The sequence below is a fragment of the Acinetobacter sp. YH12099 genome, from assembly GCF_013419195.1.
In the GTDB taxonomy this organism is placed as follows: Bacteria; Pseudomonadota; Gammaproteobacteria; order Pseudomonadales; family Moraxellaceae; genus Acinetobacter; species Acinetobacter towneri.
Map to the genome: position 1 here is coordinate 230686 of NZ_VPAP01000001.1, position 57671 is coordinate 288356.

A 57671-nucleotide genomic window follows, 5' to 3' on the forward strand; every position below is an offset into this window, starting at 1 on the left:
CAAGATTTACCTTGGTTAAAGGCCAACATATTAAAAGAGAGGACAATACGTGGATAATTGTCATAAAACAAAGTACTCAATGCTTTATTTTCAACAATGGTATTACTTTGCAAATACACCTGTGACAAAGTGCTAAGCGGATGATTTTCTGCATTACTTAAGTTAAAGATATGACCTTTGCTGGTATCAGCTTGGTTTTGTGCAATCGTACTGGCAGTCAACGCAAGATCTGGTTGGCCGCAAAGATCAAAAGTACTAAGACTATTTGCAGCACCATTTTTCACAATACTGCTGCGGTCAATTTTCACCATAGAGCGTGTATTGACCAAGTTGGCACTACAATCCATTGCCAACACACTACCTACTTTGGCTTGGTTCGCATGGATATAAGCATTCTCTAAATTGACTTGACGCTCCGCTTGATGAGCAACAACGTAAATTGCACCACCTTGTTCTGCATGCGAATTTTGAATTTCGACATTGTTCGCAGCTAGTGGGCCTGCCACAAATAATGCACCACCTTTGCCTGCATCTACAGGGTTCGCATTACCACCACCATTGGCATCCCCATTTTTTAGAATGACATCGTATAGCGCCACGCTGGCTTGGGTATCTGAAGTATTGATAATACGGCTATTGCCCTGTGCATTAATACTGGTTTTTAACGGTGCAATTGAAGGATAACGATGGGTAATCGGATCTACTTGGTTATAGTCGACCGCTGTCGCCCCATAAATACGCACCATAGATTGCGGGCGTAATTCTGAGTTTAAGATATATTCCCCAGCCTGCAACTGAATCATATCGGTTGCACCACGGTTGGTATTGCCTGCGCTACATCCACCGAACGCAATATTCTGCTTGGCCGCAACTAACGCTTCACGTAATGAACATTTGCTTAAGTCTTCACCATTTTGATCTTCAAAGGTCGTGACCTGAATCACACGATTATCTGCTGCCATAAGCGACATAGCAGACAGCACCATTATCCCTAATAGTGTTTTTTTATTATTTTTCATATTCATCCTTTATGCTTTTCTACGGCGTAAACCCAACAAACCCAATAAAGTCATTAATCCGTAAGCGCTCCATGCACCACCAGAAACTTTTATTTTATCGCTTTCCATACGATTTTCATGTTCTTGAATAACTTGGACTTTCACTTCCATATAAGGTGTTGTGCTGTTAAAGCGTGTGGTGCTGGTAACTAATTTAATTTTAAAGACATCTGCACCATGCCAAGCAGAATCTGGGGTATATACCAAATTCCCCAACTCATCTACGGTCAATTTTCCTTTAGAACGTGTATCGAGTTGCTCAATTTGCACACAACCTGCTTGCCATGCTTGGCCTGTCGGATTGTTTGGATAGACTTGATCACAAAATTCTTTAGGCACCAAATCACTATCACCCAACAAATCACTCACCGACATTTTAGCAATTTGACCCGCCAAAATATCTTGACCTATAAGTCCCATAGTTTCAGGAACCATCACCTCTATTGCACCACGGTCACATAAGGTAATATCTGACTGACGGTTTTTACCGCGCTGATCTGAAGCAGCACAACCGACTACCGTATTATCCCCCAGTTGTAATTGCCCCTGATTCAACACCACAGAATCTTTCAGGCTGTTATAACTGAGCAATACGCGTGGGCGCATAAAGCCCAAGAATGAGTTTTCAGGAACTTGATATGGACAAAAGAGTGCCGTTTTATCTTGACTGAGGGTTTGGCATGCACCTTCAAGCAGATTACCTGCAAGCACCGAATTTGCAGTCCATAGCGTATTTGGATAGTTGCTATCGCCTGCTCCACAGCCTGCGCCGACTAAATTATTTTGCAATCTTGTTGCATCTGAACCTGCTTGCACACAGTTTGCTGCAGTATTGACACTGACAGGATGTGGATTACCCAAAATCACACTATTGGCAATATAGGCTTTACCCAAAGGTGCGTTGAGATACACACCACGGCTGTTACCAATCAAGCTAATGTTATTGACACCAATATCATCCAGCACATTCATGACATAGCCTTCATTTGCAGTAAAAGTACTGCTCACGATCATATTCCCCATACTAGGAAAGGCTTTGATTTCTTCATCTGCCAAACTTGCTGCAGAATAGAGATTGGCTGAAGCAACTGATATGGTTTTGTTGCCTTTAAATACTGAAGTTGTAATCACAAAGCGTGGGAATTGCGTATAAATGACGCCACCTTCCTGCGCTTGGTTAGCTTCAAGCAAGCTATTTTTGATCTCAATAAAACCTGCAGGGATCTTCTCGTCAGTCATTTGTGCGAGGTTATAAATTGCCCCACCTTGATTGGCTACACCCTGACTCAGTTTCACATAGTCTAAAATTAAATGTTCATTATTATAAATCAGACCACCTTGTTGCTGACGACAGCGTTCCTCACCGCAGCCCTGTAAAGTTAATTCTTTTAAAGAAACTTTTAAGAAACGATCCTTGCTATCTTCAATGTGGAAAATTCGCTCATTGCCGCGCATCTGAATCGTGGCATTATTCAAACCTGGGGCAGTTTTATCATTCAGACTACTGTCATAGGTGGTTTTAATTTCAAGGTTTTCTGTAATTTTAAGTTGAGTATCAATTTGATAGACGGCTTTCTTTTCTAATAAAATCACACTTGAGGCATTTTTGCCGCCACAGCCCAAATAGCCTTCTTCAGGCATGCCTAAATTAATATACTCAATGGCTTCACGCAAAGAACATTGTTGATCATCTGCTTTGGTGTCAGCAGTGGTGGTGACAATGATATTACTACTATATGCATGACCTGCGATAAACAGCATACCAATGCCGATGCTCTGCTTGAGCATAAGCGTACTCCTTGTAATTTTCTTTGTTTTTTTTCTTCTTTAGTTGCAAATTCCCTGCAACTTCGAATTATTTTCCGAATAATTTGGCATAGCTTGCGCAAATTCTCAAGTAATTTTAATTTTTACCGATATTCGTCAATTAAAGCATAAATCTGACGAAGGTTTGCGCCACTTAATTTCGTTTTCTCTCCTTTAAGTAATTGCACCAACTGTTCAAGGCTTTGCAGCAAAATCGAGGTCTGCTGTGGGCCATGTAACAACAAATAATCAATAATTTGTGGGTCGATGATAATCCCGCGACGCTCTAACACAGAACTCACCAAAGCTTGTCGGTCTGCATATAAACTGCCTGAAGGCACTTTAACACTCACAGCCTGCGTCAAACGTGATTGCAAATCGGGCAATTCGAGCTTTAATTCAATCGGTGCAAAACGTGATGAAAACACCAACTGACCACCAACTTCATTGCTGTAATTGACTAAATGAAACACCGCACGTTGCCAATGTGGTACACCACTAATCGCTTCAATATCGTCTAAAGCAACCAAATCATAACGGTCTAAAGAGGTAATTGCTTCTGTTGGGGCATCCAATAATTCAAGTAAGGATACTTTAATAGCTGATTTGCCAATTTCTAAATAGGAATCGCAAATTGCAGACAATAAATGACTTTTGCCTGTGCCCGCACCACCATAGACATAAAAGCGATTGACCAATCCTGCATGAAGCTGTCGAACTGCATCAATCACATGCCCCCAACCCGGACCAGAAAAATCACTGATCCGTGCATCTAATTGAGGCTCGATATCTAACTGCAGTTGACGCATAGAATTGTAATCACCTAGGAGTTTTGCTGATCTGAGGGCTTTATCTTACTTGATTTTTCAGTCTGTTGCAGTGAATTTGCTGACTGAGGATCAAGCTCAATATCAATATGAACTTGTGCTGTATCAATGCTGATGTCACCCGATGCACCATCTTCCGACACCACCACAGGTTGCCCATACAAATAACTTTTTTCGTAAAAATCACGTAAATGACGCAGTAAAACCACAATCACTGCTGCTACTGGTAAAGCAATCAACATACCCATGAATCCAGCCAGTTGTGCACCTGCTAAAACAGCAAACACCACCGCGACTGGCGAAAGCCCGATTTTATCACCCAATAAAAACGGTTGTAGAATATAGCCTTCCACCGCCTGTCCAATCATAAAGACCACAAGGACTAAAACCAATTGCATCCAGTCAATGCCAAATTGTAGGAAAGTGGCAATAATGGCTGCAACAATCCCTACAGCGAAACCTAAATACGGAATAATACTAGCAAGTCCCGCAACCATCCCAATAATCAAACCGACTTCTAAACCAATCAGTTGCAATCCAGTCGCATAAACGACGCCCAACAAGATCATCACCAAAAACTGACCTTTAACGAAAGCACCTAATACACTGTGACATTCTTGCACCACAGCTAAAGTGCTTTGCTCATAAGGACGCGGAATTAAGCGACGCAGGCTGTCGAGCATACGCTGCCAGTCGAGTAGAAAATAGAAAGCAATAATTGGAATCAGCACTACGGTACCACCAATTTGAATAAAATTCAGACCAGACTGTGCAACACTCAATAACATGGCCTGAATACTATCGGCACTATAATTGGTTTGCACATAATCCATGACGATGCTGCTCATGTGCGAGGTATCAATTTCCATTTCTTCAATATGAAAAGTCGAAGACACCCACGGCAAGAAGGTCGAATTGATCCAGTTAATACCGACAGGAATACTGTCACGCGCAATCATCAACTGCTTCCAAACCAAAGGAATGATGTACCAAACTGCCAAAGTCAGCGCGATGCCAATCCCAATAAAAACCAAACTGATAGATAGCCAACGTGGCAAACCGACTTTGCAAAATTGTTCAACCAATGGGCTAAATAAATAAGCCATGAAAAATGCAACAACAAAAGGAATGACAACCGGTTTTAATAAGTACAGCACCCAAAGGAGCAGAACTATCCCAGACAGGATAAAAATGCGACGCAAGGTACGATCGACCATAGAAATTCGCCTTTTTTCAGTTTATTCGTTATAGAAGTTAAAATATTTGAATAAAGATAGCATTTTAGCGCATAAATAACATAAGAGTTTCGTATATTCAGGTATAATCGCCCCGCGAATGCGGAGACTTCATTATGAGCAACTCAACTTCTAACCCAACCACTGGTTTAAGCTATAAAGATGCTGGTGTCGATATTGAAGCGGGCGACGCGTTAGTCGATCGTATCAAATCTGTCGCTAAGCGCACGACTCGTCCTGAAGTGATGGGTGGATTAGGCGGCTTTGGCGCACTTTGTAAAATTCCGAAAGGTTATGAAGAACCTGTGCTCGTATCTGGCACAGATGGTGTAGGAACTAAATTACGTTTAGCGTTGAACCTAAACCGCCATGACACAATTGGTCAAGATTTGGTGGCAATGTGTGTAAATGACTTGCTGGTGTGCGGTGCTGAACCTTTATTCTTCTTAGACTACTATGCAACAGGTCACTTAAATGTAGACGTTGCAGCCAATGTTGTTACAGGAATTGGTAAAGGCTGTGAGCTTGCAGGCTGTGCGCTTGTAGGTGGTGAAACTGCTGAAATGCCAGGCATGTATGAAGGTGAAGATTACGATCTTGCAGGCTTCTGTGTGGGCGTGGTTGAGCAAAGCAAAATTATTGATGGCTCTAAAGTAAAAGCTGGTGACGTTCTGATTGGTGTCGCTTCTTCAGGTGCACACTCAAACGGTTACTCTTTACTTCGTAAAATTTTAGACGTAAAAAATGTTGATTTAACTCAACTGGTTGATGGTCGTCCACTGGCTGACGTTGCCATGGAACCAACACGCATTTATGTCAAATCAATGCTTGAACTGTGCAAACAAGTTGATGTGCATGCTATGGCGCACATTACGGGTGGCGGTTTACCAGGTAACTTACCACGTGTATTGCCAAATGGTGCGCAAGCAGTGATTGACGAATCATCTTGGGAATGGCCAGAACTGTTCAAATTGTTACAACGTGAAGGCGGTGTAGAACAGTTTGAAATGTATCGCACCTTTAACTGTGGTGTAGGTATGGTTGTTGTTGTAGATGCCAACGATGCAGACAAAACAGTTGAGCTTCTCAACAGCCTTGGCGAAAAAGCTTGGGTGATGGGTCGTATTCAAGACAACGCCGAATCCGTTGAAGGCGCAGATGAAAAAATTCGCGTAATTTTTGCGTGATTTGACTCAGATGATCAAAATAGCTGTCCTCGTTTCAGGCAGCGGAAGTAACTTACAAGCCCTGATAGATGCCAATCTTTCAGGGCAAATTGTTGGGGTTATTTCCAATAAGCCTGATGCTTATGCTTTACAACGCGCTCAACAAGCAGGGATTCAAACTGCAGTGATTGAGCACAAACAATATCCGAGTCGTGAATTATTTGATGATGTCATGCATCAACAATTACTTGATTGGGATGTTGATTTGGTTGTTCTCGCAGGCTTTATGCGTATTTTAAGTGCCAAATTTGTGCATGCTTGGGAAGGTAAAATGCTCAACATTCATCCTTCACTCTTGCCGCATTATAAAGGCATGCACACCCATCAACGTGTACTCAATACAGGCGATACTTTACATGGTTGTACCGTGCATTATGTCACTGCTGAATTAGATGCAGGTCAAGCACTGGCACAAGGTGTGTTGCAAGTAAACATCCACGATGATGCCGAAAGCTTGGCGAACCGTGTGCATGTGTTGGAGCATTTGATTTATCCGCAAGTGGTTGAATGGATTTGTAACGGAACCATTCAGCACACTGCGCAAGGTGTGATGTATCGCCAACAACTGTTACAACAACCTGTGCAGTTTTGCAATTTTTAAATATTTTTTAGTATGTAGCTTTTGATATATACGAAAAAACGCCTGTTGATCAGGCGTTTTTTATGGTTCGTATTTGGTTCAGACTGAATTAAACAGAAGCAGCTTTACTCTGCTGTGCTTGAATCAAATCTTTAATCAACTGCACCGTCGCTTCAGGTTTTTCTAAAGGGAACATATGTCCACCTTCAACCACCTGATAAGCAATGTTGAATTTCTTGGCGGTAATTTGTGGGAAACCTGCTTTTAAGAACGGCCCTTTTTTTGCAATCACCAATTCTGTCGGCACTTGCAGTTTTGCTTGCGGTAACCACCACAGTGATGGATTGGTTCTAAAAATATTGACCTCGTCCATTTTTGGAATGGTCAATTGTACCCCGCCTCGTACATGGTCATCAGTCAAAGCATGCTCGATATAAGCCTGAAAACAGTCGGCATCAAAATCTTGATAAAAACCTTTCGGACGCAATAAGTCTGCTGCTTGCTCACGACTTTCCCAATGATCACGACGGCGCAAAGACAAAGATGCAGGCGACAGTTGATCTACTGCTTTAAGCTTAAACATTTTGGCAAAATGTAAAAACACCGATGCTTTACCCATAATTAAAGGTGGATCAAGCATGATCACTTGTTCAAATAATTCAGGGCGTTGTAAAGAGGCTTGAAACGACAACACTGCACCTAAAGAATGCCCCAACGCAATCACTTTACGTCCCTGAGCTTGACGTACAACACTGTCAATCACTTGTTGGGTTAAGCTTTGCCAATGATTATCAATCGGATAACGCTTATCTGGCCCCAACAAAGGGACGTAAATCACATCGTAATCATCTTTAAGTAAATCAAACAGTTTTTGATAAACCTTCGATGGCACGCCATTGGCATGCGCAAAATGAATCAGTGGTTTCATTGTAATTTCGCGTTTTGCTCAGTCTGAATATGTTGAGATAAAGAAGTGGCAAAGCCCTCTCCCACTGCTGCACCCATACGACCCAACACAGAGTCTAAAGGACTGTGTTCAATGGTATAGTTCACTGTTTTATCTAGGTTTAAATCACGCTTCAGGCTATTTAAACTGCCAATCTTATCGGCAATGCCTAAAGTCACGGCTTGCTCACCTGTCCAGAACAGACCTGAGAAAATCGCAGGATCTTGTGATTTCAGTTTCGCGCCGCGTCCATCTTTCACTGCTTGAATAAAGTGGCCATGCACATTATCTAATACGGCTTGCACATGTTTTTTCTGTTCAGGATCAACAGGTTGTGTCATCGACAATAAGGCTTTATTTTCACCTGAGGTCATAGTACGATCTTCCACACCCATCTTCTGCATTAAACCGCTCAGCCCATAATTTGGCATAATCACGCCAATTGAACCCACCAAACTTGATGGATTGACAATAATTTCATCTGCAGCGGAAGCAATGTAATACGCACCTGAAGCACCAGTATCGCCAATCACGGCATAGAGTTTTTTCCCTTGATGCTGTTTTTTCAGATATTGAATTTCTTGCCAGATTTCATCTGACTGCACAGGTGAACCACCCGGAGAATTAATATTTAGCACCACCGCCTGACTGTTGCTGTTTTCATAGGCTTTTTTCAGTGACTTGATGGTGTCATTGCTGTTCACACTTTGCTTATCAGATGCAATTGTGCCAACAATATCCACCACCGCGATATGTGGACTCGCTGCCGATGGATTCGTGGTCGTGGTACTGCACCCTTTGCCCATTATCACCAACAGTAAAAATATATAAGCAAAAGTTAAAAACTTAAAGAAAATCCCCCAACGACGTGCACGACGTTGTTCTTCAACTGAAGCTAAAACAGCTTTTTCTAATAGTTTCCACTCATTGCCTGTGGGCTGCTGTGCTTGTGGAGATATTTGTTGTGATTCATTTTGTGGTTTTGGTGGCCAATCGGACATGAAACAATCCAAAAAATAGTAAATTTGCTCCATTATATACACGGAATTGGCAAAAACTGTCTAAAGCCTGTATTTTCTCCTATAATATTTTACATCTTTATCCTTTCTATCAATTGATGCTGTCGTTATGACCGAACCTGCACCGACAACGGCTTTATCGCGCCTGCTTGATTTTGTCAGTCGACAACCTTTAACAGTTGCGCGTTTTTTTGCAAAATCTTTGGCTTTTTTGGTCAATACACTGCGTTTGAGTAAAACCTCTCAAACCATTCAACTCAATCTACAAATTGCGCTTCCTGAGCTGAACTCACAACAACGCGAACAGATTACCCAGCAAGCAATTCGTAACGAACTGACCTCTTATTTTGAGTTTTTTCATATTTGGGGATCAAGCAATCAAAAAAATATTCAAAGAATCCATCAGGTACATGGTTTAGAACTATTACAAGATGCACTGGCTGCACAAAAGGGTTTGGTCTTAATTGTGCCGCATTTTGGCACTTGGGAAATTATGAATGCGTGGATCGCTCAATATACGCAAATGACCATCATGTATAAACCTGTCAAAAACCCTGCGGCAGATGATTTTGTGCGCCAAGCACGTAGCCGTGAACAGGCACATTTAGTCCCAACAGATGAATCTGGGGTACGTCAAATTTTTAAAGCACTCAAACAAGGCGGAACCACTGTCATTTTGCCAGACCATACCCCAAATATAGGTGGTGAGATGATTCCTTTTTTTGGTATTCCGTTGGAATCGAGTAATTTAAGCGCCAAATTGATTCAGAAAACTAAAGCAAAAGCTTTGTTCTTATATGCGTTAAGAAATGCAGATCAAGGCTTTGATATGTATATCGAAGCGATAGATGAGCACATTTATCAGTGTGATGCCAATGCAGGGACAGCTATTATTCACCGTGCAATTGAAGATTTGATCCGTCGTTATCCTACACATTATCACTGGAGTTATAAACGCTATAAAGCCCATCCAGATTTACGCGGGGTCTATCATAAACCTGTGCAAGAAGCCTTGGCAGATGTGCAGGCTGTACGTGCCCAGACACAGAACCAAACTAACGCTGCAACCACAATTTCTGCTGCCGATACGGCTGTATAAGCATACGCTGTTGTGCATCTACAGAAAAACGTACGCTGCCCTGTTGTATGGTGTTCATGAACGGAATATTGAGCGCAGCCAAGCGTTGCTGAACTAAAGAACTAGGATGTCCATAACGATTATCAAAACCTGCAGATGCCACGGCCAATTTGGGTTTAAAATGTGCTAAAAAATCATAGGCAGAACTGTGCTTACTCCCATGATGACCCAAAATTAACACATCTACTTTTAAATCAGGATATTCCTGCAACAATTGATATTCAGTTGCCCAACCTGCATCGCCCATCACTAAAAAATGCTGATATGGCTGTGCGGATGGCACTGAAATATACAACACACATGACAACTCATTTTGTTGCTGTGCGGCATAGGGTAATTGACTCGGTTTAGGAGATAAAACTTGTATCTGTACCTGATGTGGTAAAGACCACTGTTGCCCTTGCTGACACAAATTAAACTTGCTATTTACTGCCACATCTACGGTCTGATTGGCAAAGACATGCTGAATATTGACTTCATTTTGCAAATGAGGAAATGCACCACTATGGTCTTGGTCTAAATGACTTAAAACCACCAAGTCCAGTTGTTTAATACCATGCACCGCTAAAAATGGACGTAAAATTTGCTGTCCAATACTAAACTTACTTTCATCATAAGAACCGCCCACATCAATCATCATGTTGTAATGACCTGAACGTAAAAATAAAGCTTGTCCCTGCCCCACATCGAGTACTGTTAATTCAAATGGTTGTCGTTGGCTATCGACTATAATCAGTGGAACAAAACATAAGATTGCCCAAGTTTTAGGCAATACCGATTGTGGTAAAAATAGCAGAAATAAGCCTAAACATAGACAGACATACACCGCTGCAGACATCGACAAAGTATGTAACTGTGGTACAAAAACGGTTTCCATCCCCCGAAAAATCAAGCGCAACAAAGCCATAGCTAGATCATTCAATTGAAACAGTATTGACGCCAAGGGTTCAAAAATAAAAAAGCAAATTCCTGCCAAAACATCTAAAGGCACGATCAGCATACCAATCAATGGAATTGCGATGATATTAATAAGCGGTGCAATCCACGCCACTTGTTTAAAAAACACAATCACCAAAGGAAATAAGGCAATAAAAATTTTCCATTGCGACTCGATTAGAATTTTGCTGGCATGTTTCAGTTGCTGCCAACGATTCAGCTCTATACGTGGTTGCGCACTCAAGCTCTGATAAATACGCAGTAGAATAAAACAGGCCCCGTAAGACAGCCAAAAAGCAGCAGACAGTACACTTAAGGGATCAAACCATAACAATAAGGCAGCGCTATAAATAAGTAAGGCAAAACCTTGAAGCTTCTGCTTCATCACCAGCATCGCTGTAACGAGACTGCACATGAGCAAGGTTCTTAAGGCAGGAATTTCAAAACCAACAAAGGCGGTATACAGCAATACACAACTTAAAAATGGCAACATGAGCAAGTATTGTTTAGGCATCCACAAATACCAATGCGGACGGTAATACCTAATCAGCTGACGTAATGCCCAACATAGCATGCCTGCAAAAATCAGCACATGTGGCCCTGAAATAGCCAATAAGTGGCTAATTCCAAAACGCTGAAACTGCGCTTCGGTTTCTGCATCTAATAGGCTTTTATCTCCTGTGAGTAATGCAAGAATTAAACCTTGATGCTGCAAAGGTTGCCGCTGAATAAACACTCGAATGTGATAACGCTGCTGTTCAATCCATAAACGAAATTTTGCCCATAGTGTTTGTTGAGCACGCCAATGTTGTGTAAACCCCATGGCATAAATCTGTTCAGCCGAGATAGGCTGAATCTGCTCTACTCGAAAACCACTCATAATATTTTGTTGTAAATACCACCGCTCTACATCAAATGCACCTGCTGTGGCATAACTATGTGCAGGGCGAATTTTTCCACTTAATTTGTAATAGCGCCCAAGTTCTAAATTTTGCTCTTGATCTGCCTGAGCTTGGGTCAAAGTTGCCAACCACGTCACTGTTTGAGGATGTCGGTTTAACACCTCAACCCTTTGTGAAATGCTGTTGTCATTCAGTTGATTTAACTGTCTGACATAAACCACGACTTCGGCAAATTCAGGTTGTAATTCACGCCATTGCAAACGCTGCTGCATCTGCGTATCGGCATAGATCAAACCAAGAACAAAACTCAAAACACCTGCTACGCCTACATTCAAACATTTCCAATAGATTGAAGATAAGCGAGCTTGCAACAAATACTGCACGATGGCACAGCATAGAATCAGTAAAACCATTGCGCTGGGCATGGCAGTCAGTGTATGTATTGAAAAAGAAGAAGAGCGTATTCCGACACAGGCGATCCCAATCACCCAAGCTAGTCCCATCAATTGCAGCATGAATATTAAACTTATTATTTTTATTGGCATGCATCATAAAGCCCACCGAAGTGGGCTTCAACAAAACAATCTTATTCCAGCAATTACTGTTTTAAACGCAATCGCTTTTGAGTGGCTTTACGAACTATGCCCCTTAAGCATCTACCCAAACACCATCTTGCATGTGCAAAATGGTATCGGCAGATTTTGCCAACTCTTCATCATGAGTCACAATCAACATCGCCATATTAAACTCTCTGCGTAATTCACGCAGCAATTCAAAAATTTTAACTGCAGTTTTGCGGTCTAAATTTCCAGTGGGTTCATCGGCAAGCATGAGTGCGGGTTTTGTTACTAATGCACGTGCCAACGCAACACGCTGACGCTCCCCTCCAGAAAGCTCACCCGGTTTGTGGGTTAAACGATGCGATAAACCGACTCGCTCAAGCAGATACTCTGCCTGTGCCTTCACCTCTTTGTAATTTGTGCCTGCACGTAACATTAACGGCATTGCCACATTTTCAAGCGCACTAAACTCAGGCAATAAATGGTGAAACTGATAAACAAAACCGAGGTATCGATTACGCAAATAGCCGCGTTCAGCTTCGCCTAAATTGTCAAAACGCTGCCCATGTAAAAATACTTCGCCTGTGCTTGGACGGTCTAAACCACCCAACACATGCAATAAGGTACTTTTGCCCGAACCACTCGCTCCGACAATCGACACAAACTGCCCTTGCTGAACTTGTAAATCTAGACCACGAATCACTTCAACAGTGGTTTTGCCATCGGTAAAGTGTTTAGAAACTTGCTTGGCTTCCAGAACAATCTTACTCATAACGCAATGCCTCTGCTGGTTGAATTTTCGCGGCACGTAACGCAGGGTAAATCGTCGCCAAGAAACTTAAAATTAACGACAAGCTCACAATCACCACCACATCTTGCCATCTTAAATATGAAGGTAAGTAGTTGATAAAGTAAGCATCAAATAAATTTAGCCCTAATACATTATTCAACCATGCAATAAAACCACTGATACTAGACGCGAAAATAATCCCCAAGATTGCACCTGAAACCGTACCAATAACCCCAATGACCGTACCTTGCACCATAAAAATTTTGGTAATCGTGCTTGGTGATGCACCCAAAGTTCTTAAAATCGCAATATCTGATTTTTTATCGGTCACAACCATCACCAAAGAAGACACGATATTAAATGCAGCCACCAAAACAATTAGGAATAACAATAGGCTCACCATCGCCTTTTCCATTTGAATGGCGCTAAACAAGTTACCGTGAGTATAAGTCCAGTCCGAAGCGTAAAAGTTGGCAGGTAGCTCTTGCACAATATCTCGAGATACTTGTGGTGCAGCAAAAATATCATCCAGTTTTAAACGTACACCTTGCGCACCATCGGGTAAACGCAGCAAAGTCGAAGCATCATTCAGGGCGATATATCCCATCATCGAATCGACTTCTGCACCAATACTAAAAATACCAACCACTTTGAAACGTTTAAAACGCGGTACAACCCCTGCAGGGGATGGCGTTGCTTCAGGTAAAACCAAGGTGATGCTGTCGTTTAAACCCAAACCCAAGGCATCAGTCATTTGTTTGCCCAAAACAATACCGAACTCACCCTTTTTCAGATTGTCGATACTGCCTGCAACCATGTGGTTTTGAATGATGGATACTTTCTTTTCGTATTCGGGTTCAATTCCCGTGACCATAATGCCCGACACTTGCCCTTGTGCAGTCAACATGCCTTGCAATTGCGTAAATGGTGCAGCACCAACAACATGCTTATGTTGCTCAACTTTCGTTGCAAGTTCTGGCCAATTTGTTAAAATTTGTGTTGATGAAACAGTGGCTTGAGGTATCATGCCCAAGACACGATTTTTTAATTCACGATCAAAACCATTCATCACCGAAAGTACGGTAATGAGGACGGCAACACCCAAAGTTAGACCGATCATCGAAACTAAGGCAATAAAAGAAATAAAGTGGTTACTGCGCCGAGCGCGCGTATATCTCAACCCTATATATAGCGAGATTGGTTTAAACATACCATCAAGTCCGAGGTAATACATTATGGAAAATTTACAGCATCAAAGCGTCGCGTCTGAACGTCGTGTCATGTCACGAATTGATGCTGCCCTGAGAATCAATTACCAGATCATTTCTGACGATGTTGCGCTGAACGACCCTTACGATGCTAATTTTGTTTTACCGCGTTATTTTCTACTACTCGCAGAATTAGATCAATTTGATCATGCATTAAACTACGAATTAGAACAATTAACTGAAAAAGATCAACAAATTGCTCGAATCTTATCCTTATTCAACCAAAAATTAAACCTTATTACAGGGTCTTTATACGATGCAATTGTACAAAGCATGTTACCTATCCCTGAACAGGTCAATTTTTCAGAAAGTGGTTTCAGTTTTTATAGTGAACGTGAATTAAACACGGGCAGTTATATTCATGTCACGCTCAGCCATCCTGAAAACTTTTTCCATATAGCCGCAACCGCGCAAGTGGTTTACAGCCGTGAAGAAGAAAATGGACAATATCGTACTGGGGCGTATTTTATTACTCTACACCCTCAAGATCGCGTCAAACTTGCAGAAGCCGTTGCTTTAAAACAAGCATAATCTAAGAAATAAAATAAATCATTTCTGCATGTTCGCGTATATAAAATCACGTGGATAACGCCATCTTTGCATATCGTTAGGATGGTGTTTTGATTTTCTGAGCCAATGCCCGACTTGCTTTAAGATCACGATAAAAATACAGCACTAAGCCTGACAATAAAACCAAAGCGCCCACAAATACCATGACCGATAAAGCTTCTTGATTGAGTAAAGCACCAATCAACAAAGCAATCATTGGCGTCATGACGGTGGTTAAAGATAAGGTGGTCGCCTGAATATTCTGCACCAATTTAAAATAACAGAACATTGCAATCAAAGAAGCCATGATCACGGTATAAAGTAAAGCTGCGATAGATTTAAGACTCGGCAAACTAGTCGGTACATATTGCCAAATAAACGGCACAATACATAAAGCCGCAATGGTTGATACCAAAATCGAGCCAGTTGCCTGTGCTACAGGTTCAACTTGCGCATTAACTTTTTTCACCCAGAAAATAGACATGGTGTAGGTCAATACACTAAACAGCATTAAAACAATACCCAGAGGATGCACATGCTGTGTTTCGCCGCCAAAGCAGATGATGCCAAGCCCTAAAATGGACACTGTCATTCCGATCCATTGAATACGTGCCAAATGCAACTGAAACACAAAACGACCAATCAAACCTGCTATGATGGGGGTCAGACCAAACATCAGGGCGATAATGCCTGAGCTTAAATAAGCGGTGGCAATGTAGGTGAAAATTTGTGAACCGATCAGACTAAACGAACCTGCCAAATAACTATGCCACGCTTGTAGATGATGTGGAAATTTCACTTTTAACAGCAGCAATAAAATAATAGCTAAGGGCAAAGCAATGAAAAAACGTAGCACCAAAGCCCAAAGCATGTGTAAATCTGACACACTCCAGACAATTGCCAAAGGCGTTGTTGCCCAAATGAAAACCAATAAGGCATAGGTCATCATAATATTGGTTTTAGAAGGCATGCGTGACTCGTATTAAGCAGTTTTACGTTTTTGCTTTTGGATGGTTTGATCTAGACTACTTGAAAACTCACGTTTATCACGTTCTGAAATAGGTGCTGGCCCACCTGTTTGTACGCCTGCACCACGCAAAGTATCCATAAAATCACGCAAATGCAGACGCGCTTTCACATTGGCAACAGTATAAATTTCACCACGTGGATGAATCGCTATTCCGCCCTTTTCAATCACTTGTGCCGCTAGTGGAATATCCTGCGTGATCACAATGTCGTGTTCCTTCATGCGATCTACAATTTCCTGATCGGCGGCATCGGCACCATGCATCACTTGAATAGAGTTAATCCGTACCGAAGGCGTAATCCCGACCGATTGATTGGCAACAAAAGTGACTTCAAGTTGGTAACGATCTGAAGCACGTAAAATGACTTCTCTTAGAATTTTAGGTAATGCATCTGCATCAACCCAAAGTTTAAATGGCAGCACTGTGCAACCCTGATAATAATATGCGACTAGTGTATCAAACTCATTACATTGCAGTATGTTTAAAATGCTCAGAATTGCATGCTAAAGTGTAGATGGATGTGATTTTGTTTCTGCTGCATCGCTGTCCACAATCTGTACAAATGCAGTGGCATTACATGAAATTTCAGCCAAAGACTTGAAAAATCGAAATAACCCTCGATCTAAGAGTAAAGAAAAGAACCCAACATCTCAAAGTGCTTATGAACAATCAAAATAGACCAGAAATCATCCGCATTGAAGATCAGAACTTCGGCAGCCATGTTGAACATTGGAATTTACTCACGGATGAACCCTGCACCGAAGTTCCAAAATGGTTAGGACTGGCTCTAGATGCACCAATTATGCCAATGGGTTTATGCCGCCAAGAAGCAGAAATGGATCAAAGCACATGGCTGATTCAAGGCCCAAGCAAAGAGGCAATTCAATTGACACAAGTGATTGCGGTTGAAAATAACAAACCACAAGCTGTAAAAACGGCTTTCCCTTGCTTTGAAAGTCCTTACAAAGTTGAAGCTAAAATTGAACGTATCATTAGCTGCAAATCTAACACTCAAGCGGTGCTTCGACTCAATTTAGGCAACAACAGTATTGTCTATGCTTTTGACAGTTTATACAGCGTCAACCATCAACAATACCAAAAAGATCAAACCTACTGGGTGCATTTAAACGCATGGGCGTATGAACTTGAAGCTGTTGCTGAAGGCGAACAATTGGTGGTCGATGATCCTGCGTCAATTAAACACCATCGTGCGCTGAATGATATTTTAGCAGCCAATGATGGTGTTGCACCTGCCAATCTGCAAGAACAAATTGACGCATGGCAACCTAAGTCCGAAGATGACAAAGCACCTGTAACGGTGGATTTTTCTAAAATGGTCGCATATTTATATGGCGAAAATATCGGTCAGGAAGATGAAGCTTGGTTTCAGGGCAATGTTGTTGGTAAAACCAGTTTTGAATTCATGAATCAAGCCTATACTGTTTATGATGTCACTCTAATTCATGATGAAAATCAGCCTGCGATTTTAATTCGTCTTGCAACTAAAAATCCTGCGCACCAAAACTTTGAAATTGGACAATACATTCGTGGCAATATTTGGATTCAAGCCAATATTCACAATATAAAACAGTAGTTTATTAAAAATAAACCTCAAAGTAGCTGTCTAAATAATAAATTCATATTCATCATCCCCCCATCCTCGCCTTCTCCTCAGGGAGAAGGAACTTTCAATACTTATTTCACTGATGGCTTATAATCAATTTTTGATTGTTAAAAGCGTGCTATTGATAGTATGAATATATTGATGCTTATTTAAGCATTTTAAATTCAAAAAAACGCAGTTATCCACAGCTTTAAATTTATTATAAATTCAAAATAAGCCATATTTTAAATCGAATATGTGGATAAGTTATTTTAAAACCCAAACATCTGCACCAAGCACCGTAGATAATCTGAAAGCCTTGAGTGGTGCGGATTTTAAAAATCAACACAGAATTAATTCATTATTGGCAGATATTATATTTAAAATAAAATTAGTACTTTATTTAATCAATTTTTTATGCTAAAAATATAGCCGTATTTAAATATTTAACGATAAATAGATCATCGGAAAATAATATCTATGAAAATCGTGCAAGAAGAAAACTTACAGCATGTAGAACATCAACTTGAGCAACGCTATCAGCTCGACCCGATGTCTTGCCTATTTTTTGCATTAGGCATGCTGCTCTCCGCCTACGGCTTACACTATTTTGTGTTCTGAGTTTCACTCATCAACAAGCCTCTATGACTTTTCACCTATTTCTATAAAAAAAACCCAGCTAATTCAGCTGGGTTTTTGCTTTTTACTACTATCAATTAACCGTGACGTTTTGCAAAGTCATCCATAAAGTTAACCAAAGCTTGTACGCCATCTAATGGCACTGCATTATAAATACTTGCGCGCATACCACCTACAGAACGGTGACCTGCCAAGTTCAACAAACGGTTTTCTTCAGCTTCTTGCAAGAATTGTTTTTCCAGTGCGGCATCAGCCAAAGTAAACGGAACGTTCATAATTGAACGGTTTGCGCTATAAATTGGATTCGCGTAGAAATCGCTTGAATCGATATAACCGTATAATAATTTCGCTTTTTCTAGGTTAGCTTGATGAATCGCATCTACACCACCGTTTTGCAATAACCACTCAAACACTAAACCAGACAAATACCATGCATAAGTTGCAGGTGTATTCACCATGGAATCATTTTTTGCCTGTGCTGAATATTTCAAAATGCTTGGAATTTCAGGCTTGGCTTGATCAAGCAAATCTTCACGTACAATCACAATGGTTAAGCCTGCTGGGCCAATATTTTTTTGCGCACCTGCATAAATCAGACCAAATTTAGATACATCTAAAGGTGCAGATAAAATGCTTGATGAGAAATCACATACCAACGGTTTGTCTGTTTCTGGAATATTGGCAAACTGCAAACCACCAATTGTTTCGTTATCTGCATAATGCACATAGGCAGCATCGGCAGATAAGTTCCATTGGCTTTGTTCGCTAATGGCATGCTTACCTTCAATCTGAATACCCGCTTCAACGACATGAATATCGCCATAGCGCTGCGCTTCTTTTAAGGCTTTTTCAGACCAAATACCCGTGTGGATATAATCTGCCTTGTTGTTTTTACCCAACAAATTCAATGGAATCGCAGAGAATTGTAGCGATGCACCACCCTGCAAGAACAATACTTTGTAGTTCTCAGGAATATTCATGAGTTTGCGCAGGTCTGCTTCCGCTTTTTCAGCCATGGCAACATAGTCGGCACTACGGTGGCTCATTTCCATGATCGAAAGACCTTTGCCATGCCAGTCAAGCATTTCAGCTTGAGCTTTTTCAAGTACGGCAGTCGGTAATGCTGCAGGACCAGCACAGAAGTTGTACGCGCGCATGATTTTTCCTTTCAGAGTGAAACACAATAAAATGATGGCATTTAACCATATCTGGCAGGGTCTTGCACAAAATTATTTCAATCTATGAGCCAAGATAGAGTCAAAAAATCAATGTAGATTCGAGGGATAAATTTACTAAATCAAAAAAAGAGGTTGAAATGTATGCGACAATATCTGTCGCAAATTGATCAAAAAAAACCACCCACTACTCCTAATTAAATGATATTTTAAATAAATATTAAAGGAGAAATAAACAATGACAACATTCCTCAATCACTTTAAGGTAGATAAAAATTTACTTGAAGTTGACTTCTTTGACCCTAATCTGGAAACAGATACTCGCTTATACATTGATAGTTATTATTTAACTCGTTGTGAGAACATACATTCCAAGTCTGCTCTGACTACTCAGCAAAATTTTATGAAATGTTTAATGGAAGCTCTTAAAGAAAAAGATGAAATTAAAGCAAGAAAATTATGCTCCCATTTTCCTGAGCCCAAATATACTGGCATTGGTGCAACTAAAGAAGGAGTAAATGGCAAAGGATCACACGATATTAAAGTTGAATATATACTCACATGCTTAAAGTCTTCTCAGGCAGCTCAGACAGGCTTATTAGAAGATCTTGAAGAATTAATATTAGTTGCAGATGGTATAGGTCCGGACACTATTTCAGATATAACGACTAGGGTCTGTTGACATTTCATAAATGGCTTGCGCTGTAGGCTAAAACTGAGCAGATCAGGCATGAAACGCAAGGAATAGCGAGATTATTGCTAAGTTTCATAACACAATCTGAGAAAGTTTTAGCCACAGCCTTTCAGGGCGAGCATATTTTTTGCTGCTATTGCGTTATGTGCCAGTCATTTAAAATGACTAAATTTCCTGTCCCATGCCTTATAGCAGCTAAAAAACCTTGCGAGATATATCTCTCATGCCGCAAACATAGACGAATTGTCAACAAACCCTAATATTTGCTTTAAACATTTTGCAGAATATACATTAGAACAATGTGAAAAATTAGGTATAGAAACGACTGAAACAAAAGAGGCTATTCATTTCTTTTGTGCAATCGATAACGAATGGAAAAAATCAAAATTTTCACTTCCTCACGCTCCTTGGGGGCCTAATAAAGTTGTTGGACCTGTAATTTTGTTACCTCAAAATATCTTGGAATCTATGATTAGCTATAAAACTAATTATTTTTTCACTAATATTAGACCTCTTGCGAAAGTAAAAAATTGTTTATACTCATCTCATGAAATATGAAAATTTAACAAGATTTAATGATGAAGAATTTAAACGACTTGTTGGAGTTCCTCGTCCATTATTCTTAAAAATGGTATCAGTGTTACAACATGCTGAACTTGCCAAGAAAAAATCTGGAAGACCTCATTCGTTGTGTTTAGAGGATCAATTGTTGTTAACTTTAAATTACTTACGCTGTTATAGAACTCAAATTGAGTTATCCGCCGACTATAACCTAGCTGAAAGTAATGTGAATCGTACGATTCAGAAAGTTGAAAATGCTCTGATTCAATCACGGATTTTCGCATTGCCGAAAAGGAATCAAAAGTTTAATGAGGGGGATTATGTAATCGTTGATGTTACTGAGTCACAGATTGAGCGTCCCAAAAAAACAAAGAAAATTCTATAGTGGTAAAAAGAAGAAACATACGCTAAAAACACAGGTCATTTTTAACCCCCAATTAAAGCAAATTGTAAGTATACAGATTGAAGATGGCAGAAAACACGATCTGAACATTGCGCGTAAGCATTTGAAGGAGATGATTATTTATCCTTATATCATAGCAGATTTAGCCTATAAAGGATTTCATCAGATTAAGAGTAAGTTACTCATTCCAATCAAGAAACCTAACAATTTATCATTACCCCAAATAGCAAAACAGATCAACCAAGAAATCAGTCGGCGTAGGATCACAATTGAACATATCAACGGCAAACTTAAACATTTTCGGATATTAACAGAACGCCATAGAAATAGACGGAAACGATTTGGTCTAAGAATGAATTTAATTGCTGGAATGGTGAATTGGATGCTCTTAAATTAACTTTCGCAAGAGATCTATTGCCACCCCTTTATTTAAAGAAGAAGTTTTACGTAGAGATGCTTCAGCAAGCTTTATTTATTCTTTAAAATCTGGCGAGAAAAGAGTGAATGTAAAAAAATGCGAGAGCAACATCCTGAATTTCGAGGGGGGAAAAAGCAATATGGATGAATTAATCGCAAAAAATCCAAGACTTTTAAAAGAATATAGAGAAAAAGTAGCTAAAAAACGCTATTTAAAAAGAAAAGGTAAAAAAAGAAGATTAGAGGACGCATAAGCGTGCTTTTTATAGACAAATGTACAAGAAACAATACTATAACTTTACACTAGTTCTATCTGCGAACCTTTGATTTATACTAGCGGGATAACATTACCGGCTTTATATCAGTTTAGCGACTTTATGAACTTAAAGAAAAATAAAAGACAGCTTGTCTGGGGTTTAAATCTGCTTGCATCTATGATGTATGGCAGCTTTGCTCATGCACAGAGCATCAGCTTTCAGGATGCTGAACGTCAGTTGTTGCAAAATTCTTATAGCAGCCAAGCCTATCAAAGTCTGGAACAGGCTTCAAAACTTGAAGCTGAAGCAGTAAAAGGCGTAGGTCTGCCACGTGTCGACCTGAATGTTCGTGCCTATGCCTTTCACAGTGAAGTCGATATTCCATTAAAGCAATTTAAAAATAATCTGGAGAATTCACTCTCTCAAGGCGTGAATGGCCGGCTTAATGAGTGGGAGGCCAGTAATGGCGTGGATCTACCTGCAGGTATTACCGATCCACTGCGTGATGGACTTAACAATACTATTCATAGCGGAGTTGGTCTGATTCCGGATACGTCTAATGTCATCCTTGAAGATCAGGTGATTCGCCCCACTGTTTCCGTGATTATGCCAATATATACTGGAGGCCTCACCCGTAGTGCCAAAGAAATTGCCAATATTCAGGTCGGTCGTAGTCAGCTCAGCAACAAACAGCAGCAAGATACGCAGCGTTTTGAACTGATTCAAAGTTATTTTAATGTGCAGCTCCAAAAGCAATTGCATGCAGCTGCGCTGTTTAATCTGAATGCCATGCAGCAGCATTATCGCAATGCCTTAAAAATGGAACAGCAAGGTTTTATCAGTAAAGGCCAGCGTATGCAATTTGAAGTGGCACGTAATAATGCCGAGCGCAGCCAGCAAAATACGCAGGCCAATTTGAATGCTGCGCTGTTCCAGCTGAATAATCTGCTTCAGGAAAGTAGCATCACTGAGCTTTCGACGCCTTTATTTGTCAATAAAACCGAGCCACAGGCCTTAAATCATCTGCTAAAAACTTTTAGTCAGAACTCTGCGCTGATTCAAAAAATGCAGCTGGATACCCAATTGGCCCAAGCCAATGTGAAAGCCCAGCAAGCAGCGAAAAAACCAAATGTATTTGCTTTTGGCGAATATAGTCTGGATCAAAATGAAAACTGGATTGTCGGGGTTGCCGCACGCTATAACCTGTTTTCCGGGATCGATAAAAACAAGAATATTCAGGCTGCCGAACTCAAACGCTCTGCAACAGAACTGCTTACTGCACGCACCCAGCAGGAAATTGAAAATCTGATTTATAAATCTTATAGCGAAGCACTTAGTGCACAGCAAAGTGATGTACTTCTGGCACAAAACTTGAAAGCCGCACAGGAAAATTTACGCATCCAAGAATTGTCTTTTAAAGAAGATACGGGCACCGCCACACAGGTCATCGATGCACAAAATATGCTGAGCGGACTACGAGCTGAAACTGCCTTGAATGCTTACAAATATGTGATGTCACTGGCCACACTATTACAAAGCCATGGCTCGATTGCAGAATTTCCAACCTACATTCAACATGCCAACACCCACTATATTCGCTAATGGAGCCGAACATGAACGAAGATCAAAAACCCAATGATCCTGTGAATGAAGTGGCTTCATCCAGCGATACAGAAAAATCGCCTGCGCAACAGGTAGAAACAAAAACTGAAATAGAAAACAACGCGACGACTTCGACCGAGCAACAACAAGCTCCTGAAATCGCTAAAAAGAAAAAATATTTATTGCTCGCCCTGATTCCAGTTCTGCTGGCAGTCATCGCTTTTGGATTGTGGAAAAGCTACCAACCAGCTCCGCTTGAATTGCAGGGTCGTGTAGAAGCTGAAACAGTTCAGGTGGCGACCAAAGTGCCAAGCCGTATTGAAGAAATCTATGTAGAAGAAGGTCAGCGGGTCAAAAAAGGCGATGTACTGGTGCGCTTAAACAGCCCGGAAATTCAGGCCAAAAAACAGCAAGCCGCAGCGGCTTTACAATCTGCGCTGGCCTTACAATCGACTGCTGAACGTGGCTCGCAGGAAGAAAATATCGCCAGTCTGTATGCCAACTGGCAATCGCTGAAAGCACAGCAAAATTTAGCCAAAGTTTCTTATGAGCGTGGTGCAAATTTATTGAAGGAAGGTGTGATTTCACGCCAGCGCCGTGATGAATTGTATGCAGCCAGTCAATCAGCGGCGCAAATGACAGAAGCAGCGTATCAGCAATACGCACGTGCCAAACGTGGCAGCACCTCGCAGCAAAAGAGTTCTGCCGATGCACAAGTAGATATTGCCCAGGCTGCGCTGGATGAAGCCAATGCTTTAGAAGCAGAAACCCAATTAGTAGCACCTGTAAACGGAACGGTGTCTAAAACCTATGGCAAAGTCTCGGAGCTGGTAGCCACCGCAGTCCCTGTGGTCAGCCTGATTGAAGATCAAATGTGGGTGAGCCTGAATATTCGTGAAGACCAATATGCCCCATTTCAGAAAATGAGCAGTATTGAAGGTTATATTCCCGCCCTAGATAAAACCGCCACTTTTCAAATTAGACAGATCAGTGCTGAAGGTGAATTTGCCACCATTAAGACCACACGTCAAACCGGCGGTTATGATGTGCGCAGTTTTAAGCTGCATCTTGTACCCACACCAGCGATTTCTGAACTGAAAGTCGGGATGAGCGTGTTATTTAAACTGAAAGAGACCCGATAATGTGGACGGGTATATGGCGCGAACTGCGCTATCTGCTCAGCGAAAAATGGGATCTGTGTCTGGTCACGCTGGCACCTGCACTGGTGATTATTTTATTCAGCAGCATGTTTGCTCAAGGGAAATCGGATCATTTACCGATTGCGATTATTGATCAAGACCAGAGTGCGCTGAGTCAAAGCATTTATCAACATGTGGCGCTGAATCATACTCTTAAAATTGCTACGGTGTCGGAACAAACAGCTGAAATTGAGCGCCTGTTAAATCAAAATAAAATTTGGGGTTATATCCATATTCCAAGCGGTGCCGAGCAACGTCTGGTTCGTGCCCAGGATGCTGACATCAGTATTGCTTTTAACCAGAGTTATTTCAGTATTGGAAATACCATTTCCTCGGCCATGCTGGTCAGTAGCCTACAAGCACTCGCTGAATTTAGCGGACAGCAATATCTGGGCAACCGACTCCCCTCTCTCGAAGCACCGTCACCGCATATTAAAATATCTCCGCTGTATAATCCGCAGCTGAATTATGAATTCTATCTGGAACCCTATGTCATTCCGGCAATTCTGCATTTACTGCTGTGTTGTTGTGTGGCATTTTCCGTCGGTCAGGAACTGAAGCGGCAGACCTTAACAAGCTGGATTAGCAACTCATCCATCTGGATGGCATTGCTGTCTAAGAACCTGATCTATGTGGCTATTTTTAGTCTATGGACCTGGATCTGGATGTTCTGGCTGATTGAAATTCGCGGCTGGTTTGTTGCCGGCTCGCTCGCTCTGATTCTATCGGCACAATTTCTGCTATATAGCGCTTATGCATTTTTAAGCAGTGCAGTGGTTCTGGCAACCAAAGATTTAAGTAAATCTTTTGGCATCATTGCGGTCTATGGTGGTTCATCTTTAAGTTTTGCCGGTGTGACTTTACCTTTAAATAATGCGCCCCTATTCACCCAGCTCTGGTCCAATATTATTCCGTTTACGCCCTATGCCAAATTACAAACTGAACAATGGGTGATTGGTAGTCCATTGCATATTTCACTGCAAGCTGGATTCATGCTGCTGATCTATGCCCTAGTTTACGCTCTGCTGGCTTATCTGTTTCTTAAAAAAATAGTTAAAGGAGCAGTCCAATGAAATCCCTCTGGTTTTACTATCTGCAAAGCTTTAAGGATATTGTCAGTCACGGCACGATCTTTACCACGCTTATTCTATCCGTCTTGTTTTACAGCTTTTTTTATCCAACCGCTTATCAGGCACAGCAGGCTGAAGCCTTACCGATTATTATTGTCGATGAAGAACAAAGTAACTTAAGCACCCGTATTATTGGTCAAGTGGCACAAAGCCCCAATGTGGAGATTGAGGCGATTACTGGCAATTTTTCCGAGGCCAAACAATGGGTGGAATCACAAAAAGCCGATGGTATTTTACTTCTGCCGGACAATTTATCGCAAAGCTTAAGGCATGGTGAAACAGGTGGCATTGGCCTGTATTTAAGTACAGCCAACTTTTTAGTAACCAAACAAATTGGTCTGGGCTTAGCCACATCAGTTGAGCAAACTTTGGCAGATTATACTGAACGCTTTGGCAAGGTCTCGGATTTTTCACCTGCCCTTTCTGTGCATCAAATTCCTTTATTTAATCCGCTGTCCGGCTATGGCAGCTATGTCTTTCCTGCGGTTGCACCTTTAATTATCCACCAAACCATTCTTTTGGGTTTGAGTATGCTGATTTTGGTATATCGGGAAAGAAAAATAGAATTAAACACAAATGCATTGATTGGGATGTGTTTAGCGGTCTTCACCATTGGTTGTCTGGGATGTTTCTATTTATTCGGCTTTAGCTTCTGGCTATTTGATTATCCGCGCGGTGGCAACCTGCTCGGGATGCTGCTGGCTGTTGCGGTTTTTATCTACACGATAATTGGCATGACCTGCTTATTTGCTAGTTTTCTGGATCTGCCGGAACGTGCGGGGCATGTCATTGTATTCACTTCTATTCCACTGTTCTTTTTATCTGGTGCGGCCTGGCCGCATGCTGCCATGCCCACCTGGATGCAAGTCGTTGGCGAAATCCTGCCCTCTACCCAAATTGTGCAGATGTTTATTCAACTCAATCAGATGGGTGTGCCTACAACACTGATCTTGCCTAAATTGCTCTATCTTGGAATGATCGGTAGCTTGTGCTTTTTTTTGGCTTATCGACGTTTAATTTCTGGTCATCAAAGCAGATAGAGCATTATAGCAATGCTCCTATTCCACTTATTTACCCGATTCGCCAAAGACTTGAATATTGAAATTACGAATCTTGTTGCTACCATTCGGCTTGTCAAAACTAACATCATACTGAACCAGATTTTCCAGATAGGCAATTTCATAGCTGACCTTATATTGCCCAAGCTGATTGGTTGCTTCTTCAATCTCTTTGGTCATTAAAGTCTTAGACTTGTATTCACCTTGAGGAATTGAACGTGAAAAGCGTTTCATCAGCTTTTCATTGTCCTTAAACTGGGTTTGCAACTGCGGCTCTAACTGATCCAAAAACTCGTCATACTTCCCATCACGCAAATCCTCATAGGCTAGCTGTGCCGCCTTTTCCTGTTCAGGACTCGGATCTGGAATATTGTCCATTGAATTACAGCCACTCAATGCAACCGCTGCTGCCAACAACATTAATTTGGTTTTCATCGCTTACCCTTATGCAGTCAACGTTTATAAAAAAGGACGCCGAAGCGCCCTTTTTATCAGTAAAAAACTTATTCTTCTACTGAATTTTCACCGTCTTTTTCCACTTGCTCAGTTTCAGCAACTGCATCCGTTTCAGCCACTAAAGATTCTGCACCTTCAATCGCTTCAACAAACTCGTCTTCTTCAACAGCTTCAATCGCTTCTACACCCACCAGTGTTTCGTTTTCACCCAAGCGGATTAAACGTACACCTTGTGCATTACGACCTGTTTGCGCCACTTCAGAAGCGCGAGTACGCACTAATGTACCGCCATCAGAAATCAGCATCAGTTCTTTGCTTTCATCAATAGCAACTGCACCGACCAATTCACCATTACGTTCAGAGGTCTTAATGGCAATCACACCTTTACCACCACGTTTTTTGGTTGGGAAGTCGTCTACAGGTGTACGCTTACCATAACCATTCGCCGAAGCACACAAAACTTCGCCTGTTTCTGGTACTACGACTAGCGATACGATACGGCTGATGAGTGCTGAATCTGAACTGTCTTCATCATCGCCATCGACTTCTACATCTTCTACATCTTCAACTTGTGCTGAACCGAAGCTAACACGCATACCACGTACGCCTTTGGCCGCACGACCCATTGAACGTACATCGGTTTCAGCAAAACGAATCGCTTTACCTTCATTGGAGAACAACATAATTTGCTGTTCGCCATCGGTAATTGCAACACCAATTAAAGTGTCTTCTTCATTCAATTCAATGGCACGTAAACCATTCGAACGTACGTTACTGAATTGTTCCAATTCAACACGTTTCACTGTACCTGATGCCGTTGCCATAAAGACATAAAAGTTTTTACGCAAGGCTTCTGCTTGTGATGCAAATTCTGCAATGATCTCATCGTCTAAATCGGTTGCAGAAAGCTCTACACCCAATTGTTTCAATTGCACACGCAATGCATCAGATAAATCATCACCATCTGCTAATTCAGCAAAGGCAGCTTCTAATTCTGCATAATGTGCAGCAATGATTGCGTTGGTTTGTATATGTGTAGCATTGGCTTTTACATAGCTACGGAAGTCTGCCAAACGCTCGGTAAATTTCTTCGGTGCATCAATGACAGGTAAAATCGCGGTGATGGTTTCATTGGCATCTAATGGCAATAAGTTCACCATTGGACGACCTTTCGCACCACGCGATGCCTGTGGCACTTCAAACACTTTCAGACGGTAAACTTTACCCACATCGGTAAAGCACAGCACCGTTGCATGGTTAGATGTCACGATTAAATGCTGCACATAATCATCTTCTTTCATCGACGTTGCAGATTTACCACGACCACCACGACGCTGCGCTGCGTAATCTGACAATGGTTGAGTTTTTGCATAACCTGTTTGTGATACTGTCAGTACCACTTGTTCTTCTGGGATTAAATCTTCACGCGAGAAATCAATGCGAGATTCTACAATTTCAGTACGACGTGCATCGCCATATTGCTGTAAAACTTGCGCCAACTCTTCACGAATCACGCCCATCAACAAATTAAAGTCATTCAAAATTGCAGTTAATTCAGCAATTTGTGCCAAAATTTCAGAATATTCTGCATGTAACTTGTCTTGTTCTAGACCTGTTAAACGATGCAAACGTAATTCTAAAATTGCGGTCACTTGCGCAGGTGATAAACGATAGACCTGACCATCTAAACCAAACGGGCGGTTAGGGTCTTCGCCTTCAATTTCATCTGGGCGTACAGAAACTGAACCTGCTTTTTCCAATAACGCAACTACACCGCCTGCTGCCCACTCGCCTGCCTGTAAACGCTCACGCGCTTCGGCTGGGTTGGCAGAAGATTTAATCGTTTCGATGATGGCATCAATATTGGCCAACGCAACGGTTAAGCCTTCCAAGATGTGCCCACGTTCACGCGCTTTACGCAACTCGAACATGGTACGGCGGGTCACTACTTCTTGGCGGTGACGAATAAATGCCGCAATAATATCTTTCAGGTTCATCAATTTTGGCTGACCATTGTCTAGGCAGACCATGTTGATGCTGAATGAGTTTTCTAACTGCGTATTTAAGAACAGGTTATTCACAATCACTTCAGCGTTTTCACCACGCTTCAGATCAATTGCAATACGCATCCCTTCTTTATCAGACTCATCACGTAATTCTGAAATACCTTCGAGTTTCTTCTCTTTCACCAGTTCAGCAATACGCTCAATGGTTTTGGCTTTGTTGACCTGATAAGGGATTTCAGTAAAGACGATGGTGGTACGACCAGATTTTTGATCTTCTTCAAAATGGTACTTACCACGAATATGCAAACGGCCTTTACCTGTACGGTAAGCATCAACAATGCCTGATTTACCGTAAATAATACCGCCTGTAGGGAAGTCTGGACCTGTGATATGTTCCATCAACCCTTCAATTGAAATATTTGGGTTGTCTGCATAAGCCAAACATGCATGCACCACTTCAGTCATGTTGTGCGGTGCCATATTGGTCGCCATACCTACAGCAATACCTGCAGCACCATTGACCAATAGGTTTGGAATACGAGTAGGCATCACTTGAGGAATACGCTCAGAGCCGTCGTAGTTATCTTCCCAATCGACAGTGTCCTTTTCTAAATCGGCCAACAGTTCATGAGTAAGTTTGCGCATACGGACTTCGGTATAACGCATGGCTGCGGCACTATCGCCATCAATCGAACCGAAGTTACCCTGACCATCGACCAATTGATAACGCAAACTGAAATCTTGCGCCATACGAACAATTGTTTCGTAAACTGCATAATCACCGTGAGGGTGATATTTACCGATGACGTCACCGACTACACGGGCAGACTTTTTGTAAGCTTTGTTGTAGTCATTGCCCAATTCGTGCATTGCGAATAGCACACGACGATGCACAGGTTTTAGACCATCTCGTACATCTGGCAGCGCACGTGACACAATCACGCTCATCGCATAGTCTAAATACGAGTGCTTGAGTTCATCCTCAATGGCAATCGGTCTAATTTCCGATACGCTCATGCATACTCCTTATTCTGCAAACAAATTTTGCTTGCATTTTATATGTCGTAAAACTTGCAAATGATTAGCCTGAAATGCAGGCTAAAAATAAAAACTAGCGAAAAATTATAGCATATACGCCTGTGTTTTTGTGCTTTAGAGATGATCTTAATCTTGTTAATTTACTTAAATTTAACGGTGATTTTTTAGGCAAAAAATATTCACACCCAAGAAACAAAAGTGCTTCATATTTTTAAGAGTCACGTCAAAATATCTTCAACATATACTTGCTCGATATGTACCCACATATACGCTAAGTTCACATAATGTACTTAAAACCAATCACTGCATCTTAATTAAAAAAGACAATAAAAAACGCCCCTATGCTATTCACATAGAGGCGTTTTTGACTGTGTTCAGTAATTAGATTTTAGATACTAACTCTGGAACAACAGTGTTCAAGTCACCCACTAACCAGTAGTCAGCTACTGCGTTGATTGGCGCTTCTTCGTCTTTGTTGATCGCAACGATCACTTTAGAGTCTTTCATACCTGCCAAGTGCTGAATCGCACCAGAGATACCTACAGCGATATACAAATCAGGTGCAACGATTTTACCTGTTTGACCAACTTGCATGTCATTTGGTACGAAGCCCGCATCAACTGCTGCACGAGATGCACCTTGTGCTGCACCAAGTTTATCCGCTAATGGATCAAGCACTTTGTGATAGTTCTCACCAGAACCTACACCACGACCACCAGAAACCACAATACGCGCTGCTGTTAATTCTGGACGCTCTGATTTCACAATTTCTTCAGATACGAACTTAGAAATACCCGCATCACCTTGTGATGCAGCAGCTTCAACTGCAGCTGAACCACCTTCTGCAGCAACAGGGTCAAATGCTGTACCACGTACAGTACCCACCACAATCGCTTCTGAAGATTCTACAGTCGCAATTGCGTTACCTGCATAAATTGGACGCTTGAATGTTTTTGCAGAATCTACAGCTACGATGTCTGTGATCATGCTGACATCAAGAAGTGCAGCCGCACGCGGTAAAATGTTTTTACCTGTTGTTGTAGAAGCAGCAAGGATATGGCTATAACCTTTGCCTAACTCTGCAACAAGTTTTGCAACGTTTTCAGCCAATTGATTTGCATAAGCAGCATCATCAGCAAGCAATACTTTGCTTACGCCTGCAACTTTAGCTGCTTGGTCTGCAACTGCTTGTGCACCAGAACCCGCAACCAATACAGTGATATCACCACCGATTTTTTGAGCTGCAGCAACAACGTTTAATGTTGCACCATTTAGTGCTTTATTGTCGTGCTCAGCGATAACTAAAATACTCATGATTTTTATCCTTCTGTATTAGATCACTTTCGCTTCGTTTTTCAATTTTTCTACAAGCTCATCTACAGATTTCACTTGTACGCCCGCTTTACGCTCAGCAGGTGCTTCAACTTTTACAGTTTTCAGCTTAGTACCTGTTGCAACGCCATAATCTGCAGGAGATTTGGTGTCTAGCGGTTTTTTACGTGCTTTCATGATGTTTGGAAGTGCCGCATAACGTGGCTCATTCAAACGTAAGTCAGTGGTGATGATTGCAGGAAGTGCAAGCTCAACAGTTTGTAAACCACCGTCAATTTCACGTGTTACCTGAACTTTGTCGCCATCTACTTTTACTTCTGAAGCAAAAGTACCCTGACCTGCACCAAGTAAAGCGCCTAGCATTTGACCAACTTGGTTAGAGTCGTCATCAATAGCTTGCTTACCCAATAAAATAAGTTGTGGTTGTTCTTGTTCAACAACACCTTTTAAGATTTTAGCCACTTCAAGTGCACCAATCTCATCGGCTGTTTCAACCAAAATACCACGGTCTGCACCAAGCGCCATTGCAGAACGAATTTGTTCCTGCGCTTCTTTAGGACCAATGGATACCACTACGATTTCTGAAACAGTTCCTTTTTCTTTTAAACGAACCGCTTCTTCCACTGCGATTTCACAGAATGGGTTAATTGACATCTTAACGTTAGTTAGGTCAACTCCACTATTATCCGGCTTAACGCGAACTTTAACGTTGGCATCTACCACACGTTTTACAGCAACAAGAGCCTTCATGTAATCCTCGGCTGTTTTAGCAAAAGTAAATATTGAGAAAAGTTAATAATAACTCTTCGCTTTAAATTTTTTAGGTGTCCTATCTTGCTATGTGATCGGCATTTCGGTCAAGTCAGAATTGTCTAAACAAGGCTAAAAATGACCAAAATTAACTGAACGATGCGTTCATACTTTTTTATTTCTAAAAATTAACAAACCAAGCGACGACTATATAAGCAATTTTAAGCTTTGATTTATATTATGTTTTTTATTGATTTATAACATCAACAAGATTGATTGAAAAATAGTTTAAATACAAAGATGTCTACAAAATATGCAAAATTCCTTACATAAAAACCGTTAACTAAACTGTCATTAAAGATAGAAACTGCCCTTATTTGCTTATTTTTTCCTGATAAAAACACCCTTTTTAAATGTGACTGTTAGTTCACTTCACAACATTGAAGCTTTTATTGGATAAGAAAGAAGCAATCTTTTGTATTTTAATGAGTATCAATGCACTACAACCCCATTACCTTCATGATTTAAGGCATAAAAAAACTCAGCTTAAACTTGCTGAGTTTCTAGGAAATCACGGTGAATATGGCTTAAATCAATCAGCTCATAGGCCTGTAAATTAAAAATTTCCCAAACCGCCAAAAAGTCTTCTTTCAGGTCAATTTTACTGGCACTGTTTGGACGTTCTTGCCACTGTTGATCTGAAATCCATAAATAGCTTTGTTGAGTCTGTGGGTTGATCGCTTGCATTTTACCTTCTGCATTAATGCCCTGAACTTGGCAATGCGCTGGCAATTCTTGCTCAATCATAGGCAAGCTAATCTCTACAAAGTGTTTTACCTGACGTAAGCCATAGCCAGCAAAAATTTCTTTTTGACTCGGACTGAGCTGGTCATATTTTTCTTGAAGATTTGAAATCATGGTTTTGCCTATCATTTGATATCCAAAGTATTATGCAGTGGAACAAAAAATAATGTCATCCATGTCTATTATTCGTGTGACCCACTCTTTCTGCTTCTTTATACTGCATAACGCACTTTTTTATTATTCTACAATAGTTGCAATGACATCTTGGTGAAAGCGCTTTTACTTAAAGTATTAAGTACAGCACAAAGGCTTTACAACTGACTGTGAGAAAAATATTTGCAGTATAAAATAGCTATATTTTAACTTGCAAAAATAATGCCGACTTTAGGTAAAGCTTTACTTTTTACTCGCACGTGGATGTGCCTGATCATAAACTCGCGCTAACTGATCAAAATCGACATGGGTATAAATTTGCGTGGTGCTTAAATTGCTATGCCCAAGCATTTCTTGGACTGCACGTATATCCCCACTATTCGACAGCATGTGACTTGCAAAACAATGTCGCAATAAGTGCGGATGCAAATCGACATTAACGCCCGCACGCTGCGCCTGAAACTTCACCCGATTTTCAATTTGGCGTGCTTTTAAAGGTTCACCTTTTTGAGTAATAAACAATGCTGCATCGGGTACAAAATCGCCCTGCCATAAAGGGTAAATCTGCAGCCATTGCATCACCGCATCTTTGGCTTTGCGACCAAAAGGCACTATACGGGTTTTATTGCCTTTACCCGTAATGCGCAGCAATTGACGGTTAAAATCTAAATCGCGGATACGTAAACTTTGTACCTCTGCTAGGCGCAAACCACTCGAATAGAGCAATTCTAAAATCGCTTTATCGCGTCGCCACATTTGTTGTTGTACTTCAGTTTCAGGTTCAGGCTGATCCAAAATTTGATGAATCGTTTCAATATCAATCAAACCCGGCAAAGGTCGTGGCTGACGTTTTAGCTGAAAATTATCAATTGGATTAAATTGTAAATACTGCCCTTGCTCGGCCCATTTCATAAACTGACGAATCGCTGACAACATGCGCTGTAAACTGCTGCTATTTAACTGTTGCTGTTCTACTTTTTGCGCTAAATAATGGCGCAAATCTGCAGCCTCTACATCATATAAGGCAAGTTGTTGTTGCTCACAAAAGCTAAAAAAATCGTTTAAATCGCGTGCGTAGGCTTTTAACGTATGCGGTGACTGCTGTTGTATTTCTCGTTCTTTGAGCCACATCTTTAATAGTTGCTGCGGATCGTACATTAGTCACGCTCCGATTGCTGAACTGCGGCAAACTGAGATAAATAAGCAGCAATGTGTTCAGCCGCCTGATCTGCATGTGTTTCTAAAAACAAATGATCACCATCATGCACAATTTTTAATACGGCTTGTGGAAATTGTTGTTGTAAAAACTCACCTACCGCCAGTGGACTTATCGGGTCTTGATCACCCCATAACAACAAAATAGGCATGTTGATTTTAGCAAAGTCTACCGTGTAATCGGCCTTTGCCTCTACAAACCAGTCAGGATAATTTAAATCACTTGCTTGATAGTCTTGTCGCCAATCTTGCACCTGAAAACTGCTTAAATCCATGCCACCAGATGTTGCAACCAATACTAATCCTTTGACTTTTTCTGGATATTGCAACGCGGCAGCAACTGCAAAAATACCACCCATCGACTGTGCAATGATAATGCAATCATCTGGGATATTCGCCAACACATAAGCCTGCAAACTTGCAAAATCATGTACCTGTGAATGTGCAGGTTGATGATTAAATTCAGGATAAGCCACAATTTTTACAGCATTCTGCCACGGCAATTTTTCAATTTTTTCGATTAGCGGATGAAAAAATGCGGTATTGCCTGAAGCGCCAGGTAAAAAAATCAGTTGCGGCATAATGAGTAGAAGTTTTTAGAGTGACATTCAGTACAGCATACCTGATCCGTGCTGCAAGATACAAAAAAGCACCATTCGTTTTGAATAGTGCTTTTAAGTAAGATAAGAGCTGTTCATGTTAGAACGAAACATCAGCCCTGAAAATAATTTAAATCCAAACGACCGTGATAGACATTAGCAGTTGGCCCTGTCATCCACACCACATCGCCTTCACGCCATTCGATTTGCAACTTACCACCTGCCAGTTCAATTTCAACTGAATTAGACAATAAGCCACGGCGCATACCCGAAACGGCTGCAGCACATGCACCTGTACCACAAGCCAAGGTTTCACCTACGCCACGTTCAAACACACGCAAACGCGCATGTTTTTCGTCAATGATTTGCATAAAACCTGCATTGACGCGCTGTGGAAAACGCTCATGTGATTCCACTTGTGGGCCAATACCTGCAACATCGGCAGTCAATACATCAGGCACAATGGTCACAGCATGAGGATTGCCTATGTTCACCACATCAATGGTCAATGCAGCACCATCTTTCAGCGCAATGTCATATAAGTTATCAGGCTCATCGGCAATGAATGGAATCTCATGCGGCAAGAATTTTGGATAGCCCATATTCACCCGCACCCAACCGTTTTGCCCCAATTCAGGCTCTACAATGCCTGCCTTGGTTTGCACCTTGATTTTGGTTTTGGTCGTAAGCTGACGTTCATGCACAAAACGTGCAAAACAACGCACACCATTGCCGCACTGCTCCACTTCAGAACCATCGGCATTGAAAATGCGATATTTAAAATCGACATTTGGTAAATCGGGCGGTTCCACAATCAGGAGTTGGTCAAAGCCAATCCCGAAGTGGCGGTCTGCAAGGCGTTGAATAGTCAGCGCATCCAAATACGCACGCTGGCTGATGAGATCAACCACCATGAAGTCATTGCCCAGACCATGCATTTTGGTAAATTCTAATAACATCTCGAATTCCCCTTATGGCAATAAACGCTCTCTTTCCCACAGCGATTCAATGCTTTCACGTTCACGAATTAAATGTGCTTGATCTGCATCGACCATGACTTCAGCTGCACGACCACGGCTGTTGTAGTTAGAACTCATCACAAAACCGTATGCGCCCGCACCCATTACAGCTAAAACATCATTTTCTTTGATCGCAAGCTGACGTTCTTTACCCAAGAAATCACCTGTTTCACAAATTGCACCAACCACATCCCACTCTAGCGTTTCAACATCAGTACGTGGGGTTACGGGCTGAATGTCCATCCATGCTTCATATAACGCAGGACGGATTAAGTCATTCATGGCAGCGTCAATAATCGCAAAGTTACGATGATTGGTCGGTTTGAGTAAATCAACTTTTGTTAGCAGCACGCCCGCATTGGCAGAGATACTACGACCCGGTTCCATATACACTTTAAGACCTAACTTTTCTAAAGCGGGACGTAAAGCATTGGCATATTCTTCAACCGTTGGTGGAGTTTCATCTTTATAAGTCACCCCTAAACCACCGCCAATATCAATGTGTTTTAGCTGAATACCCATTTCTTTTAAGGTATCAATCATCACAATCACGCGATCTAAAGCATCGACAAACGGTTGTGTTTCGGTCAATTGTGAACCGATGTGACAGTCAATTCCAACGATATCTAAGTTTGCTAAAGAAGCCGCATATTCATAAGTGCTATATACCGAATCAGACGGAATCCCGAACTTGTTTTCTTTTAAGCCTGTAGAAATATAAGGATGGGTTTTGGCATCGACATCTGGGTTAACCCGTAATGAAATTGGTGCTTTGACATTCATGCTTGCCGCAACTTTTTGAATACGGTCTAATTCTGCATGCGATTCTACGTTAAAGCAGGCAATCCCAACTTCCAACGCTTTTTGAATATCGGCTTCAGTTTTACCTAAACCTGAAAAAACAATTTTCGATGCATCACCACCTGCTTTGAGAACACGCGCCAATTCACCGCCTGTCACAATATCAAAACCTGCACCCAACTTAGCCAATACATTCAATACCGCAAGATTCGAGTTTGACTTTACCGCAAAACAAATTTGATGATCGATAAAGTGGAAAGCACGATCCATATCTAAATAATGCTTTTCAAAAGTCGCTTTTGAATAAACATAGAGTGGTGTGCCAAATTGCTGTGCGAGTTGTTGTAGCGAACATTGCTCGGCGTGCAAAACCCCTTGAATGCGGGTAAAACTCATGAATGTATCCTTTATCTAGAAAGCGTTAAGGTGTAGTCGATGTAGATGCAGCAGGTGCAGCAAACTGCTGTTGCACAGGTACGGCTGTGTCTGACGATGTTGCCGATTGCGTTGCACGTTTAGGCGCAGCATCTGGATATAACAAATATTTTGCGCGTTTGTCGTAATTTGGGTCATTGGGTAACTGTAATGTACCTGACTGACCACAACCGACCAAAACCACTGTTGTAAGCAAAACACTCATGCAGCAAATGACGGTACGCATCTGACCACCTATAAAATATTTTCGATGAAGTATAACGCGATCACTGCCGCGACCAAAGTGCTAATGCAGAGAGATTATATTGAGCTTAGTAAAAATTCTAGCTTACTTACTATTCTGCTGGCATAGATTGACCTTATCAGGTCTGAAAAATTGCGACTTCTGACACAGATAAAGTCAATTTTATTTCAAGGCATCAATTGTCAAAATCTAAAAACTATGCAAAAAATATAACGTGCTTAAAACCAAGTTCTTTTAACAGGAAGTTTTAAAGACTGGCATATCACTTGCTTAATTTTTACAACTGTTCAACTACAGTCACAAACTAAGCATTTATACACTGCGTTTATAAGAAGAAATTTATGCAAAATTTACAATCGATGATGGAAACCCTAAGCGGTTGGGTCTGGGGTCCATACATGCTGGTTCTCATTGTGGGAACGGGCGTCTTCCTCACCTTCCGCTTATTGTTCTGGCAATTCCGCATGCTGCCACTGGCTTTTAAACAAGTCTTTTGCAAACACGACAAAGCGCAAAAAGAACCGGGCGATATTTCACATTTCGCATCACTGATGACTGCACTCTCTGCCACCATTGGTACGGGAAATATTGCAGGTGTTGCAACGGCTTGCGTCCTCGGTGGCCCGGGTGCAGTGTTTTGGATGTGGATGACTGCCCTGTTTGGTATGGCGACCAAATATGGTGAAGGTGTTTTGGCGGTTAAATACCGTATTAAAAACGAAAAAGGGCAAATGTCAGGCGGCCCAATGTACTACATTGAACGCGGACTAAAATGGAAATGGCTCGCGATTATCTTTGCCTTTTTTGGCACAGTCGCCTCGTTTGGAATTGGTAGTTCAGTACAATCCAACACCGTAGCTTTAGCAGTTGAAAATAGCTTAGGTGTAGAAACTTGGATTACTGGCGTGGTAATTACCGTATTTTCTGCATTGGTGATTTTGGGCGGAATTAGCTCGATTTCCAAAGCATCTTCGGTGATTGTTCCGATTATGGCCATTCTGTATGTTACAGGCGGTTTAATTATTATCCTGAATAATTTACACCTTGTCGTGCCTGCATTTGAGCTAATTTTCCGTGATGCCTTTACTGGTGAAGCAGTTGCGGGCGGTGCAATTGGTGCAGTAATTCGTTACGGGGTTGCACGTGGCGTATTCTCCAACGAAGCAGGGATGGGTTCTGCCCCAATTGCTGCTGCGGCTGCAAAAACTGACCACCCTGCGCGTCAAGGTTTAGTGTCTATGACAGGTACCTTCATTGATACCATTATTGTCTGTAGCATCACGGGGATTGTTTTGGTAATGGGCTTCATTATGGCAGGTAATAGCTTTGGTGGTGCAACAGGTGCTGTACTCACCACACAGGTTTTTGACCAGTTATTGCCAGGCTTTGGTGGTTGGGTCGTCACTTTCGGGATCATCTTCTTCGCCTATTCCACCATTCTCGGTTGGAGCTATTATGGTGAAAAATGCTGTACTTATTTATTCGGCGAAAAATACGTGTTGATTTACCGCTTAATTTATATTGCTTCAGTGTTCATTGGCACCATCGCCACCCTAGATTTAGTCTGGTTATTTGCCGATACCTTTAATGGTTTAATGGCTGTACCAAACTTAATTGCCTTGTTGTTACTGTCTGGTGTGATTGCCAAAGAATCTAAAGACTTTATTGCGAAGCGCAAATCTGGCGAGTTGTATTAAATAAGCCCAATTCATTGAATTATTCCGTTCAAATCATAAATCATACAATCACCCACGTGGTTGTATGATTTTCCATGAAAAATCCAGATAACATTCATTTCGCGAACATTCCTCTGTATGCTGTAGTCAGTTTTTAATTGATGCAATGACTGGGTTATGGCAAAAGTAAAAAGTGTCTATCGCTGTGAACAATGTGGTGCAGATCATCCTAAATGGGCAGGTCAATGTTCAGAATGTGGGGAATGGAACTCACTTCATGAGGTCAGTATTGCCCCTGCGGTGACGCATCGTGCCCAACCTAAAATGGGCGGTGGCTATGCAGGACAAGCGGCCGCCATTACCACGCTTAATAAAGTGTCTGTATCGCACGAAACCCGTTTAACAACAGGCATTGGGGAATTTGACCGTGTTTTGGGTGGCGGTTTGGTTACGGGCTCTGTGGTACTGATTGGTGGAGATCCTGGTATCGGGAAATCGACCATTTTGCTACAAACTGCGACTCACATGGCGGCTGCCAATAACACCGCTTTATATATCACAGGTGAGGAATCTCTTTCGCAAGTGGCGTTACGCGCTCAACGCTTAGACTTACCCACCGATCAACTGAAAGTCATGGCAGAAACCTGTGTCGAACGGATTTGTGAAGTTTTGGCGCATGAACGCCCTGCGGTAGCCATTCTGGACTCGATTCAAACTTTATATACCGAAACGTTGCAGTCTGCTCCAGGTGGTGTTTCACAAATTCGTGAATCAGCTGCCTTGCTGACTCGTTTTGCTAAAAATAGTGGCACTGCGCTGTTTATTGTCGGTCATGTGACCAAAGAAGGGGCTTTAGCGGGGCCGCGCGTCCTTGAACACATGGTCGATTGCGTCTTGTATTTTGAAGGACAGTCAGACTCACGCTACCGTATGATTCGAGCAGTCAAAAACCGTTTCGGTGCAGTGAATGAACTGGGCGTTTTTGGCATGACCGATAAAGGCTTACGCGAGGTTGCCAATCCATCTGCGATATTTTTGAGCCGTTATGATGAGGCAATTCCAGGTTCTATTGTCATGATTAGCCGCGAAGGAACGCGACCACTTTTAGTTGAAGTACAAGCTTTGGTGGATGATGCACATGGTCAGCCTAGACGTGTGGCTTTAGGTCTGGAACAAAACCGTCTGAATATGCTATTGGCGGTGATGCATCGGCATGGCGGCGTACAAACTTCAGGGCAAGATGTGTATGTGAATGTGGTCGGCGGCTTAAAAATTACCGAAACAGGTTCAGACCTTGCTGTACTACTTGCCTGTGCTTCTAGCTTGCGTGGCAAAGCCCTGCCACAACAATTGGCAGTATTTGGTGAGGTCGGTTTATCGGGTGAAATCCGCCCAGTACCAAATGGTCAGGAACGCTTAAAAGAAGCTATTAAACACGGATTTAAATATATTATTGTGCCGCGTGGCAATGCCCCACAAAAAGCCATTGCAGGTGTGCAAATTATTGCGGTGGCGCGTTTGCATGAAGCCTTAACTGAAGCCATGAATTTAAGTGAAAACTTAGGTTAAATCCTTGGATGATATTTTTTCAGTTTCAAGAAAAAATATCATATTTATATTGAAATTCGCAGCAAATGCCTGCATAAATACATAGCTTAACTTTATTTTAATATAGGAAAATTTGATGGAAGTTCGACAGCGTGGTTTGATCGCAGCAATGCTCACAGCGACTTTATTGGTAGCTCCGTTAGCAGCAGAAGCAAAACGTGCAGGTGGCGGTAAAAGCCATGGCATGAGTCGTTCGGCTGCTCCAACTCAGTCTTACCAACAACCTCGTCAAACAACGCCAGCACAACAACCAACAACTGCACCAGCACAGCAAAAATCTGGTCCAGGCGTAGGTGGTATGGTTGCTGCAGGTGTTGCAGGTGCGGCAATTGGTGCGGTTGCTGCCAATGCCTTGGCCGATGATCAAGCTGCAAGTGCTGCCGAAGCGCAAGAGGAAAAAGGCGGTATTCCAAGCTGGATTTGGATTTTACTCGCTGCTGCTGTTGCCTTCTTCATTTTCCGTAAGATGGGCGCAAAAAAAAAACTAACGCCTAATCCGTATGCGCCAAATAGCGGTGCCAATCAGGCACCGTTTGCGCAAACACCACCTGCTGCAGCGCCACGTAACGACAATACCAATATTTTTGGTCAATCTGTTGGGGGTTCTGCCGCTTCTACCCAAGCGCCTTTTGGTCAAGCTGCCAATAATAACGCGCCATTTGGTGCAGCTTATACCAACAGTGGCAATCAATTGCCTGATGGTTCAGAGCCTGCAACCTTTTTACGTGTAGCGCGTCAGCGTTTTAACCATATTCAGTCTATGAACACAGCCAGTAATATCGCAGAAATTCAGCGTTATTTAACTCCTGATTTATATCAGTCGATGTATCAGGACATTATGGCAAACCAAGACCAAGATGTAGCAGAGTTTTCTAACTTGAATGCCATGGTAGTCGATTCTGCAACTGAAAATGGTCAATATGTCATAAGTGTACGCTTTACAGGTACAGTCAGCGAAGACCTGAACAGTTTACCGCAACCATTTACAGAAATTTGGCACTTTGTAAAACCTGCAGGCTCTAATCAAGACTGGTTAGTGGCAGGTATTCAGCAAGAGCAATAATTTCAATGGATCTAGAAAAACAGCGACTTCGGTTGCTGTTTTTTATGCCTTTCTTTATCTAAGTTGAGACCCATCATGTTTAAACAGCACGTTTAAATCTTCTAAGACATCAACACCGAATACATCCACACTTGCCACACAAAACCAAACCCTCGATTGATTAGATCTATCAAAAAGTATCATCATTCATCAATACAGTTTATTTAGCCCACCTTCTCTTTGTATCTACCCAGAGATAAATCAAATCACGTTATCCGTATCACTTTGGTTATTTCCAGTCGATCTTCATTTACTTAGCCAACAAAAAAGCCCTGCAAACGGGCAAGGCTAAATTGTTACTGTTAAATCTATTATTCAGGCAATGGAATAAATTGCTTATCGGTATTTTGAACTTTGCGCTCACCGACTGCGACTTCCAAATCTAAGGCTTCTTCACCACGTTCAACTGAAACAGTCACCGTCGTATGCGGTGCTTGTGCAGCAACATAATTAATTAAATGCGAGGTTGAAGTAATCGCTTCATCATTCACTTTTAAAATTTTGTCACCACGTTTTAAACCTGCTTCTGCTGCAGGGCCACCGCGCAGTACATCAGCAACCACTACACCGCCTTGTGCAGGTTCTAAAATGTTGTCTTGTTGCACAGGCAACAAACTAATACCTAACCAACCACGAACCACACGTCCATCTTTTAAAATCGAGTTTAAAACCTGCTGACAGACTTGTGCAGGAATTGCAAAGCCGATGCCCAATGAACCACCTGATTGCGAGAAAATTGCCGTATTTACCCCAATCAAATTCCCTGCCACATCAATCAATGCACCACCTGAGTTACCTGGATTAATTGCTGCATCGGTTTGAATGAAATCTTCATAGGTATTAATACCCAAGTCAGAACGTCCTGTCGCAGAAATAATCCCTTGAGTCACGGTTTGTCCCACACCAAATGGGTTACCAATCGCAAGTACGACATCGCCCACTTCATTGCCACTCAGTTTAAATGGCAATACAGGCAGTTTTTCTAGATCAATTTTAATGACCGCTAAGTCTGTGTCTGGGTCAGTTCCAACAACTTTTGCAACCGCACGGCGTCCATCGTGCAAAGCCACGACAATTTGTTCAGCCTGCGCGATCACATGATTATTCGTTAAAATATAACCATCTGGACGAACAATGACCCCAGACCCCAAACTGTTTTCATTTGGGCCTTGCTTAAATTGATCGGGTAACTGATTGCCAAAAAATTCACGAAATGCAGGGTCATTTAACAATGGATGATCCATTTGTTTCACTTTTTGTGTGGTAAAAATATTTACCACCGCAGGCGCTGCCACTTTAACCGCAGCGCTATACGACACCACCCCACCTGTCCGTGTTGTATCAATTAATGGTTCAACTTTCTCGGCAGGCATTTTGACCCCATCGGCAGCCACAGGCGCTTTCGGTTTTTGCAGTTGTTGCCAAGTCACAAAGCCAATAATAACCAGAATGAGTAACACCCAAGGTAACCAGGTAAAGGTCCGGCGCACGTTTTGTACCTCTAAGTAAATTTTTTTTGATGATTAAGTCATTGAATGAGCTATTGTAAAACGAAACACAAATAGAAACATAAAAAAGCCCAAGAGTTTTGTCTTGCTTTAGTTACAATACAAAATATGTTTTGATATTGGCTAAATATGAGCAATTTGAGAAAGTTATGGCGCAGCTAAAAGAAATTATTCAATGGTGTGATCAAACTTTAAATACACATGAATTTAAAGATTACGCGCCCAACGGTTTACAAATTGAAGGTAAGTCTGAAGTTCAAAAAATTTTATGTGCAGTGACTGCCTCTCAAGAGGCTATTGATGCTGCTATTGCCCAAAATGCAGACTTACTGTTGGTACATCATGGCTATTTTTGGAAAGGCGAACCTTACCCAATTACAGGCATGCGCGGTAAACGCATCAAAAGTTTAATCCAGCATGATATTTCTTTGGTGGGTTATCACTTACCGCTCGATTCACACCCAAGTCTAGGCAATAATGCTGCCATTGCTGAATGTTTGGCATTAGAAAATTTGCAAGCCCTAGACCCGAGTGAACGTCATCCTATTGGTAATATTGGTTTTTTAAAGCAAGCCATGAGCGCAACCGAATTTCGTGACTATCTCACAGCGCGTTTAGGCTTTAAAACCATTCATCTTCCTGCCGAAAAAAGTCAGATTCAAAAAGTAGGGTTCTGCACGGGTGCAGCACAAGATTTTATTGGCAAAGCGGCAGAACAAGGTTGTGATGCCTTTATTTCGGGCGAAGTCAGTGAACGCACCTATTATGAAGCCAAAGAACTAGGCGTGCATTATTATGCCTGCGGACATCACGCGACTGAGCGCTATGGTGTACAACGACTCGCAAAAGCTATTTCAGAACAGTTTAATATTGAGTATAGTTATTTTGAATTAAATAACCCAATTTAATACACCGTTTCACCCAACGATTTCACTCAAATGACATCTGTGTTTAACATAGTCTTTAGATGTATACATTCGAGTCTTATTCTGTATGGTTATTTATACCTAATGCGCAATTTGATCTCGAAATCTATTACAATAGAGCCACTTAATGTTAAAACCCAGCAAAATGCAAGGAATTGAAAACATGACAACCATTACTTTACCGGCTTTACCATACGGTTACGAAGATCTTGCTCCACACATCAGCAAAGAAACTTTAGAATTCCACCACGACAAACACCACAACACTTATGTTGTGAACCTGAACAACTTGATCGCGGGTACGGAGCTTGAAGGTAAAACTTTAGACGAAATCATCAAAGCAACTGCAGGCGATGCAGCTAAAGCTGGTGTATTCAACAACGCAGCGCAAGTTTGGAACCACACGTTCTATTGGAACTGTATGGCGAAAAACGGTGGTGGTAAAGCTACTGGTGCTTTGGCTGCTAAAATTGATGAAGCTTTCGGTTCTTACGAAAAATTTGCTGAAGAATTTGCTGCTGCTGCAACAACTCAATTCGGTTCAGGTTGGGCTTGGTTAGTAGCTGACGAAGTGAATGGCAAACTTTCTATTATGAAAACTTCAAATGCTGACACACCAATGGCACACGGCAAAGTTGCAGTATTGACGATTGACGTTTGGGAACACGCTTACTACATCGACTTCCGTAACGCACGTCCTGTTTACATCAAAACTTTCTTAGAAAGCCTGGTAAACTGGGATTACGCAAATGCGAAATACGCAGGTCAAGATGCAGGTGTAGAAAAATAATTTCTATTTTTCTGTAGAAAAACTGCTCTTTATGGGCAGTTTTTTTATTTTTACAGATGAAATGAATATTTATAAAGCAAACAATACATTTCTGATGATGAACGTGTTGACGACTTAAACTTTCATCCCTAAAATGCCCCACAGATTCTCCAATAGCTCAGTCGGTAGAGCGACGGACTGTTAATCCGCAGGTCCCTGGTTCGAGCCCAGGTTGGAGAGCCAATCTATTCTCCCATAGCTCAGTCGGTAGAGCGACGGACTGTTAATCCGCAGGTCCCTGGTTCGAGCCCAGGTGGGAGAGCCAAGATTCTAAAAATCCCACGCAGTATGACGTGGGATTTTTTTTTGCAATTTTTATTGTTTTTATAGTGGATATGATATTCTAAACGAATGGAACAGGCCTCACTCTCCCCTTAAATCAAAATTAAAACCATACAGTGAAGATCGGGCTATCCCCTCTTGTGATGACTCTATTTTTTCGCTAACTTAGGTTCATCAACAACAATAAAACTTGAAAGCCCATGCAAGCGCCTTGGTTAAAATCCCTGATTTTTTGGACAATTCTGATTGTGGTGATTTTTGCAATTTTTCAATGTACGCAAAAATCTGAAAGCAATAAAACTGCTGCGACACTCATGTATGAACGTCTGTATCAATGCAGTCGTGATCTGAACGCACAACAACAAGCCACCTTAAAACAAATTCAAAGCCAAGTGAAAACAGAAATGACTCAGCAAGAGATGCTGCAATTAATTAACTTATGTCGTAAAACCAACCCACCACAGACACGCGAAGATTATATAAAAGCCATTCAAGCACTCTAAAAACTGCGTTGAAACAAAGCTAGATGATTATTTTTAAAGCAGTTAATCTATAATTACGGTTTTTTTTCAATTCCAGCTTGACCAAAAACAGATACCCACATAGAATGCGTGTCAGATTCTCCCATAGCTCAGTCGGTAGAGCGACGGACTGTTAATCCGCAGGTCCCTGGTTCGAGCCCAGGTGGGAGAGCCAAAATTCTTAAAAAACCCACGCATTATGATGTGGGTTTTTTATTCCTGCCGTTTAGGGTCTAACGACACCGCATCATCTATGTTTGAATCCAGTCAATCGACTTTCTTGCTTATTGGCAGCTTGGCTAGCCTTGCCCTGTTTATCTTAATTTTTAAGCAATTATTTTTCCCCAAGAAAAACTTTTATCCTAAACCGATGATGACTGCTTTTGAACGCAGAATGTTTATGCGTTTAAAACAAGCTTTTCCTGAGCATCACATCTTGGCGCAAGTGGCGTTTAGCGCATTAATCACCAACAACCACTATAAAATTCGTGCGCTGTTTAATCGTAAAGTGACTGATTTTGTGATCTTAAATGCAGAAATGCAGGTCATTGCAATTATAGAGTTAGATGACCCCTCACATATTGGCAAAGAACAGGAAGATGCAGAACGGGATGCAATGTTTCACGAGGCAGGTTATCGCGTTGTCCGATACACCGAAATTCCGAGTATCAGACAATTGCAATCAGATTTGAGCTGAAATCATCAACTCGATATTAAGGTGTAGCTTCTGAAGCGGCTTGTATCTGACTGGCCTGCTTCGCTTGTTGTTCTGCAGCTTCACGCGCTTCAATACGCGCAATAATTTCTGCCTGCTGTTGTTTATATTTTTCCTGATTTTTGGCATCACTATTGACTGCTAAAAATGCCATGCTGACCAAAAAGATAGGAATCAACAAACCTAAGCTTGCCAAGATAATCATCTTTTTTAGACTTGGCTTTTTTTCAGGACTTTGCTGCTCAGACTGTGACATCATATATTCCTATTTCAAACGCATCAAAATGAAGCTCAATATATCAGAATAATGCTGATTGTGCTTTGTGCATAAGTACGCACGTTCTAATGCTCAGTTTAATTTTTAACAGCAAAAATTGATCAGCGATCGAATAAAAAAGCACCTGACCAAACTACCATCAGATGCTTTGCTCAGTTTTTTATCGCACAGAAATATTTACATTAAAGCCAATACGATTCCTGAAAAAATAATCAGCCCTACCCAACGGTTATGACGAAATGCCCAAAAACAACGTTGCGGATCTTTATCTTTAGTTTTACTCCATTGATATATAAAGTCTGCAACCACCACCAATAACGCCGCTAAACCAAACGGAATCAATAAATTTTCTAACCACAATGCCGTACCAATCAAAAGCACACTGCCCGCTTGCAACAATGAAATAATCTGAATGTCATAGCGACCAAATAAAATTGCGGTAGATTTCACCCCAATTTTCAAATCATATTCACGGTCAGTAATTGCATATTGGGTGTCATAAGCCACAGTCCACGCCAAATTGCCAAAATACAATAACCAACAAGTAAGATCAGGCGTTGCACCTACAGCGGTATAAGCCATCGGGATAGACCATGAAAATGCAGCTCCCAAGAACACTTGCGGTAAATGAGTGTAGCGTTTCATAAATGGATAAATAAACGCTAAAAATAATGCCCCAAATGACCAATAGAAAGTTTCAATTGGTAAAAATAACAACATGGCTGCGCTTAGTGCAACCAAACCTAAGAATACATAAATGGCTTCTTTGGCACTAATCACACCCGTGGCTAAAGGACGTGTTTTGGTACGCTCTACATGACCATCTACCTTACGGTCAGCAAAGTCATTAATGGCACAGCCTGCAGCGCGCATAAAAATTGTGCCCAGAATCATAGGGATTAATATCCCGATAGACGGCATGCCCTGATTAGCAATCCACAAGGCCCACATGGTTGGCCAAAACACCAGTTCTGTGCCAATCGGTTTATCGAAACGACACAAATAATAATATGCTTCTAAACGCTCACGCCACGTGATCTGCTGTGCCAATGCCATACCAATCTCGTATCTTAATGTTGTTGAATAAATTGCTCAAAACGCGGTAAAAAAGTTTCTTGCACAATAAATTTACAGCCATGCCAAGTATAGCAACTCTGTCGTGTCCAGCCTTCATCGAGCAAAACCACACGCCTTTGACACAACGGATTGGTACGCTGAAATAAAAACCAGCCAATGGGTTTATTGCCAATATGCTGAAATAAACGGGCTTTGCTTTGCAAACTTAGAATCGGAAAAATACTTTTGGCTTTGACCCATGGCTGTTCATCACACCCATATAAATAGCTTTCACGCACCCATGAAGTGTGCCAATGTGGCATTTGCATCCACTGGGCATCTTGTAAATTTAAACGCTGAAAAGATTGCTGCAGTGGTTCAACTTTAAATTGTCCGCCTGCGAGCTGAGTCAGTTGTTGGGTCAAAGAACCTGCTGCATATAGCCATGTTTTTAATTCAGAAGGCAGATTTGCCTGCTTGGGAAAAATAGGCTGTGTTCGCATGTTCCGCCACCTTAACAAGATAGCCTAGTGTAGCCCAAATTTAGGCAAAGTTTTGTGACCGATGGCGCAATTCCCTGCAATTATCCAAAAAAATTAAGCGAATTCTTATATTTTGATAAAATCTATGCCAATTCAAAACCATGATTGCACCATCTAAAACAAAAAACCCGCCGAAGCGGGTTTTTCAAATTTAAGATTTTTGATGTATTACAAGCTGTAGTACATATCAAATTCAACTGGGTGAGTCGTCGTGTTCAAACGACGTACATCTTCAGTTTTCAATTCGATATAAGCATCAAGCATGTCTTTGGTGAATACACCACCTTTTAATAAATAGTCGTGATCTTCTTTCAAAGCATCAAGCGCCATTTCTAGGTTGTGTGCCACAGTTGGGATTTTTGCTTCTTCTTCAGGCGGAAGGTCATACAAGTTTTTATCTGCAGCTTCACCTGGGTGAATCTTGTTTTGAATACCGTCAAGACCCGCCATCAACAATGCCGCAAAACCTAAGTACGGGTTCATCATTGGATCAGGGAAACGCGCTTCAATACGTTTGCCTTTCGGGCTAGACACGTAAGGAATACGAATAGATGCAGAACGGTTACGCGCTGAGTAAGCCAACATAATTGGTGCTTCAAAGTGCGGTACTAAACGCTTATATGAGTTGGTCGATGGGTTAGTCAACGCGTTCAAAGAGCGGGCATGTTTGATAATACCGCCAATGAAGTACAACGCCATTTCTGACAAACCTGCGTATTCATCGCCTGCGAATAAGTTTTTGCCATCTTTAGAGATAGACATGTGTACGTGCATACCTGAACCGTTATCGCCTACCATTGGTTTAGGCATAAAGGTTGCAGTTTTTGCATATTGATGCGCAACGTTCCAAACTGCATATTTGAACTGTTGCACTTCGTCAGCCTTACGCACCATAGTATTGAAGCTCACACCAATTTCTAACTGGCAAGATGCAACTTCATGGTGATGTACTTCTACACGACCAGGCCCCATGATTTCTTCAATTTTTGCACACATATCTGCACGCATATCTTGAGAAGAATCTACTGGTGGTACTGGGAAATAACCGCCTTTCACACGTGGACGGTGACCTGAGTTACCAGCTTCGTAGTCTTTACCTGTAGACCATGCAGCTTCTTCAGCGATTAATGTGTGGCGCGCGCCAGACATATCGATGTCCCATTTTACTTCGTCAAATACAAAGAATTCTGGTTCTGGGCCAAAGAAAGCAGTATCACCAATACCTGTCGATTTTAAATATTCTTCAGCACGGCGAGCAATAGAGCGTGGATCGCGGTCATAGCCTTGACCTGTCGATGGTTCGATAACATCACACGTTACAACCACTGTTGGTTCTGCAAAGAACGGGTCAATAAAACCTGTGTTGGCATCTGGGCGTAAGATCATGTCTGATGCTTCGATTCCTTTCCAGCCTTCAATTGAAGAACCATCAAACATTTTACCGTCTTCAAAGGTATCTTCATCGATACTGTCTGCAGGATAAGTTACGTGCTGCTCTTTACCCTTAGTATCTGTAAAGCGGAAATCGACCCATTTTGCACCACTTTCTTGGATGAGTTGAAGGACCTTGTTCGCCATGCTCATTTTGCTCCGATGTTTTTTGTTGCACCCGAAAGTGCGTGTTAGTAGTTGGCAGTTATTAAGCAATTAGCGTACCAACTTTTAAAAGCAAAGCTAAAACCATGAATTCCGTATGAGAATACATCATTTAAAAAAATTACTTTGTCTCTATTATACTGTCAGAAATACGATTTGCACCATATTCAAACACTGTTCATTTGATTTGATTTAAAACTGCAAAACATAGCACCATTTTAGTGCATTTATGTTTTATTTCTGTTGAATTGTAGATCAAAAAATAGCTCAAACAGTATCTATGCAAGCATTTTGCTGTGCCATGGTTGTATTGAGCAATGCAAATTATCCGACCAATCTTAAACAACACTTTATTTTTTATTGAGCAAAAATAATAAGATCGTTTAAAAATCCTAAACCTGTATTATTTTCGATCAAGCTGATTGAAAATATCTATACTGCAGATTTGTATTTTCTATCGAAACGCTGCACTCAAACTACCTGACGTGAACCGCTAATAACATGCGCCATGATGCTACTTTTTAGCGCATTTTTTACGTTATCTATAAGTGTGAAGCTAAAATATGACTGGTGAATGACCCTGTTTGATCATGTGTTCATTTCTTTCAGATCAAACCTGAACAATGTGTAATAAGCTTTGAAAATCTATAAATTGGTGAATGCGCTGATAAGCTTTAACAGGGATTATCATATAAATAGTCCGCAGAAAATGCTTATTTTTTGCTATGATGATAAGCGCTTCCTTATTCCACCTTCTTTTCGACAAGAAAAATAAAGTCCTTTCTCATTATAGGCGCAGGAATAAAGCAAATTATCTCAGACTCTTTAGCACTTAAAGTGTTCAATTTTCAATAGGTTAGCTCATGCTTTTAATGATCGATAATTATGACTCTTTTACCTACAACATCGTCCAGTATTTTGGCGAGTTAAATCAGGAAGTAAAAGTCGTTCGTAATGATGCCGTGACATTAGAAGATATTGAGCGATGGCAACCCAAGTATTTGGTGATTGGCCCAGGCCCTTGTTCTCCATCTGAAGCAGGGATTTCTATTCCTGCCATTCAGCATTTCGCAGGCAAAATTCCGTTACTGGGCGTGTGTTTAGGACACCAAAGTATCGGACAAGCCTTTGGTGGAAACATTGTGCGCGCTAAAACCGTGATGCATGGTCGTTTATCGGATATGTACCACAGCAACACAGGTATTTTTAGCAATCTGCCTTCACCATTTTCTGCAACCCGTTACCACTCTTTGGTGATTGATCAAGCAACCTTGCCAGATTGTCTGGAAGTGACATGCTGGACCAAAGAAGCAGATGGTTCGATGGAAGAAATTATGGGCGTGAAGCACAAAACTTTGCCTGTTGAAGGCGTGCAATTTCACCCCGAATCGATCCTGAGCCAACACGGTCATCAAATCTTTAAAAACTTTTTGGAAATTTACGCATAATGAGCGAGTCAAATCACATGAATATTCAACAAGCACTCAACCATATTACAAAACAAATTCACCTGACTCAGCCTCAAATGGAAGATGTGATGCGCGCGATTATGTCGGGCGAAGCAACAGACGCTCAAATTGGTGCATTGATGATGGGCTTACGCTTAAAAGGCGAAAGCATTGATGAAATTACTGCTGCTGCACGTGTAATGCGTGAATTTGCCATCAAAATTGATGTCAGCGATATTCCTTACCTCGTGGATATTGTCGGCACAGGTGGCGATGGTCAAAACCTATTTAACGTATCTACCGCCTCTTCCTTTGTCATTGCAGCTGCAGGTGCAACCATTGCCAAACACGGTAACCGTGGGGTTTCAACCAAATCAGGCTCATCTGACTTACTTGAGCAAGCAGGCATTAATCTTGACTTAAACATGCAACAAACTGAACGCTGTATTCGTGAAATGGGCGTAGGTTTCTTGTTTGCACCGAATCATCACAAAGCCATGAAATATGCGGTTACCCCGCGTAAAGAGTTGGGTATTCGCAGTATTTTCAACTTGCTTGGGCCATTGACTAACCCTGCGGGTGTAAAGCGTTTTGTCATTGGGGTGTTTAGCAATGAATTGTGCCGCCCAATTGCAGAAGTGATGAAACAGCTCGGTGCTGAGCATGTCATGGTGGTGCATTCTAAAGATGGTTTAGATGAAATTAGCCTTGCTTCGAGCACTTATGTTGCAGAACTCAAAGATGGTGAAATTACCGAATGGGAACTTACCCCTGAAAGCGTGGGAATTGAATCTCAAACTTTAACAGGACTGATTGTAGAAAACTCTGCTGAAAGCTTGAGTTTGATTAAAGATGCTTTAGGCAAAAACAAATCAGATAAAGGCGAAAAAGCGGCCAATATGATTGCACTCAATGCGGGTGCGGGTATCTATGTTTCGGGTCTAACTACAAGCTACAAACAAGGTGTCGCTTTGGCACATGACATTATTTATGGTGGACAAGCTTTGGAAAAAATGGGCGTGTTGTCTGAATTTACCAAAACGCTCAAACAGTACGAAGCATAAAGCAAATCAGGAAGGTGCATCATGGTGGATATTAGCAATACCATTTTAGGTAAAATTGTAGAACGTAAAAAAGAAGAGTTTGCCGAGCGTTTAAAACAACGCAGTTATGCAGACCTAGAACAATTGGCACGTGCAGCAACACCTGCACGTGGCTTTGCACAAGCCTTGCATAACAAACGCCCAGCGGTGATTGCGGAAATTAAAAAAGCATCACCATCTAAAGGCATTATTCGTGAAAACTTTGACCCTGCCGAAATTGCACAGCAATATGAAGCCGCAGGCGCAGCCTGTTTATCTGTGCTGACTGATGTCGATTTCTTTCAGGGTGCAGATGAAAATATTCAGATTGCCCGTTCACACTGTAACTTGCCTGCTCTGCGTAAAGATTTCTTGATTGATCCGTATGGTGTGGTGGAAGCACGTGCCTTACATGCAGACTGTGTGTTATTGATTGTATCTTGCTTATCTGACCAACAGTTGGAAGAAATGTCGGAAACGGCTTTTGAACATCACTTAGATGTGTTGGTTGAAGTGCATGATGAAAATGAATTGGAACGTGCTTTGAATCTTTCAGAGCGTTGTATTTTAGGGGTCAATAACCGAAATTTAAAAACCTTTGAAGTCGATTTAAACACCTCATTGCGTTTAAAAAACTTGTTGCCGCCTGCGCGTTTATTGGTCACTGAAAGTGGTATCGCCACACCAGAAGATGTCCGCATGATGCAAGACCATGAGATTCACAGTTTCTTGGTCGGTGAAAGTTTTATGAAACAAGCACGTCCTGACCATGCCTTTACGGCACTGTTTGGTCAGCCTGAAAATCTATAATCCAATTTGAAATACCATGAGTAAACATGATTCTTCGCTTTCTAAAGAACAGTACAAGCTACTGAAGTCTTTTAAAAAGCAAATCACTCAGCCACATTCTGCTCCTATTGCCAAATCGTCTGAACCTAAAGTTCAGACACCTGAGCAACAGCAGGAAGATGATTTGGCGTTGTTTCATCAGCAAATGCAAGGTGTCCGAAAAATGGATGCGGGCAATATTGCTAAACTTGAAACACCTGCCAGAAAAAAACCTGATGCACAAACACTGGCCAAACGTGCAGCAGCCATAGGCCCTATGGAAACCGATGATACCTTGCTGTCCGATACGCAAGCCATGCTTAACCCTGTGGGCAGCCAAGCTTCGCTGAGCTATCGCATTGCAACTTTGCAACATAAAGTCTTTGAAGATTTAAAAGCAGGCAACTTACGCTGGTTTGAAGCTGTTGATTTGCACGGTTGTACGGTAGAAGAAGCGCGGGTAGCCGTTTTGCAAATCATTCAAATGGCTAAAGATGAAAACCAGAACGTGATTAAAATTGTGCATGGCAAAGGCCCTGAAGCCATTTTAAAAACTTATGTAAATGGCTGGCTGCGTCAGCATCGTGATGTTTTGGCTTTTGTGAGTGCGCCTGAAAAACAAGGTGGCACTGGTGCAGTTTTAGTGTTGCTTAAACGCAGCGAAAAGAACCCAAAGTTTAAACAGTAATCGGTTTCATCTTTTAAACAAGGCATTGCAATAGTTTTCTGTTACAATGCCGACCTTGTTCAATATCAGTGTAAGTGAACACGTCTTATGTCTATGCAGCAATCCTACGCAAACATCCTAACCGCCGTTGGTGAAGATCTTAATCGTCCAGGTCTAAAAGATACGCCGATGCGTGCTGCTAAAGCTTTTTCGTATTTAACTTCGGGCTATAGCCAAACCTTAGCCGAAGTGACCAATAATGCCGTATTTCCATCCGACAACCGTGAAATGGTCTTGGTGAAAAATATTGAGTTCTACTCACTGTGTGAACATCATTTATTGCCATTTTATGGTCGCGTGCATATCGCCTATTTACCTGAAGGTAATGTTTTAGGCTTGTCTAAATTTGCCCGTATTACCGAAATGTTTGCACGTCGTTTGCAAATTCAGGAAAATCTGACTCAGCAAATTGCGGAAGCTGTGGCTGAAGTGACCAAAGCACGCGGTGTTGCTGTGGTGATTGATTCAGCCCATATGTGCATGATGATGCGCGGTGTAGGCAAACAGGAATCGACCACACGTACCGTATCTTTTGTAGGTGACTTTAAAACAGATAAAGAAGCCCGTCGTGAATTTTTAAGTGCGGTGCCTGAGAGTTTTTAAATTGTGGCTAAGTTCCTCAATCAAATAAAAAATCCCGAAATTTATGTTCGGGATTTTTGGGTTTTAGATTAAAAAATTAGCTTGATACATCTTCAGATTCAACCTACAGACACATTGTTGCGTCCATTATTTTTTGCCATATACAAGGCTTTATCCACTTCTTCAAAAAAACGTTGATAGTCTGGATGCCCATCATATTCATGCACACCTATACTAATGGTAAAGTTAAATTCTTCACCTGTTGATGTTTTTAATGTGGCTTTTTCGACACGTTTACGAATATTTTCAGCGACTACCAAGGCACGATCAATGGTGGTATCAATCTGTAACAGTAAAAATTCTTCGCCGCCAATTCGGAAGGCATAGTCACTGCCTTTTGCATATTGCAAAATCACATCAGCTAAAAACTGTAATGCATCATCTCCTGCTGCATGTCCATAACGGTCATTGATTGATTTAAAATGATCGGCATCTATCGCCAACAATGTTAAAGGCGAATTATTTTTTCGTGAAAAATTAATTTCACGGGACACGATGGTATTTAAATAACGGCGGTTGAGCAGTTGAGTTAAGGCATCATTGCCTGAATTGATATATTCAGACACCTGAAAAATTTGATCGACTAAATGCAAAATTTCACGATTCTTGGCACGAATGGATTGAATCATTTCAATTGCCTGTGCCTGACTTTCACATTGACCAATTTTCTGAATTAATTCATCCACCTGATAAATAAATTCAGTAATAGTTTGTACTTGTTCCGAACTTGAAAATGCATAAGCCGCTTTATGAATAAACCATAAACCAAATTCTGTCGCATGTTCTTCAAGCAACATTTGCTGATAGAACTCGATCACAAAATCTTCTGCATGTGCTTGAATAAACTGGAATGTCGCTTGCAAATCTTCTGGCTTAAATTGCTCGCAAATTGACTTCCATTGCTCTGCAAGCTCATGCGTACACTCTTGATACATCCACAACAACCCAGCCAAAAGAAACTGCTAAATTTTAACGGGTTTCACCAGCAACTCAACTTGTTTAGCTGGTTTTTTACAATTCAGTATAAATTCAACAGCTCTTTAAAAAAAATGCACATAGCCTAAACTGGTCTTGTTCCAGTCCTGTTTGTCCTGTTGTTGATATTCCCAACCCAATCGCAACACATGCTGCGGGTTGAGTACATATTGCAACTGGCTGTTCAGCTTAAATTGCCATTGGTGACGATCTTCCCAATACGGTAATTCAAGCTGAACCAAACTATTCATGCGTGCTGACCAGATATTTTGACAACCCAGTGTTGGGCCAATTCCAACACGCCAGCCTTTGTCTAAAGCCTTACCCGCTTGCACATGATTTTGAATTTGCACATAACACAAATGTTCACGCGCTTGATTAGCCACGCTATAACCAAACTGTGTTTTTAAACTTAAAACACCATGCTGTTCCGTTTCGCTAAAAGCCCCGTGCGAATTCAGGGCTTCTTGCTGCCAACCCAAATTAAAGCCCCAACTAAGTGGTGTTTTAAATGCGGTCATTGGGTTATAAGAGTTCACCGAGAGTAAATCTAACTGATTCAGTTTTAAGCGGTCTTCACGATATTGCACAGAAGCTTCTAAAAAGTTGAGCTGCGTCCCTGTACGAAAACCACCTTGCGGATCAAGTAAGTCATGGTAAGCCTGTCGATGACTCAACTCTACAAAATGCTCGCCTTGCACCTCGCCAGTACGCACAGCAAAGCTTCGTGCATGATGTCCCTGCACAGGATCGACCTGAGGGCGTGCGACATCCTGACGTTGTTTTTCTAAATTGATCTGACTTCTTAAACTTAAAATTTGTCTCAGTCGCGGTTGTGCAATTTTGGCTTCAATTTTGCGTCCAATCAGTTTCAGATACAAATCGTCATAAGCCATTTCCAGAATTTTAGCTTGATCGATTTGGCTGTAATTTTGCAAAATTGCCGCCACATTTTCAGGTTCTGCTTCGGCCACTTGATGGGCAGTTTTTGCCAAAGTTGTACCATGTTGTCTGGCTTGCGCCAATAACTGAGTTTCCAAAGCAGGACGATAGACAACATCTGCCACTAAATTTTCCTGCTCTACAGCTTTTAGTGTTTCAATTGGAATAGATGCGACTTTAAACTGCTGCTGTAAATTTAGCTCAGGACGCACCAAATCCATTAAGCCCAATAAGCGATAGGCACAATTGTCACTGATAAAATAATACGGAAATTGCACATGCTTCATTTCCCAAATGTGCTGCACCAAAAATGTGGTTTCCTGCTCATTCAGTGCCAGTTCGTACTCCCACAAATCTCGGCTTTCTAAATCACCATATTCTTTTACTTTGCGGTAATACGGCATCAGTGAATATTCACCTGGATATTGCCCTGTAAGTCCTTTCCATGCATAAGACCAATCTTCGCTGCCCGTTACCGTTGCTGCATAATTGACAGCATAGGAAATTAAATTCAGCTGTTTTTGATCTTTTGGGTCTAAGCGCAATAAAGTATGCCCAAACATAGAACTTGGATTGCCCATAAAGTCTGTGGCATAAATCAGCACTGCTTTATAAGGTTTAATTTGTCCAATCCATTCGTCCAATTCAGGACATTGCACCTGTGCCAAATCTTGTTGAGGAATTTGTAATTGTTCAATTAACCAGCGGCTACGTGCAGGAAATTTGCACTGCACCGATTGATTGGCAGGCGCTGTTTCAAATAATGCCTGCACATTGCGAAGTAACTCTTGGTTTAAATTGCTTCCGCCTTGTTCCGACACAAAATAGCCTGCATATTGCACTTTACTTTTGCCTTGCTGCGCATACATTAAACGCTGCCAAGTCACCTGTTCTGCCAAGTGTAGGTCTTTGGCTTTTTGCACATAATGTG

53 protein-coding genes, 3 tRNA genes and 1 pseudogene (2 of these 57 only partly in view) are annotated in these 57671 nt (G+C 41.5%); 28 read left to right on the forward strand and 29 right to left on the reverse strand.

The window, feature by feature from the left end; all coding sequences use genetic code 11:
* From FTU39_RS01145 to cxpE, 4 genes are all read right to left on the reverse strand, one after another.
* A protein-coding gene (locus FTU39_RS01145; RefSeq protein ID WP_257224379.1) for a CSLREA domain-containing protein crosses the window boundary here: on the reverse strand, positions 1 to 971 show its 5' portion. 1444 nt of this gene lie to the left of the window's left edge; only the first 971 of its 2415 coding nucleotides appear in the window; its start codon is at positions 969 to 971; its stop codon lies off the left edge, out of view.
* A gap of 57 nt (positions 972 to 1028) precedes the next feature.
* A complete protein-coding gene (gene rbtA, locus FTU39_RS01150) occupies positions 1029 to 2846 on the reverse strand; it encodes a rhombotarget A (RefSeq protein WP_104851732.1) in 1818 nt (605 codons plus the stop codon).
* A gap of 122 nt (positions 2847 to 2968) precedes the next feature.
* Positions 2969 to 3673, reverse strand: coding sequence for a DnaA regulatory inactivator Hda (hda, locus tag FTU39_RS01155; protein ID WP_180051618.1), 705 nt, complete (start codon positions 3671 to 3673; stop codon positions 2969 to 2971).
* Between the two features lie 14 nt (positions 3674 to 3687).
* The gene (gene cxpE / locus FTU39_RS01160) at positions 3688 to 4908 is read right to left on the reverse strand and encodes a chloramphenicol efflux transporter CxpE (RefSeq protein ID WP_167845886.1); all 1221 of its coding nucleotides are present in this window, start codon (positions 4906 to 4908) and stop codon (positions 3688 to 3690) included.
* A 134-nt stretch (positions 4909 to 5042) separates the two neighbouring features.
* Here cxpE and purM point away from each other — a divergent pair, with 134 nt between their 5' ends.
* Positions 5043 to 6113: a phosphoribosylformylglycinamidine cyclo-ligase gene (gene purM / locus FTU39_RS01165; protein ID WP_004971815.1), complete on the forward strand. Its 1071-nt coding sequence runs from the start codon at positions 5043 to 5045 to the stop codon at positions 6111 to 6113.
* 10 nt (positions 6114 to 6123) lie between these two features.
* On the forward strand, positions 6124 to 6753 hold the full coding sequence (gene purN / locus FTU39_RS01170) for a phosphoribosylglycinamide formyltransferase (protein WP_131261179.1): 630 nt from the start codon (positions 6124 to 6126) through the stop codon (positions 6751 to 6753).
* 88 nt (positions 6754 to 6841) lie between these two features.
* On the opposite strand, the gene FTU39_RS01175 is transcribed toward purN, so the two are convergent.
* Entirely contained in the window at positions 6842 to 7660 is an 819-nt protein-coding gene (locus FTU39_RS01175) for an alpha/beta fold hydrolase (RefSeq protein ID WP_004971819.1), read from the reverse strand.
* A complete protein-coding gene (gene sppA / locus FTU39_RS01180) occupies positions 7657 to 8679 on the reverse strand; it encodes a signal peptide peptidase SppA (protein ID WP_004971820.1) in 1023 nt (340 codons plus the stop codon). Before sppA ends, FTU39_RS01175 begins: the two co-directional genes overlap by 4 nt.
* Positions 8680 to 8806: 127 nt before the next feature.
* Here sppA and FTU39_RS01185 point away from each other — a divergent pair, with 127 nt between their 5' ends.
* Entirely contained in the window at positions 8807 to 9796 is a 990-nt protein-coding gene (locus FTU39_RS01185; protein ID WP_004971822.1) for a lysophospholipid acyltransferase family protein, read from the forward strand.
* On the opposite strand, the gene FTU39_RS01190 is transcribed toward FTU39_RS01185, so the two are convergent.
* The 3 genes from FTU39_RS01190 to FTU39_RS01200 form a co-directional block, all read right to left on the reverse strand.
* Positions 9753 to 12188: a DNA internalization-related competence protein ComEC/Rec2 gene (locus tag FTU39_RS01190; protein WP_180051619.1), complete on the reverse strand. Its 2436-nt coding sequence runs from the start codon at positions 12186 to 12188 to the stop codon at positions 9753 to 9755. The genes FTU39_RS01185 and FTU39_RS01190 overlap by 44 nt on opposite strands.
* 133 nt (positions 12189 to 12321) lie before the next feature.
* Complete coding sequence (lolD, locus tag FTU39_RS01195; protein WP_167845882.1) at positions 12322 to 13005, reverse strand: lipoprotein-releasing ABC transporter ATP-binding protein LolD; 684 nt, start codon at positions 13003 to 13005, stop codon at positions 12322 to 12324.
* A complete protein-coding gene (locus FTU39_RS01200) occupies positions 12998 to 14233 on the reverse strand; it encodes a lipoprotein-releasing ABC transporter permease subunit (RefSeq protein WP_104853304.1) in 1236 nt (411 codons plus the stop codon). Before FTU39_RS01200 ends, lolD begins: the two co-directional genes overlap by 8 nt.
* Positions 14234 to 14258: 25 nt before the next feature.
* Here FTU39_RS01200 and FTU39_RS01205 point away from each other — a divergent pair, with 25 nt between their 5' ends.
* Positions 14259 to 14822, forward strand: a complete 564-nt coding sequence (locus tag FTU39_RS01205) for a PilZ domain-containing protein (RefSeq protein ID WP_004971830.1) — start codon at positions 14259 to 14261, stop codon at positions 14820 to 14822.
* A 76-nt stretch (positions 14823 to 14898) separates the two neighbouring features.
* Here FTU39_RS01205 and FTU39_RS01210 read toward each other — a convergent pair whose 3' ends face one another.
* Both FTU39_RS01210 and FTU39_RS01215 read right to left on the reverse strand, forming a co-directional pair.
* Complete coding sequence (locus tag FTU39_RS01210; protein ID WP_104853213.1) at positions 14899 to 15810, reverse strand: DMT family transporter; 912 nt, start codon at positions 15808 to 15810, stop codon at positions 14899 to 14901.
* Positions 15811 to 15822: 12 nt separating this feature from the next.
* Positions 15823 to 16290 (reverse strand): YaiI/YqxD family protein, encoded by a 468-nt coding sequence (locus tag FTU39_RS01215; protein ID WP_004971836.1) that lies wholly within the window; start codon positions 16288 to 16290, stop codon positions 15823 to 15825.
* 239 nt (positions 16291 to 16529) lie between these two features.
* On the opposite strand from FTU39_RS01215, the gene FTU39_RS01220 reads away from it, so the two are divergent.
* Both FTU39_RS01220 and FTU39_RS01225 read left to right on the forward strand, forming a co-directional pair.
* Complete coding sequence (locus tag FTU39_RS01220; RefSeq protein WP_019837949.1) at positions 16530 to 17462, forward strand: hypothetical protein; 933 nt, start codon at positions 16530 to 16532, stop codon at positions 17460 to 17462.
* Between the two features lie 489 nt (positions 17463 to 17951).
* Positions 17952 to 18092 (forward strand): hypothetical protein, encoded by a 141-nt coding sequence (locus FTU39_RS01225; protein WP_004971840.1) that lies wholly within the window; start codon positions 17952 to 17954, stop codon positions 18090 to 18092.
* 95 nt (positions 18093 to 18187) lie between these two features.
* On the opposite strand, the gene serC is transcribed toward FTU39_RS01225, so the two are convergent.
* Positions 18188 to 19267, reverse strand: a complete 1080-nt coding sequence (serC, locus tag FTU39_RS01230) for a 3-phosphoserine/phosphohydroxythreonine transaminase (RefSeq protein WP_004971842.1) — start codon at positions 19265 to 19267, stop codon at positions 18188 to 18190.
* A 256-nt stretch (positions 19268 to 19523) separates the two neighbouring features.
* On the opposite strand from serC, the gene FTU39_RS01235 reads away from it, so the two are divergent.
* The 7 genes from FTU39_RS01235 (at position 19524) to FTU39_RS01265 (ending at position 26588) form a co-directional block, all read left to right on the forward strand.
* Positions 19524 to 19967, forward strand: a complete 444-nt coding sequence (locus FTU39_RS01235; protein ID WP_004971845.1) for a hypothetical protein — start codon at positions 19524 to 19526, stop codon at positions 19965 to 19967.
* Between the two features lie 255 nt (positions 19968 to 20222).
* Entirely contained in the window at positions 20223 to 20537 is a 315-nt protein-coding gene (locus FTU39_RS01240) for a hypothetical protein (protein ID WP_035310653.1), read from the forward strand.
* A protein-coding gene (locus FTU39_RS01245; protein WP_179989280.1) for an IS5 family transposase occupies positions 20527 to 21340 on the forward strand; the annotation gives its coding sequence in 2 pieces (ribosomal slippage) (positions 20527 to 20913 and positions 20915 to 21340; 813 coding nt in all). The genes FTU39_RS01240 and FTU39_RS01245 overlap by 11 nt, the downstream gene beginning before the upstream one ends.
* Positions 21341 to 21737: 397 nt before the next feature.
* Positions 21738 to 23219, forward strand: a complete 1482-nt coding sequence (locus FTU39_RS01250; protein ID WP_004971852.1) for a TolC family protein — start codon at positions 21738 to 21740, stop codon at positions 23217 to 23219.
* An 11-nt stretch (positions 23220 to 23230) separates the two neighbouring features.
* Positions 23231 to 24361, forward strand: a complete 1131-nt coding sequence (locus tag FTU39_RS01255) for an HlyD family secretion protein (RefSeq protein WP_005252470.1) — start codon at positions 23231 to 23233, stop codon at positions 24359 to 24361.
* On the forward strand, positions 24361 to 25491 hold the full coding sequence (locus FTU39_RS01260; protein WP_180051620.1) for an ABC transporter permease: 1131 nt from the start codon (positions 24361 to 24363) through the stop codon (positions 25489 to 25491). Before FTU39_RS01255 ends, FTU39_RS01260 begins: the two co-directional genes overlap by 1 nt.
* A complete protein-coding gene (locus tag FTU39_RS01265; RefSeq protein WP_096901141.1) occupies positions 25488 to 26588 on the forward strand; it encodes an ABC transporter permease in 1101 nt (366 codons plus the stop codon). Before FTU39_RS01260 ends, FTU39_RS01265 begins: the two co-directional genes overlap by 4 nt.
* A 27-nt stretch (positions 26589 to 26615) precedes the next feature.
* Here the strand turns inward: FTU39_RS01265 and FTU39_RS01270 are convergent, their stop codons facing one another.
* From FTU39_RS01270 to FTU39_RS01315, 10 genes are all read right to left on the reverse strand, one after another.
* Positions 26616 to 27041 (reverse strand): DUF3887 domain-containing protein, encoded by a 426-nt coding sequence (locus tag FTU39_RS01270; protein ID WP_136144202.1) that lies wholly within the window; start codon positions 27039 to 27041, stop codon positions 26616 to 26618.
* Between the two features lie 68 nt (positions 27042 to 27109).
* Entirely contained in the window at positions 27110 to 30085 is a 2976-nt protein-coding gene (gene gyrA, locus FTU39_RS01275) for a DNA gyrase subunit A (protein WP_167845878.1), read from the reverse strand.
* 402 nt (positions 30086 to 30487) lie between these two features.
* A complete protein-coding gene (locus FTU39_RS01280; protein WP_131261593.1) occupies positions 30488 to 31420 on the reverse strand; it encodes an electron transfer flavoprotein subunit alpha/FixB family protein in 933 nt (310 codons plus the stop codon).
* Positions 31421 to 31438: 18 nt separating this feature from the next.
* Positions 31439 to 32188: an electron transfer flavoprotein subunit beta/FixA family protein gene (locus FTU39_RS01285; protein ID WP_096901145.1), complete on the reverse strand. Its 750-nt coding sequence runs from the start codon at positions 32186 to 32188 to the stop codon at positions 31439 to 31441.
* 546 nt (positions 32189 to 32734) lie between these two features.
* On the reverse strand, positions 32735 to 33106 hold the full coding sequence (locus FTU39_RS01290) for a hypothetical protein (protein ID WP_168460177.1): 372 nt from the start codon (positions 33104 to 33106) through the stop codon (positions 32735 to 32737).
* A 282-nt stretch (positions 33107 to 33388) separates the two neighbouring features.
* Positions 33389 to 34303: a site-specific tyrosine recombinase/integron integrase gene (xerA, locus tag FTU39_RS01295; protein ID WP_004971874.1), complete on the reverse strand. Its 915-nt coding sequence runs from the start codon at positions 34301 to 34303 to the stop codon at positions 33389 to 33391.
* Entirely contained in the window at positions 34303 to 34941 is a 639-nt protein-coding gene (locus tag FTU39_RS01300) for an alpha/beta fold hydrolase (protein WP_096900946.1), read from the reverse strand. Before FTU39_RS01300 ends, xerA begins: the two co-directional genes overlap by 1 nt.
* Positions 34942 to 35072: 131 nt before the next feature.
* Positions 35073 to 35918, reverse strand: coding sequence for a diaminopimelate epimerase (gene dapF, locus FTU39_RS01305; RefSeq protein ID WP_004971880.1), 846 nt, complete (start codon positions 35916 to 35918; stop codon positions 35073 to 35075).
* Between the two features lie 12 nt (positions 35919 to 35930).
* Positions 35931 to 37175 (reverse strand): diaminopimelate decarboxylase, encoded by a 1245-nt coding sequence (gene lysA, locus FTU39_RS01310; protein ID WP_004971882.1) that lies wholly within the window; start codon positions 37173 to 37175, stop codon positions 35931 to 35933.
* A gap of 25 nt (positions 37176 to 37200) precedes the next feature.
* On the reverse strand, positions 37201 to 37440 hold the full coding sequence (locus FTU39_RS01315) for a lipoprotein (RefSeq protein WP_004971884.1): 240 nt from the start codon (positions 37438 to 37440) through the stop codon (positions 37201 to 37203).
* Between the two features lie 359 nt (positions 37441 to 37799).
* On the opposite strand from FTU39_RS01315, the gene FTU39_RS01320 reads away from it, so the two are divergent.
* The 3 genes from FTU39_RS01320 (at position 37800) to FTU39_RS01330 (ending at position 41805) form a co-directional block, all read left to right on the forward strand.
* On the forward strand, positions 37800 to 39155 hold the full coding sequence (locus tag FTU39_RS01320) for a sodium:alanine symporter family protein (RefSeq protein WP_096900947.1): 1356 nt from the start codon (positions 37800 to 37802) through the stop codon (positions 39153 to 39155).
* A gap of 156 nt (positions 39156 to 39311) precedes the next feature.
* A complete protein-coding gene (gene radA, locus FTU39_RS01325; protein ID WP_104853204.1) occupies positions 39312 to 40703 on the forward strand; it encodes a DNA repair protein RadA in 1392 nt (463 codons plus the stop codon).
* 115 nt (positions 40704 to 40818) lie between these two features.
* On the forward strand, positions 40819 to 41805 hold the full coding sequence (locus FTU39_RS01330) for a Tim44 domain-containing protein (protein WP_004971891.1): 987 nt from the start codon (positions 40819 to 40821) through the stop codon (positions 41803 to 41805).
* 350 nt (positions 41806 to 42155) lie between these two features.
* On the opposite strand, the gene FTU39_RS01335 is transcribed toward FTU39_RS01330, so the two are convergent.
* Positions 42156 to 43334, reverse strand: coding sequence for a trypsin-like peptidase domain-containing protein (locus FTU39_RS01335; RefSeq protein ID WP_004971893.1), 1179 nt, complete (start codon positions 43332 to 43334; stop codon positions 42156 to 42158).
* A gap of 167 nt (positions 43335 to 43501) precedes the next feature.
* On the opposite strand from FTU39_RS01335, the gene FTU39_RS01340 reads away from it, so the two are divergent.
* The 7 genes from FTU39_RS01340 (at position 43502) to FTU39_RS01370 (ending at position 46607) form a co-directional block, all read left to right on the forward strand.
* Positions 43502 to 44260, forward strand: a complete 759-nt coding sequence (locus FTU39_RS01340) for a Nif3-like dinuclear metal center hexameric protein (RefSeq protein WP_004971895.1) — start codon at positions 43502 to 43504, stop codon at positions 44258 to 44260.
* 181 nt (positions 44261 to 44441) lie between these two features.
* Positions 44442 to 45068: a superoxide dismutase gene (locus tag FTU39_RS01345; RefSeq protein ID WP_026438302.1), complete on the forward strand. Its 627-nt coding sequence runs from the start codon at positions 44442 to 44444 to the stop codon at positions 45066 to 45068.
* A gap of 146 nt (positions 45069 to 45214) precedes the next feature.
* Positions 45215 to 45290, forward strand: a tRNA-Asn gene (locus FTU39_RS01350).
* A 6-nt stretch (positions 45291 to 45296) separates the two neighbouring features.
* Positions 45297 to 45372 (forward strand) — tRNA-Asn (locus FTU39_RS01355).
* A gap of 217 nt (positions 45373 to 45589) precedes the next feature.
* Positions 45590 to 45892 (forward strand): hypothetical protein, encoded by a 303-nt coding sequence (locus tag FTU39_RS01360; RefSeq protein WP_004971899.1) that lies wholly within the window; start codon positions 45590 to 45592, stop codon positions 45890 to 45892.
* A 117-nt stretch (positions 45893 to 46009) separates the two neighbouring features.
* Positions 46010 to 46085: transfer RNA gene (locus tag FTU39_RS01365), tRNA-Asn, on the forward strand.
* Positions 46086 to 46163: 78 nt separating this feature from the next.
* Entirely contained in the window at positions 46164 to 46607 is a 444-nt protein-coding gene (locus FTU39_RS01370) for a DUF2726 domain-containing protein (protein WP_004971902.1), read from the forward strand.
* Between the two features lie 16 nt (positions 46608 to 46623).
* Here the strand turns inward: FTU39_RS01370 and FTU39_RS01375 are convergent, their stop codons facing one another.
* The 4 genes from FTU39_RS01375 to glnA all read right to left on the reverse strand — a co-directional run bounded on the left by FTU39_RS01375 (position 46624) and on the right by glnA (position 50084).
* Positions 46624 to 46881, reverse strand: coding sequence for a hypothetical protein (locus FTU39_RS01375; RefSeq protein WP_180043367.1), 258 nt, complete (start codon positions 46879 to 46881; stop codon positions 46624 to 46626).
* A gap of 198 nt (positions 46882 to 47079) precedes the next feature.
* Positions 47080 to 47958 carry a 4-hydroxybenzoate octaprenyltransferase gene (gene ubiA, locus FTU39_RS01380; RefSeq protein WP_131261595.1) on the reverse strand — a complete coding sequence of 293 codons (879 nt, stop codon included), beginning with the start codon at positions 47956 to 47958 and terminating at the stop codon, positions 47080 to 47082.
* A gap of 14 nt (positions 47959 to 47972) precedes the next feature.
* On the reverse strand, positions 47973 to 48461 hold the full coding sequence (locus tag FTU39_RS01385; RefSeq protein ID WP_004971911.1) for a chorismate lyase: 489 nt from the start codon (positions 48459 to 48461) through the stop codon (positions 47973 to 47975).
* A 207-nt stretch (positions 48462 to 48668) separates the two neighbouring features.
* A complete protein-coding gene (gene glnA / locus FTU39_RS01390) occupies positions 48669 to 50084 on the reverse strand; it encodes a type I glutamate--ammonia ligase (protein ID WP_171287402.1) in 1416 nt (471 codons plus the stop codon).
* A gap of 875 nt (positions 50085 to 50959) precedes the next feature.
* Between glnA and FTU39_RS01395 the strand changes: the two genes are divergently transcribed.
* The 5 genes from FTU39_RS01395 (at position 50960) to folE (ending at position 54784) form a co-directional block, all read left to right on the forward strand.
* The gene (locus FTU39_RS01395) at positions 50960 to 51544 is read left to right on the forward strand and encodes an aminodeoxychorismate/anthranilate synthase component II (protein WP_004971915.1); all 585 of its coding nucleotides are present in this window, start codon (positions 50960 to 50962) and stop codon (positions 51542 to 51544) included.
* 17 nt (positions 51545 to 51561) lie between these two features.
* The gene (trpD, locus tag FTU39_RS01400) at positions 51562 to 52608 is read left to right on the forward strand and encodes an anthranilate phosphoribosyltransferase (protein ID WP_004971918.1); all 1047 of its coding nucleotides are present in this window, start codon (positions 51562 to 51564) and stop codon (positions 52606 to 52608) included.
* A 21-nt stretch (positions 52609 to 52629) separates the two neighbouring features.
* Positions 52630 to 53436 (forward strand): indole-3-glycerol phosphate synthase TrpC, encoded by an 807-nt coding sequence (trpC, locus tag FTU39_RS01405; RefSeq protein ID WP_104853201.1) that lies wholly within the window; start codon positions 52630 to 52632, stop codon positions 53434 to 53436.
* A 16-nt stretch (positions 53437 to 53452) separates the two neighbouring features.
* Complete coding sequence (locus tag FTU39_RS01410) at positions 53453 to 54142, forward strand: Smr/MutS family protein (protein WP_180051621.1); 690 nt, start codon at positions 53453 to 53455, stop codon at positions 54140 to 54142.
* 93 nt (positions 54143 to 54235) lie between these two features.
* Positions 54236 to 54784, forward strand: coding sequence for a GTP cyclohydrolase I FolE (folE, locus tag FTU39_RS01415; protein WP_171062567.1), 549 nt, complete (start codon positions 54236 to 54238; stop codon positions 54782 to 54784).
* 98 nt (positions 54785 to 54882) lie between these two features.
* Here the strand turns inward: folE and FTU39_RS01420 are convergent.
* Positions 54883 to 55599: pseudogene (locus FTU39_RS01420) on the reverse strand (GGDEF domain-containing protein); the annotation flags it as partial.
* Positions 55600 to 55863: 264 nt separating this feature from the next.
* Positions 55864 to 57671, reverse strand: partial view of a DUF4105 domain-containing protein gene (locus FTU39_RS01425; protein WP_180051623.1) — the 3' portion only. 142 nt of this gene lie beyond the right edge of the window; only the last 1808 of its 1950 coding nucleotides appear in the window; the start codon falls outside the window, past its right edge; it ends in the stop codon at positions 55864 to 55866.

Excerpts from the sequence above, each read along its gene's own strand:
- FTU39_RS01395 (WP_004971915.1), top strand. The coding sequence starts at position 50,960 with ATGCTTTTAATGATCGATAATTATGACTCTTTTACCTACAACATCGTC.
- FTU39_RS01360 (WP_004971899.1), top strand. The coding sequence starts at position 45,590 with ATGCAAGCGCCTTGGTTAAAATCCCTGATTTTTTGGACAATTCTGATT.
- FTU39_RS01255 (WP_005252470.1), top strand. The coding sequence starts at position 23,231 with ATGAACGAAGATCAAAAACCCAATGATCCTGTGAATGAAGTGGCTTCA.
- FTU39_RS01280 (WP_131261593.1), bottom strand. The coding sequence starts at position 31,420 with ATGAGTATTTTAGTTATCGCTGAGCACGACAATAAAGCACTAAATGGT.
- sppA (WP_004971820.1), bottom strand. The coding sequence starts at position 8,679 with ATGTCCGATTGGCCACCAAAACCACAAAATGAATCACAACAAATATCT.
- hda (WP_180051618.1), bottom strand. The coding sequence starts at position 3,673 with ATGCGTCAACTGCAGTTAGATATCGAGCCTCAATTAGATGCACGGATC.
- FTU39_RS01320 (WP_096900947.1), top strand. The coding sequence starts at position 37,800 with ATGCAAAATTTACAATCGATGATGGAAACCCTAAGCGGTTGGGTCTGG.
- purM (WP_004971815.1), top strand. The coding sequence starts at position 5,043 with ATGAGCAACTCAACTTCTAACCCAACCACTGGTTTAAGCTATAAAGAT.
- ubiA (WP_131261595.1), bottom strand. The coding sequence starts at position 47,958 with ATGGCATTGGCACAGCAGATCACGTGGCGTGAGCGTTTAGAAGCATAT.
- FTU39_RS01410 (WP_180051621.1), top strand. The coding sequence starts at position 53,453 with ATGAGTAAACATGATTCTTCGCTTTCTAAAGAACAGTACAAGCTACTG.
- gyrA (WP_167845878.1), bottom strand. The coding sequence starts at position 30,085 with ATGAGCGTATCGGAAATTAGACCGATTGCCATTGAGGATGAACTCAAG.
- trpD (WP_004971918.1), top strand. The coding sequence starts at position 51,562 with ATGAATATTCAACAAGCACTCAACCATATTACAAAACAAATTCACCTG.
- FTU39_RS01315 (WP_004971884.1), bottom strand. The coding sequence starts at position 37,440 with ATGCGTACCGTCATTTGCTGCATGAGTGTTTTGCTTACAACAGTGGTT.
- lolD (WP_167845882.1), bottom strand. The coding sequence starts at position 13,005 with ATGAGTAAGATTGTTCTGGAAGCCAAGCAAGTTTCTAAACACTTTACC.
- rbtA (WP_104851732.1), bottom strand. The coding sequence starts at position 2,846 with ATGCTCAAGCAGAGCATCGGCATTGGTATGCTGTTTATCGCAGGTCAT.
- FTU39_RS01285 (WP_096901145.1), bottom strand. The coding sequence starts at position 32,188 with ATGAAGGCTCTTGTTGCTGTAAAACGTGTGGTAGATGCCAACGTTAAA.
- folE (WP_171062567.1), top strand. The coding sequence starts at position 54,236 with ATGCAGCAATCCTACGCAAACATCCTAACCGCCGTTGGTGAAGATCTT.
- FTU39_RS01345 (WP_026438302.1), top strand. The coding sequence starts at position 44,442 with ATGACAACCATTACTTTACCGGCTTTACCATACGGTTACGAAGATCTT.
- FTU39_RS01175 (WP_004971819.1), bottom strand. The coding sequence starts at position 7,660 with ATGAAACCACTGATTCATTTTGCGCATGCCAATGGCGTGCCATCGAAG.
- FTU39_RS01225 (WP_004971840.1), top strand. The coding sequence starts at position 17,952 with ATGAAAATCGTGCAAGAAGAAAACTTACAGCATGTAGAACATCAACTT.
- FTU39_RS01330 (WP_004971891.1), top strand. The coding sequence starts at position 40,819 with ATGGAAGTTCGACAGCGTGGTTTGATCGCAGCAATGCTCACAGCGACT.
- radA (WP_104853204.1), top strand. The coding sequence starts at position 39,312 with ATGGCAAAAGTAAAAAGTGTCTATCGCTGTGAACAATGTGGTGCAGAT.
- FTU39_RS01290 (WP_168460177.1), bottom strand. The coding sequence starts at position 33,106 with ATGATTTCAAATCTTCAAGAAAAATATGACCAGCTCAGTCCGAGTCAA.
- FTU39_RS01185 (WP_004971822.1), top strand. The coding sequence starts at position 8,807 with ATGACCGAACCTGCACCGACAACGGCTTTATCGCGCCTGCTTGATTTT.
- lysA (WP_004971882.1), bottom strand. The coding sequence starts at position 37,175 with ATGAGTTTTACCCGCATTCAAGGGGTTTTGCACGCCGAGCAATGTTCG.
- serC (WP_004971842.1), bottom strand. The coding sequence starts at position 19,267 with ATGCGCGCGTACAACTTCTGTGCTGGTCCTGCAGCATTACCGACTGCC.
- FTU39_RS01370 (WP_004971902.1), top strand. The coding sequence starts at position 46,164 with ATGTTTGAATCCAGTCAATCGACTTTCTTGCTTATTGGCAGCTTGGCT.
- FTU39_RS01300 (WP_096900946.1), bottom strand. The coding sequence starts at position 34,941 with ATGCCGCAACTGATTTTTTTACCTGGCGCTTCAGGCAATACCGCATTT.
- FTU39_RS01340 (WP_004971895.1), top strand. The coding sequence starts at position 43,502 with ATGGCGCAGCTAAAAGAAATTATTCAATGGTGTGATCAAACTTTAAAT.
- FTU39_RS01205 (WP_004971830.1), top strand. The coding sequence starts at position 14,259 with ATGGAAAATTTACAGCATCAAAGCGTCGCGTCTGAACGTCGTGTCATG.
- FTU39_RS01250 (WP_004971852.1), top strand. The coding sequence starts at position 21,738 with ATGAACTTAAAGAAAAATAAAAGACAGCTTGTCTGGGGTTTAAATCTG.
- FTU39_RS01385 (WP_004971911.1), bottom strand. The coding sequence starts at position 48,461 with ATGCGAACACAGCCTATTTTTCCCAAGCAGGCAAATCTGCCTTCTGAA.
- FTU39_RS01190 (WP_180051619.1), bottom strand. The coding sequence starts at position 12,188 with ATGCTGCAATTGATGGGACTAGCTTGGGTGATTGGGATCGCCTGTGTC.
- FTU39_RS01200 (WP_104853304.1), bottom strand. The coding sequence starts at position 14,233 with ATGTTTAAACCAATCTCGCTATATATAGGGTTGAGATATACGCGCGCT.
- FTU39_RS01220 (WP_019837949.1), top strand. The coding sequence starts at position 16,530 with ATGAACAATCAAAATAGACCAGAAATCATCCGCATTGAAGATCAGAAC.
- purN (WP_131261179.1), top strand. The coding sequence starts at position 6,124 with ATGATCAAAATAGCTGTCCTCGTTTCAGGCAGCGGAAGTAACTTACAA.
- FTU39_RS01265 (WP_096901141.1), top strand. The coding sequence starts at position 25,488 with ATGAAATCCCTCTGGTTTTACTATCTGCAAAGCTTTAAGGATATTGTC.
- trpC (WP_104853201.1), top strand. The coding sequence starts at position 52,630 with ATGGTGGATATTAGCAATACCATTTTAGGTAAAATTGTAGAACGTAAA.
- glnA (WP_171287402.1), bottom strand. The coding sequence starts at position 50,084 with ATGAGCATGGCGAACAAGGTCCTTCAACTCATCCAAGAAAGTGGTGCA.
- xerA (WP_004971874.1), bottom strand. The coding sequence starts at position 34,303 with ATGTACGATCCGCAGCAACTATTAAAGATGTGGCTCAAAGAACGAGAA.
- dapF (WP_004971880.1), bottom strand. The coding sequence starts at position 35,918 with ATGTTATTAGAATTTACCAAAATGCATGGTCTGGGCAATGACTTCATG.
- FTU39_RS01270 (WP_136144202.1), bottom strand. The coding sequence starts at position 27,041 with ATGAAAACCAAATTAATGTTGTTGGCAGCAGCGGTTGCATTGAGTGGC.
- FTU39_RS01260 (WP_180051620.1), top strand. The coding sequence starts at position 24,361 with ATGTGGACGGGTATATGGCGCGAACTGCGCTATCTGCTCAGCGAAAAA.
- FTU39_RS01210 (WP_104853213.1), bottom strand. The coding sequence starts at position 15,810 with ATGCCTTCTAAAACCAATATTATGATGACCTATGCCTTATTGGTTTTC.
- FTU39_RS01235 (WP_004971845.1), top strand. The coding sequence starts at position 19,524 with ATGACAACATTCCTCAATCACTTTAAGGTAGATAAAAATTTACTTGAA.
- FTU39_RS01375 (WP_180043367.1), bottom strand. The coding sequence starts at position 46,881 with ATGTCACAGTCTGAGCAGCAAAGTCCTGAAAAAAAGCCAAGTCTAAAA.
- cxpE (WP_167845886.1), bottom strand. The coding sequence starts at position 4,908 with ATGGTCGATCGTACCTTGCGTCGCATTTTTATCCTGTCTGGGATAGTT.